Origin of the sequence: Mucilaginibacter sp. PAMB04274, from assembly GCF_039634385.2 — a bacterium.
Classification (GTDB): Bacteria; Bacteroidota; Bacteroidia; order Sphingobacteriales; family Sphingobacteriaceae; genus Mucilaginibacter.
The window spans coordinates 1,095,474-1,153,144 of record NZ_CP155081.2 but is presented as its reverse complement, the minus strand read 5'-3'; the positions used below and the strand labels follow the sequence as shown (position 1 = coordinate 1,153,144).

At 43.3% G+C, this 57,671-nt stretch carries 42 protein-coding genes and 1 tRNA gene (2 of these 43 cut by a window edge); 19 read left to right on the top strand and 24 right to left on the bottom strand.

Annotation, left to right across the window (positions count from 1 at the left end; translation table 11 throughout):
• Nucleotides 1–168 carry the 3' end of a sulfate adenylyltransferase subunit CysD gene (gene cysD, locus ABDD95_RS04655; protein WP_345950741.1) on the top strand. The gene continues 738 nt to the left of window position 1, outside the view, so the window shows 168 of its 906 coding nt (coding positions 739–906); the start codon falls outside the window, past its left edge; the stop codon is at nucleotides 166–168.
• Between the two features lies 1 nt (nucleotide 169).
• Nucleotides 170–1,420: a GTP-binding protein gene (locus ABDD95_RS04650; protein ID WP_345950740.1), complete on the top strand. Its 1,251-nt coding sequence runs from the start codon at nucleotides 170–172 to the stop codon at nucleotides 1,418–1,420.
• Between the two features lie 61 nt (nucleotides 1,421–1,481).
• Here ABDD95_RS04650 and ABDD95_RS04645 read toward each other — a convergent pair whose 3' ends face one another.
• Nucleotides 1,482–2,183, bottom strand: a complete 702-nt coding sequence (locus ABDD95_RS04645) for a hypothetical protein (RefSeq protein WP_345950739.1) — start codon at nucleotides 2,181–2,183, stop codon at nucleotides 1,482–1,484.
• 125 nt (nucleotides 2,184–2,308) lie between these two features.
• On the bottom strand, nucleotides 2,309–4,957 hold the full coding sequence (locus ABDD95_RS04640; RefSeq protein WP_345950738.1) for a TonB-dependent receptor: 2,649 nt from the start codon (nucleotides 4,955–4,957) through the stop codon (nucleotides 2,309–2,311).
• A 345-nt stretch (nucleotides 4,958–5,302) separates the two neighbouring features.
• Here ABDD95_RS04640 and ABDD95_RS04635 point away from each other — a divergent pair, with 345 nt between their 5' ends.
• Nucleotides 5,303–5,758, top strand: coding sequence for a hypothetical protein (locus ABDD95_RS04635; RefSeq protein ID WP_345950737.1), 456 nt, complete (start codon nucleotides 5,303–5,305; stop codon nucleotides 5,756–5,758).
• An 80-nt stretch (nucleotides 5,759–5,838) separates the two neighbouring features.
• Here the strand turns inward: ABDD95_RS04635 and ABDD95_RS04630 are convergent, their stop codons facing one another.
• The 3 genes from ABDD95_RS04630 to clpB all read right to left on the bottom strand — a co-directional run bounded on the left by ABDD95_RS04630 (nucleotide 5,839) and on the right by clpB (nucleotide 9,734).
• The gene (locus ABDD95_RS04630; protein WP_345950736.1) at nucleotides 5,839–6,378 is read right to left on the bottom strand and encodes a ferritin; all 540 of its coding nucleotides are present in this window, start codon (nucleotides 6,376–6,378) and stop codon (nucleotides 5,839–5,841) included.
• 259 nt (nucleotides 6,379–6,637) lie between these two features.
• Entirely contained in the window at nucleotides 6,638–7,003 is a 366-nt protein-coding gene (locus ABDD95_RS04625; RefSeq protein WP_345950735.1) for a hypothetical protein, read from the bottom strand.
• Between the two features lie 139 nt (nucleotides 7,004–7,142).
• On the bottom strand, nucleotides 7,143–9,734 hold the full coding sequence (clpB, locus tag ABDD95_RS04620; protein WP_345950734.1) for an ATP-dependent chaperone ClpB: 2,592 nt from the start codon (nucleotides 9,732–9,734) through the stop codon (nucleotides 7,143–7,145).
• Between the two features lie 297 nt (nucleotides 9,735–10,031).
• Between clpB and ABDD95_RS04615 the strand changes: the two genes are divergently transcribed.
• Nucleotides 10,032–11,369, top strand: a complete 1,338-nt coding sequence (locus ABDD95_RS04615; RefSeq protein WP_352432927.1) for a HAMP domain-containing sensor histidine kinase — start codon at nucleotides 10,032–10,034, stop codon at nucleotides 11,367–11,369.
• A 455-nt stretch (nucleotides 11,370–11,824) separates the two neighbouring features.
• Here the strand turns inward: ABDD95_RS04615 and ABDD95_RS04610 are convergent, their stop codons facing one another.
• Nucleotides 11,825–13,246, bottom strand: coding sequence for an AAA family ATPase (locus ABDD95_RS04610; RefSeq protein ID WP_345950732.1), 1,422 nt, complete (start codon nucleotides 13,244–13,246; stop codon nucleotides 11,825–11,827).
• A 67-nt stretch (nucleotides 13,247–13,313) separates the two neighbouring features.
• On the opposite strand from ABDD95_RS04610, the gene ABDD95_RS04605 reads away from it, so the two are divergent.
• The 3 genes from ABDD95_RS04605 (at nucleotide 13,314) to ABDD95_RS04595 (ending at nucleotide 15,403) form a co-directional block, all read left to right on the top strand.
• Nucleotides 13,314–14,129 (top strand): DUF3822 family protein, encoded by an 816-nt coding sequence (locus ABDD95_RS04605; RefSeq protein ID WP_345950731.1) that lies wholly within the window; start codon nucleotides 13,314–13,316, stop codon nucleotides 14,127–14,129.
• Nucleotides 14,105–14,653, top strand: a complete 549-nt coding sequence (gene rsmD / locus ABDD95_RS04600; RefSeq protein ID WP_345950730.1) for a 16S rRNA (guanine(966)-N(2))-methyltransferase RsmD — start codon at nucleotides 14,105–14,107, stop codon at nucleotides 14,651–14,653. The genes ABDD95_RS04605 and rsmD overlap by 25 nt, the downstream gene beginning before the upstream one ends.
• 66 nt (nucleotides 14,654–14,719) lie before the next feature.
• Nucleotides 14,720–15,403: a hypothetical protein gene (locus tag ABDD95_RS04595; protein ID WP_345950729.1), complete on the top strand. Its 684-nt coding sequence runs from the start codon at nucleotides 14,720–14,722 to the stop codon at nucleotides 15,401–15,403.
• Here the strand turns inward: ABDD95_RS04595 and ABDD95_RS04590 are convergent.
• The 3 genes from ABDD95_RS04590 to ABDD95_RS04580 form a co-directional block, all read right to left on the bottom strand.
• The gene (locus ABDD95_RS04590; RefSeq protein ID WP_345950728.1) at nucleotides 15,400–16,923 is read right to left on the bottom strand and encodes a GH3 auxin-responsive promoter family protein; all 1,524 of its coding nucleotides are present in this window, start codon (nucleotides 16,921–16,923) and stop codon (nucleotides 15,400–15,402) included. The genes ABDD95_RS04595 and ABDD95_RS04590 overlap by 4 nt on opposite strands.
• Before the next feature lie 225 nt (nucleotides 16,924–17,148).
• A complete protein-coding gene (locus ABDD95_RS04585) occupies nucleotides 17,149–18,774 on the bottom strand; it encodes an outer membrane beta-barrel protein (protein WP_345950727.1) in 1,626 nt (541 codons plus the stop codon).
• Nucleotides 18,771–19,358: an RNA polymerase sigma factor gene (locus tag ABDD95_RS04580; RefSeq protein ID WP_345950726.1), complete on the bottom strand. Its 588-nt coding sequence runs from the start codon at nucleotides 19,356–19,358 to the stop codon at nucleotides 18,771–18,773. Before ABDD95_RS04580 ends, ABDD95_RS04585 begins: the two co-directional genes overlap by 4 nt.
• Nucleotides 19,359–19,518: 160 nt before the next feature.
• On the opposite strand from ABDD95_RS04580, the gene ABDD95_RS04575 reads away from it, so the two are divergent.
• The 9 genes from ABDD95_RS04575 (at nucleotide 19,519) to ABDD95_RS04535 (ending at nucleotide 31,465) form a co-directional block, all read left to right on the top strand.
• Nucleotides 19,519–19,758, top strand: a complete 240-nt coding sequence (locus ABDD95_RS04575; protein WP_345950725.1) for a hypothetical protein — start codon at nucleotides 19,519–19,521, stop codon at nucleotides 19,756–19,758.
• Between the two features lie 101 nt (nucleotides 19,759–19,859).
• Nucleotides 19,860–21,548 (top strand): pseudouridine synthase, encoded by a 1,689-nt coding sequence (locus ABDD95_RS04570; RefSeq protein ID WP_345950724.1) that lies wholly within the window; start codon nucleotides 19,860–19,862, stop codon nucleotides 21,546–21,548.
• Between the two features lie 158 nt (nucleotides 21,549–21,706).
• Nucleotides 21,707–22,294, top strand: coding sequence for a sigma-70 family RNA polymerase sigma factor (locus ABDD95_RS04565; RefSeq protein ID WP_345950723.1), 588 nt, complete (start codon nucleotides 21,707–21,709; stop codon nucleotides 22,292–22,294).
• A 71-nt stretch (nucleotides 22,295–22,365) separates the two neighbouring features.
• Entirely contained in the window at nucleotides 22,366–23,532 is a 1,167-nt protein-coding gene (locus ABDD95_RS04560; protein ID WP_345950722.1) for a FecR domain-containing protein, read from the top strand.
• 88 nt (nucleotides 23,533–23,620) lie between these two features.
• Entirely contained in the window at nucleotides 23,621–27,025 is a 3,405-nt protein-coding gene (locus ABDD95_RS04555; protein ID WP_345950721.1) for a TonB-dependent receptor, read from the top strand.
• 10 nt (nucleotides 27,026–27,035) lie between these two features.
• Complete coding sequence (locus ABDD95_RS04550; RefSeq protein ID WP_345950720.1) at nucleotides 27,036–28,430, top strand: RagB/SusD family nutrient uptake outer membrane protein; 1,395 nt, start codon at nucleotides 27,036–27,038, stop codon at nucleotides 28,428–28,430.
• A 48-nt stretch (nucleotides 28,431–28,478) separates the two neighbouring features.
• Complete coding sequence (locus ABDD95_RS04545) at nucleotides 28,479–29,576, top strand: cyanophycinase (protein ID WP_345950719.1); 1,098 nt, start codon at nucleotides 28,479–28,481, stop codon at nucleotides 29,574–29,576.
• A gap of 9 nt (nucleotides 29,577–29,585) precedes the next feature.
• The gene (locus ABDD95_RS04540; RefSeq protein ID WP_345950718.1) at nucleotides 29,586–30,611 is read left to right on the top strand and encodes an isoaspartyl peptidase/L-asparaginase; all 1,026 of its coding nucleotides are present in this window, start codon (nucleotides 29,586–29,588) and stop codon (nucleotides 30,609–30,611) included.
• Nucleotides 30,611–31,465 carry a cyanophycinase gene (locus ABDD95_RS04535; protein ID WP_345950717.1) on the top strand — a complete coding sequence of 285 codons (855 nt, stop codon included), beginning with the start codon at nucleotides 30,611–30,613 and terminating at the stop codon, nucleotides 31,463–31,465. The genes ABDD95_RS04540 and ABDD95_RS04535 overlap by 1 nt, the downstream gene beginning before the upstream one ends.
• Before the next feature lie 420 nt (nucleotides 31,466–31,885).
• Here ABDD95_RS04535 and ABDD95_RS04530 read toward each other — a convergent pair whose 3' ends face one another.
• The 4 genes from ABDD95_RS04530 to pyrE form a co-directional block, all read right to left on the bottom strand.
• Entirely contained in the window at nucleotides 31,886–32,902 is a 1,017-nt protein-coding gene (locus ABDD95_RS04530; RefSeq protein ID WP_345950716.1) for an MAC/perforin domain-containing protein, read from the bottom strand.
• A gap of 299 nt (nucleotides 32,903–33,201) precedes the next feature.
• Nucleotides 33,202–33,274: transfer RNA gene (locus tag ABDD95_RS04525), tRNA-Lys, on the bottom strand.
• Nucleotides 33,275–33,372: 98 nt separating this feature from the next.
• Entirely contained in the window at nucleotides 33,373–35,004 is a 1,632-nt protein-coding gene (locus tag ABDD95_RS04520) for an ATP-binding cassette domain-containing protein (protein WP_345950715.1), read from the bottom strand.
• A 449-nt stretch (nucleotides 35,005–35,453) separates the two neighbouring features.
• Nucleotides 35,454–36,095: an orotate phosphoribosyltransferase gene (gene pyrE / locus ABDD95_RS04515; RefSeq protein ID WP_345950714.1), complete on the bottom strand. Its 642-nt coding sequence runs from the start codon at nucleotides 36,093–36,095 to the stop codon at nucleotides 35,454–35,456.
• Between pyrE and ABDD95_RS04510 the strand changes: the two genes are divergently transcribed.
• A complete protein-coding gene (locus ABDD95_RS04510) occupies nucleotides 36,094–36,735 on the top strand; it encodes an NUDIX domain-containing protein (protein ID WP_345950713.1) in 642 nt (213 codons plus the stop codon). The genes pyrE and ABDD95_RS04510 overlap by 2 nt on opposite strands.
• Here ABDD95_RS04510 and coaD read toward each other — a convergent pair.
• The 4 genes from coaD to ABDD95_RS04490 form a co-directional block, all read right to left on the bottom strand.
• Entirely contained in the window at nucleotides 36,674–37,165 is a 492-nt protein-coding gene (gene coaD / locus ABDD95_RS04505; RefSeq protein WP_345950712.1) for a pantetheine-phosphate adenylyltransferase, read from the bottom strand. The two genes, ABDD95_RS04510 and coaD, sit on opposite strands and share 62 nt — an antisense overlap.
• Nucleotides 37,166–37,235: 70 nt before the next feature.
• Nucleotides 37,236–38,249: a chemotaxis protein CheB gene (locus ABDD95_RS04500; RefSeq protein WP_345950711.1), complete on the bottom strand. Its 1,014-nt coding sequence runs from the start codon at nucleotides 38,247–38,249 to the stop codon at nucleotides 37,236–37,238.
• Between the two features lie 25 nt (nucleotides 38,250–38,274).
• Nucleotides 38,275–39,867 carry a PAS domain S-box protein gene (locus tag ABDD95_RS04495; protein ID WP_345950710.1) on the bottom strand — a complete coding sequence of 531 codons (1,593 nt, stop codon included), beginning with the start codon at nucleotides 39,865–39,867 and terminating at the stop codon, nucleotides 38,275–38,277.
• A 20-nt stretch (nucleotides 39,868–39,887) separates the two neighbouring features.
• Nucleotides 39,888–42,833, bottom strand: coding sequence for a chemotaxis protein CheB (locus ABDD95_RS04490; RefSeq protein WP_345950709.1), 2,946 nt, complete (start codon nucleotides 42,831–42,833; stop codon nucleotides 39,888–39,890).
• Nucleotides 42,834–43,403: 570 nt separating this feature from the next.
• On the opposite strand from ABDD95_RS04490, the gene ABDD95_RS04485 reads away from it, so the two are divergent.
• Together ABDD95_RS04485 and ABDD95_RS04480 are read left to right on the top strand one after the other, a co-directional pair.
• Nucleotides 43,404–49,064: a HAMP domain-containing protein gene (locus ABDD95_RS04485; protein ID WP_345950708.1), complete on the top strand. Its 5,661-nt coding sequence runs from the start codon at nucleotides 43,404–43,406 to the stop codon at nucleotides 49,062–49,064.
• Between the two features lie 34 nt (nucleotides 49,065–49,098).
• A complete protein-coding gene (locus tag ABDD95_RS04480; protein WP_345950707.1) occupies nucleotides 49,099–50,316 on the top strand; it encodes a hybrid sensor histidine kinase/response regulator in 1,218 nt (405 codons plus the stop codon).
• Between the two features lie 31 nt (nucleotides 50,317–50,347).
• Here ABDD95_RS04480 and ABDD95_RS04475 read toward each other — a convergent pair whose 3' ends face one another.
• The 7 genes from ABDD95_RS04475 to ABDD95_RS04445 form a co-directional block, all read right to left on the bottom strand.
• Nucleotides 50,348–51,664: a bile acid:sodium symporter family protein gene (locus tag ABDD95_RS04475; protein WP_345950706.1), complete on the bottom strand. Its 1,317-nt coding sequence runs from the start codon at nucleotides 51,662–51,664 to the stop codon at nucleotides 50,348–50,350.
• A 4-nt stretch (nucleotides 51,665–51,668) separates the two neighbouring features.
• Nucleotides 51,669–52,328, bottom strand: coding sequence for an aspartate/glutamate racemase family protein (locus ABDD95_RS04470; RefSeq protein WP_345950705.1), 660 nt, complete (start codon nucleotides 52,326–52,328; stop codon nucleotides 51,669–51,671).
• 3 nt (nucleotides 52,329–52,331) lie between these two features.
• Nucleotides 52,332–53,726, bottom strand: coding sequence for a four-carbon acid sugar kinase family protein (locus ABDD95_RS04465; RefSeq protein WP_345950704.1), 1,395 nt, complete (start codon nucleotides 53,724–53,726; stop codon nucleotides 52,332–52,334).
• Nucleotides 53,723–54,970: a ribulose-bisphosphate carboxylase large subunit family protein gene (locus ABDD95_RS04460; protein ID WP_345950703.1), complete on the bottom strand. Its 1,248-nt coding sequence runs from the start codon at nucleotides 54,968–54,970 to the stop codon at nucleotides 53,723–53,725. The genes ABDD95_RS04465 and ABDD95_RS04460 overlap by 4 nt, the downstream gene beginning before the upstream one ends.
• A gap of 5 nt (nucleotides 54,971–54,975) precedes the next feature.
• Nucleotides 54,976–56,283 carry an L-fucose:H+ symporter permease gene (fucP, locus tag ABDD95_RS04455; RefSeq protein ID WP_345950702.1) on the bottom strand — a complete coding sequence of 436 codons (1,308 nt, stop codon included), beginning with the start codon at nucleotides 56,281–56,283 and terminating at the stop codon, nucleotides 54,976–54,978.
• 25 nt (nucleotides 56,284–56,308) lie between these two features.
• Nucleotides 56,309–56,749, bottom strand: a complete 441-nt coding sequence (locus tag ABDD95_RS04450) for a MaoC/PaaZ C-terminal domain-containing protein (RefSeq protein ID WP_345950701.1) — start codon at nucleotides 56,747–56,749, stop codon at nucleotides 56,309–56,311.
• Nucleotides 56,750–56,844: 95 nt separating this feature from the next.
• A protein-coding gene (locus tag ABDD95_RS04445) for a Gfo/Idh/MocA family oxidoreductase (protein ID WP_345950700.1) crosses the window boundary here: on the bottom strand, nucleotides 56,845–57,671 show its 3' portion. 253 nt of this gene lie beyond the right edge of the window; 827 of the gene's 1,080 nt are visible here — the last part of the coding sequence; its start codon lies off the right edge, out of view; it ends in the stop codon at nucleotides 56,845–56,847.

Genomic DNA, 57,671 nt, shown 5'->3' with positions numbered 1-57,671 from the left:
ACCGTAGGCGACATGACCTGTACAGCCGCGGTAGAATCAGACGCGTATTTAATTGACGATATTATAAACGAAATAAGCGCTTCTAAAATAAGCGAACGTGGTGCCCGTATGGATGACAAAGTATCGGAAGCAGCCATGGAAGAACGCAAGAAAGGAGGCTACTTTTAATATGGAGATACTTAAATTTATAACTGCCGGCAGTGTTGATGATGGTAAGAGCACCCTTATTGGCCGACTGCTGTATGATACCGACGCCATACTGGCCGATCAATTGGAAGCACTGCACCGTTCAAACCGTAAAAACGATGATGGCAGCATTGATTTGGCTATTTTAACGGATGGACTAAAAGCCGAACGCGAGCAAGGCATCACCATTGATGTGGCCTACAAATACTTTCAGACCGAGAAACGTAAATTCATTATAGCTGATGCCCCGGGTCATATCCAGTACACCCGCAACATGGTTACTGGTGCATCAAATTCCAACCTAGCCATCATCTTAATTGATGCTCGTAAAGGGGTGGTTGAACAAACCAACCGTCATTCGTTCCTGGTATCGCTGCTTGCGCTGCCACAGGTTGTAGTTTGCATCAACAAAATGGATATGGTAGATTATGATGAGGCTACCTTTAACCAGATAGTTGAGCAATACCGGCAATTGGCTACCAAGCTCAATCTGCAAAACGTAACCTACATACCAGTAAGCGCTTTGAAGGGAGATAACATTGTACATGAATCATACAACATGACCTGGTATACTGGCAAAATCCTGTTAGAACACCTGGAAACGGTTGAGATTCCGGTTGATGACAGCTCGGCCCATGCCCGATTACCAGTACAATGGGTGGTACGCCCACAAACAGAAAAATTGCATGATTACCGGGGATACGCCGGCCGTATTAGCAGTGGTAGTTTCAAAGTTAATGACAAGGTTACTGTACTTCCCTCGGGCTTTAGCTCGACCATCACAAAAATAGAGCTACTCGACCGGGAGTTTGAGGAAGCGTTTTCCGGTCAATCAGTAACTGTGCACCTGCAGGATGATATTGACATAAGCCGTGGCGATATATTGGTTAACAGCAGTGCACAACCTGAAGTAGCACAATTACTTGAGGCCGATTTATGTTGGATGGATACCCGTGCACTCGATACATCACTCACATACCTTATACAGCATAACAGTAAGGTTACCCGTTGCCGTATACAAGAGGTTTTATACAAATTTAACATCAATACCCTGGACAAGGTGTACGAAGAAGATTTTAAGCTGAACGATATTGGACGCATCATTATTAAAACTGCAGAACCGCTGGCTTTTGATGTTTACCAAAATAACAAAGCCAATGGCGGCGCTATTATTATTGATAGTCGCACCAACGTAACGGTTGGCGCACTCATGCTTCGCGCAGCTGTAGAATAAGTTTTGTTATATATGTTTAAGTAGGTAAAAGCAGGTTCTTAAATGGCCTGCTTTTTAATTTTCACGGTTTGTTTACCAGGCGTTGTCCGGTAGGGCACCTATCAAGTAGCACACAGTCTTTACAATTTGGCTTATAGTGAAAGCACACCTTCTGCCCGTGCCGCATCATCACCTGGTGGTTATCGTACATTTCCTGGGCTGTAAAATCGGGTGGTAAAAGGTTTTCCAACACCCTGTTTGCTTTGCCCTCTCCTATCTTTTCTTCAATGATGCCTAAACGTACTGCTACCCTGAAATGATGAGAATCAACTGGCAACGCCTTTGCACGCAAGGTGCTGAACGACATAACCGCCGCACTGCTTTTAGGCCCAACACCCGGCAGTTCCTCTAGCCACTGCCGCGCAGCATGCACTTCCATATCGGCCAAAAAGTTTAAAGTGAGCGAACCATGCTTCTCAAGTATCAGTGTTAATACTTGTTGCAGGCGAGGTGCTTTCTGCTCGGGCCATGTACACGGTTTAATGGCCTGTTGCACAGCCTCCGTAGGTGCAATACGTACGGCTTCCCATGAGCCGAACGTATCCAACAAATTAGCAAATGCCTTACCTGAGTCGCGATTTTTAGTACGATGGGATAGCAACGCCGACATGAGTTCACTCAAAGGGTCGAGATCATGAAAGTACTTAATTTGAGTACCATATAATGCTGACAGACGATGGTGCACTTCCAGTACAAAAGCCTCTTTATCGGTAGTTTCTAACATATGTTGTTAACTATAAGCTAATAGCCACTATGTTGTTTTTAAAGACTCCTTTAGGTTGTGAGGTTATGCAATAAAGATTTAATTATAATAAGCACATAAAACGAAAAGGGCATCTCGCGATGCCCTTATATAATGTTCATATTGGTGTTTTTTAAAAAAGCGTAACGCAGCGTTACACCAAATGTGCGTTGATCGCCAAGCACTGCAGCATATTGACCGGCGTTGCCACCTGCAGGCAGTAACTGTTCAAAGTAATTTTTATTAAGCAGGTTGCGGCTCCAAATATACGCCGAAACACCATGTGCTGCTCTGAAGCCTGCACGGGCATTAATAATGGTGTACCCATCAATATTCAGGTAGGCTGAAGGCGAAGGGCTAGATGAGAAAGACGAGCGGAAGAACCCGTCTGCTGCTATAAAAAAACGTGTTTCATTGCCTATAAACTTTGCAGCTTTGTTGTATTCTCCACCAAGTGAACCGGCCCATTTCGATATGCCAGGTAATGCACTGCCCGATATATCTTTAAACGCTACCTGCTGGCCGTTAACCGTTAAACCAGTTTCTTCGAGCGGCAGCGGCGCATTAGTAAATTTAACATATTTGGCATTAGTATAAGCTGCGGCGCCATAAAATGAAAAGTTTTCATCAGCTCTGAAATTGCCATCAAATTCAACACCTTTTACATTAACCTTATCAGCATTAGCAATGTAACCGCGGTTTACGCCCAGCTCGGGCGATTGAACGTTGGTTTGGTAGTCTTTAATATCTGAGTTGTGAAAATTCAGATTCAAGATCAGGTTATCAAGCGGTGTAGTTTTTACGCCTAGTTCATAATGCTTGGTTCTTTCTGGCTTTATAACGGCCAAGCTCAAATCGGCCAACGTACTACCCACAACACTGGGTAAGCCGGCTACGTTTACACCTACCGGCTTAAAGCTTGTTGAATAAGTAGCAAAAGCATTAATACGCTTACCAGGCCTGTAAGCAGCGGTTACCGAGTAAGTAAAGTTTTTTTCATCAGCATTGGCATCATATTGCTGGCTGCTGTATACGCCGTTTTTTATTTTTTGCAACTCACTTTTTACCGAGGCACTGTAGCTGCTGCCGGCAATATCTAGACCGCCTCTAGCTACGCGGTTATAGTACACATCTTTGTTATCGTAGTTTACGCGTACGCCGGGTAAAATATGAAAGCTTTTTACAACCTCCCAATCCACGCTGGCGAATGCTGCGGCACTCTGTGATTTGATTGAAGCGTCGGTATAAATGCCATAGCCTTCCAGCAGGCCGGGAGTGGCCCATAACTGATCGTTAGTTGTACCAGGTGTATTTGCGTTATTACCGGTTGAACTTTTGGCAAACCTGGCCTGAGCTGATCCAGACTCCTCGGTACCCATAATCTTAACGTCCTGGTTAATATAGAATAACCCAACAACGCCACTTAACTTTTCAAGGAACTGGCCGGCATAACGTACTTCTTGCGACCAGTTTTTGTGCTTAGCCGGATTTTGCGATTTAGCCAACACGGGCAGTCCGGTAAAATCACGATCGTTGGATGGATCCCAGTTCCAGTAGCGCCACGCCGTTGTGGAAGTAAGCGTGCCTGCACCAATTTTGAAGTCGCCGTTTAACGACACGCCTCCTAATTGGTTACCAGATCGCCATGGTGTGTCGTGATCAATAACACGGTCATAAGCGTTTAAGCTGGGCAACTGGTAACCCAGGTCGGCAATAATATTATTAAACTGCCGGTATGCCGGGCGTTTGGTGGTCACTACCCCCGCGATTACCTGTGCATATCCGTCGGGTTTTTGATCGGTTATATCACCGGCAAGTGTAAGTGATATATTATCAGAAGGCTTAAAGAGCAACTGTGCCCGTCCGCCGAGGTTATTCAAATCGTTAGTGGCTTTCCCGGTACGTATATTATCAACCAGTCCGTTACGCTGGGTACCTGAAAACGACAAACGCCCGGCAAACTTTTTACTCAAAGGTCCCGATACTGATGCTTTAGCTTGTATGTAGCCATAATTTCCAAAACTGGTTTCAAACGTAGCCTCAGGCGTAAAGCTGGCTTTGCGTGTAGTGATGTTAATGGCTCCGGCACTGGCATTCTTGCCGAATAAAGTACCCTGTGGGCCACGCAATACCTCAATTCGTTCAATATCTAAAAAGTCGAGAGTTGCTGCCGCAGGCCTGGCGTAGTAAACACCGTCAACATAAAAGCCCACGCCAGGGTCGAGGCCATCATTAGTTAAGCCGAAAGGTGATCCAATTCCTCTGATGTTGATACCTGTATTACGGGGGTTTGAACTGTATAACTGCACGGACGGGATTAGCTCCTTTACCCGGTTTACGTTAAAGGCACCTGCGTTTTCAATCTGCGCGCCACCTACCACTGTAATAGGGATAGGAACCTCCTGTACCCTTTCAATGCGCCTGCGTGAAGTTATTACGACCTCGCCTAATGCATTGGCTGTTGTTAATGTAATTGCCAGTGGCTGGGCGGATAAGTCTGTTATCCTAGCTTCATAAGGCTGGTAACCAACCAACGTTACACGAAGTGTAAAGGGGAGCCTTTGTGCGGCATCAACACTGAAATGACCTGCAGTATCGGCCTGGGTATATGTTTTAGTGCCTTTTATTACAATGGTTGCATTAACGGCCGGCTGGCCATCTTTATTTTTTACCGTACCCGTTAATACGTTTTGTGCGGAGGCACTCAAGGTAGCAACAAAGGTTAAAAAAGTAATGAGTAAACGTTTGGTGATCATGATAAAGTGATTGAGAAACTTGAGCATCAATTACGCGACACATAGTTAGGCCCGTAAATGACATGAAATGATGGTTATTTTTATAAGGGATCTGTTAGAAAGACTACGGGATCAACAGCAACGGTAGCAACAGCAATCAACAGAAAGTTGATTTATATTGCCTGCATTTGCTACTGTGATTAATTTACCATACATAGTCTATAGATTTAGTAGGCAAATATATTTTTAATTTATTGATCGCAAAAAATAAATTAAAATTTTGTTGTTAACGCCTAAGAATATAGGCAGTGCTGCATGAAAGGGCTATATTAGCTGAAACTTTAACGATTAATTCAACTTAAACCCATGTCACTCCAATTACGATTATTGTTTGCTGCCTTCATCAGCATCACACTAACCTGCTGTAAAAAAGAAGAATCGCCATCAACCCGCCAATTATTGCTGGGAAAATGGCAAATTACAAAGATCATTACAGACCACACGGTAAATAACCAGGTAAGCAGTACCGAAACGCAAAGCCAGTTTACAGCAAATGACTATTTGCTATTTAATGATAACGGCACAGGTTACATGGCCATTAAGAACACTTATGATAACAAGCCGTACGGCAATATCACTTTTACAGCTAATACTTTAAATGAAAATGATGTAAACGGACACTGGTCAAACGGTAGCTTTTCCTTCTTTATCAATAACATCACCAAAACCTTCCTCGAAATCTCTTATGGTTACACCACTCCAGGATCTAATCCTCAGGACAACTACGTTGATAAAATTAAGCTAACGGCTACCCGGCTTTAAGCATTGCGGGATGAATACTTATATAAAAAAAGCCGATGTATAAATGTACATCGGCTTTTTTTAACAGAAAGTTTCGACAATTACTCGCCGGCAGTTTCGCTGTCGTATTTAATCTTATTAACGTGTTTGTCAATTTCCCAACGACCGGTTCCTTCTTCGCCAATAACTTCGAACAGTTCCAGTGCGCGGCGGGCTTTGTATTCCTCTTCACGTTGTTCTTTCATAAACCAATTCAGGAATTCGAAAGTAACAAAGTCTTGCTCTTTCATGCAGTTGGCTGCAATATTTTTGAAAGATTGGGTGATGGCTACCTCGGCTTCCAGAGCATCTTCAAATACCTCACGGAAACTAGTGTAATCCTGCTTAATATTATTTACATCAGGTGATACAGCTCGGCCACCCATGTCTAACACATATTTAAACAATTTAAGCTGGTGCATACGTTCTTCTTCTGCCTGTTTAAAAAAGTAGTCAGAAGAATAGTCGAAACCATTTTGGTTACACCATGAAGCCATAGCCAGGTACATAGCCGATGAATGAGCTTCTTTCTTTATTTGTTGATTTAAAAGCGTTTCGATATCTTCAGATAGCAAACACTTTACACGCATAATATCTTTCATAATATTTTACAGTTATGTGCTGTATACATATGGGGTACATACAATTATAGTGCTATAAAATTGCACAACTGTAAATTAATAGCAATATGAAATAAGTCTAAATAGTTGTAAGGGTTTGAAATCAGAGCCGGGAACCCGGAACAAGGGCCTGTTGTCTCTAACGACAGTAAAAGATCCTTTCAAGTACAGGCGTATCACTCAAAAAAGATTTCTCGTTTAGTACTCGAGATGATACGTACGATTTGTTATTGTGTATTAACTATACCACTACTCTGAACAAACGATCGTGGATAATTTGGTTGAGCTCGAACATAGCGAAAGTGCCCTCAAGTAGTTCTTTGAGAGATATGATCTGCAGCAGGTTGAGGAAATAACAGTGATTGCAAGCACAAATAAACACCATTTCAATCTCGGGAGATTTACTGCTGTCCAGTAACAGATCTTCAATATCAACCCGGTAAATGGATTTTTTGAGCTTCATCAAACTACGGTAATCAAACTTGACCAGTTTGCCGGCAAAATCAATATACCAACATCCTTCGCGGTCGCTTTGATAAACGGTGCCGGCCTTGGTGCAAAACACCTCAGTAAAATTTGTAGCAGTTGCAGTTTTAACCCCAGTCATATTACAACGACAAATTTAACATTATTTAGAAGCAGTCCAAATACTAATTGAAGAAAAATTCATATGATCGATAACAAAAAAGGAGCAATCTTAAGACTGCTCCTCTGTTATAATACTCTCCTTCAAGGCGAAAGAGCCGTTACTCGTTCAGAAAAACAAATTGATGATCGAACATGTCCAGCTTAATCTTGCTGTCTTTGTCTACCTTACCGGCTAATATCTGCTTTGAGAGCTCGTTCAGGATTTTCTTTTGGATAACCCTTTTAAGCGGACGGGCACCGTATTGCGGGTCGTAACCCAATTGTGCAAGCCAATCCAGCGCCTCATCGGTTGCTTCCATATGAATACCCATTTCGTTTAGCGTATGTTGCAAGCCTCTGAACTGTAGTTTCACAATGGCTCCAATTTCATCCCTGCCAAGCGGCGTAAACATAATGATCTCATCAATACGGTTCAAAAACTCTGGGCGGATGGTTTTCTGTAACAGCTCAAACAATTGGTTCTTGGTTTTGGCCATCACTTCTTCCTTATCGCCGTCCTCATAATTCTGGAAGTTTTCCTGAATGATGTGCGAACCTATGTTAGAGGTCATGATGATGATGGTGTTCTTAAAGTTAACCACCCGGCCTTTGTTATCGGTTAGGCGGCCATCATCCAACACCTGCAGCAAAATGTTAAACACATCAGGGTGGGCTTTCTCAATTTCATCCAGCAGGATAACACTGTATGGTTTACGACGCACAGCTTCGGTTAATTGTCCGCCTTCATCATAGCCTACATAGCCCGGAGGCGCACCAATAAGGCGGCTCACCGCATGACGTTCCTGGTACTCAGACATATCAATTCGCACCATGCTTTGTTCATCGTTAAACAAGAACTCAGCCAGGGCTTTAGCCAGCTCGGTTTTACCTACCCCGGTTGTTCCTAAAAAGATAAATGAACCAATGGGCTTGCGCTTATCCTGCAATCCGGCACGACTACGGCGTATAGCATCACTAATGGCCTCAATAGCTTCCTCCTGACCGGCTACACGCTTGTGTAACTCTTCTTCCAAATTCAAAAGTTTCTCGCGCTCGCTTTGGATCATCTTAGATACCGGTACACCTGTCCAGCGGGAAACCACGCCGGCAATATCGTCGGCTGTAACCTCCTCTTTCAGCATGCGGCGATCCGACTGATTTTCTAGCAGAGCGGCTTTTAATTGCTCTACTTCAGCTTCCGTCTCACGGATACGACCGTAGCGCAGTTCGGCCACCTTACCATAATCGCCCGCACGTTCGGCCTGCTCGGCTTCCAATTTGTAGGCTTCAATGGCTTCAATCTTTAAGTTGATGCCATCAACCAGGTCTTTCTCGCTTTGCCATTTGGCACGCAGCGAATCACGCTCGGCCGATAGGTTGGCTATCTCTTCACTCAGCTCTTTAACCTTACGGTCATCACTTTCACGCTTGATGGCCTCACGCTCAATTTCCAACTGCATAATGCGACGCTCTAACTCATCCACCGCTTCTGGAACGGAATTCATTTCCAGGCGAAGCTTTGAAGCAGCTTCGTCCATTAAGTCTATCGCTTTATCAGGCAAAAAGCGGTCAGCAATGTAACGTTGCGACATTTCAACCGAAGCAATAATAGCCTCGTCTTTGATGCGCACTTTATGATGCGCTTCGTACCGTTCTTTTAAACCACGCAAAATAGATATGGCATCGGCAGCATCGGGCTCATCAACCATTACCCGTTGGAAACGGCGTTCGAGCGCTTTATCTTTTTCAATATATTTTTGATACTCGTTCAGCGTAGTTGCACCTATAGCACGCAGCTCGCCACGCGCAAGTGCCGGTTTCAAAATATTTGCGGCATCCATGGCGCCCTCACCTCCCCCGGCACCTACCAGCGTGTGTATCTCATCAATAAACAGAATGATCTCGCCATCGCTTTTAATCACCTCGTTTACTACAGCCTTCAGGCGTTCCTCAAACTCCCCTTTGTATTTGGCGCCTGCTACCAGCGCACCCATATCCAGCGAGTATACCGTTTTGGTTTTTAGATTTTCAGGCGCATCACCTTTTATGATACGGTGTGCAATCCCTTCGGCAATGGCAGTTTTACCTACACCGGGTTCACCTACCAGCACCGGGTTATTTTTGGTACGGCGAGACAGGATTTGTATAACCCGACGTATCTCCTCATCGCGACCAATAACCGGATCAAGCTTGCCTGATTCGGCATAATCGTTCAAATTACGGGCATATTTGTTCAGCGCATTATAGGTTGCCTCAGCATTTTGACCGGTAACCTTGCTGTCGCCACGTAGTGCGGTTATTACAGTTTTAAGGTCCTTTTCGGTAACGCCGTAGTCCTTAAGAGCACTGCTGGCCTTATCATTAACTGCTAAAATACCCAACAGTATGTGCTCAACAGATACAAACTCGTCTTTAAACTCTTTTAAATATCCCTGCGCTTTTTGTAGCGCAGTGTTAGTGTTAGATGACAAATAAATATTATCGCCGCTTACTTTTGGATACGATTCGATTTGCTTATCCAACGTATCATTTAAGCGGCCTATATTAACGTTCAGCTTTTTAAGCAAATAGCTGATTACGTTTTCATCAACCAGTAACAATCCTTTCAGCAGGTGAGCATTCTCTATAGCCTGTTGCTGATTACCGGTTGCTATTTCCGAAGCCTTTTGTACGGCTTCCTGGGCTTTGATGGTAAAGTTGTTAAAATTCATGGTATTATATACTATTCAAACCACCTGCCAGCAACGTATAAATGTAAAAAAGTCAGCAAAATTAATCGTCGGCCGACATTTTGTCTCTTTATGAAAGCACTTCACTCTTTACCGCCAAACCCTGTTGTTCACCTTAATACTATGAGTAACAGAATAAGAAACGATCTCCTGGCATTAAAAATAGTATTAATTAAATCAAATTGTTTGTGTAGTTAAATTGTTCAATAATAAGCCGTTGCATTATACAATTCACGCTTAAAACCTATAGTTTTGAAGCTTTAGAAAACTTAATTGGCAGTGGACACTTATTACTTCAAAAGCATTCCATCAAAATACCGCTCGGCATACAAGCGGTATTATATGCTTCAAAACTTAAACACTATACAGGTAGCGTGTATGGTGTTCTTTTGCTTAAACCTTGCTATACATATTTTTACTTACCTGGTTCCGCCAAGCATTACGCATATACATAATTACCCGGAGTTTAGCCTGGCAAACTGGACCTGCCTTGTTATTACGCCTATATTTTACCTGGCAGGACACCAATTGATAAAGCAATTCAAAAAACGAAGTAACCTTGCTATATCACTAGGCTATGTGCTTACCTTTTGTATTTACCTGCTGGCGTGTGGTATGCTATTTAATTTTATTGCCACATCCGACCCAAGCAACAGCATTATTATTTACCTGGTGGCCTTAATTGCGGTTGCCAGCGTTTACACCCTCGAGTATCAGGAAACACTGTTGCTTACTGTAGTGAATGCGCTCCTGTTTACGTTGCTGCTCATGTATGTGCGGGCAGACCCAACCGAAATTATTTACAATGAGTTGCTGCTTGTGGTTCTATCGGGAATTTTCTTTTTTGTTTCACGCCATGTTTATACTTATCGCGCAGGAGAATATTTACAGTTCCGAATCATTAAAGAAAAGAATATTGAGATTGAAAAGGCCGGCGCGTTTAAAAACGATGTGCTGGGGATGGTGGCACATGACCTCCGTAACCCAATAGGCGCCATTGAGTCGATTGCGCTACTGATGGAAATGGATGAACTGGATGATGATACGCGTGAAAATACAGCGATGATCAGAACATCATGCCGCAAAGCAATGACTATTATAAATGACCTGCTGGAAGTTGCCCGCAATGACAACAGTGATGTGCTAAACTATACGTTGGTTAACATGAACGACTTTTTGCGGGACCTGGTACAAGTATGGAAGCACATGAGTGATTTCACCAACCAACTGAAGTTAACTGTACCCGACAGGCCGGTACATGCCAGTATCAACCCCGAAAAATTTCACAGGGTTATTGATAACCTCATCAGCAATGCCGCCAAGTTTTCAAAAGAAAAAGACACCATTGAGTTAAAATTATACGAGCACAAAAACCTGGTGCATATAGAAGTGAAAGATAACGGCATGGGCATACCTGCCAGTTTAATACCTAATATATTTGATCGTTTTTCTAAAGCGGGCCGTAACGGTTTAAAAGGCGAACAGTCTACTGGTTTGGGTTTAAGTATTTCCAAACAAATTGTTGAGATGCATAACGGCCGTATTGATGTACAAAGCGAGGAAGGAAAAGGTTCCACCTTTACTATACGCCTGCCCGAGATAGAAGCAGACATCTGAGTTAATTCATCATAACTCACTCTATAACAATACCCAAGAGCTTTTCAAACAGCAGGTAAAAGTATTTTGTCCAAAATTAATCACAGTTGTGTACTTTATTTCACAGTGTTAAAAACGCTGTTGTTACTCGTTTTATAATTTAAAGTTTTGTTCGTTAAACTTTCTGCAATCAATTGACGCATACCTTGTTATTCTACTAAAAGTTAATTTCTGGTGAAATTTTTGTAAAGTATAGTATTAATAAATTGTACCATTGTTAACCATTATACCTAACAAATATGAAAAAGGCGTTTACCTCAATTGCAGCATTTTTTGCGCTGATGTACTTACTGGTGGTGATTTTTTTCAATATAAAAGACCCTCACTATTAAGGAGTGTTTTTAAACTCAAAACGCATTTATACATTTACGTATAGATGCGTTTTTTGTGCCTACCGGTCTCATTTAATGGCCGCCTTAGTCGGCTGGTGCCAAATAAAACTTCTCATTAAAATTTACTAAAAACAATTCTGTAGTTGCACGGGTGCATGCCGTGTAAAACCAACGCAAAAAATCAGTGTTCATCATTTCGTCGGTAAGGTAACCCTGGTCAACAAAGACGGCTTCCCATTGGCCACCCTGTGCTTTATGACAGGTTACTGCATAGGCAAACTTAATCTGTAAAGCGTTATAATACGGATTAAGTTTAAGTTCCTTCAGCTTATCACGCCGGTTAGGAATATGATCATAATCCTTCATTACTTCTAAAAAGAACCGTTTTTGATCAGCAGGCTGCAGTGAGGGAGAGTCTGAATACAAAGCATCCAGCAACACCTTGCAATCAATTACCGGATCTTCTGCATAATCTATAAACTCAAGCTGCACATCAGCAAACCTAAATCCATAAATCTCTTCAAACCGGCGAACCTTTTTTATACGGGCAATATCGCCGTTGGCAATAAAGCCGGTACTATCTTCCTCATGCTCCTGCAACCAAAAGTAATTGTTACGCACAATCATAATCTGGTCCCCCCCGGTAAGTTCCTCTTCGCGCATGAGTATGCGGTTGCGTATTTGCCGGTTGTACAGATTGGCATTTTTATTTGAGCGGCAAATAACCAGCGAACCATCAAATCCATATTTTTGATAAGCGTAGTTAAGCCCTTCTTCAAGCCGGTCGCCCGTCATTCGGTATACATCCTTGTATCCTTTGGTAATGATCTGCGGAAATGCTTCTTCTTCGCAACGAATAATATCACGAACGGAAGTTACATTGTGCAGGATACCTGAATTCTTTTGCTGGCGCAGTACATCAGTTAATTCGTAGGTATGAACATCTAAACCAAACTGGTCCTTAAGTACCCCAATATCCAACGCAGGGCTGTAGGCCGAACCTACAGGCGGCAACTGGGCGGTATCTCCCACAAGCATTAATTTGCAATTCTTAAAATTGTATACATAATCAATGAGATCTTTAAGGAGCGTTTCGCGATTGTTACCGCTAATCTCGTCTGATATCATGGAGGCCTCATCTACAATAAAAAGCGTATTCTCGGCAGTGTTAGCAGCCAGCGCAAATGTATCGTCCATATTCATAGCAGATTTGCGACGATAAATACGCTTGTGTATGGTAAAAGCCTTGCGGCCCGAGTAACCGGTTATCACCTTAGCCGCCCGACCAGTTGGCGCCAGTAAGACGGATTTAAGCGCATACAACTTCAGTGCTTTAACCAATGCACTTACTATCGTTGTTTTACCGGTACCGGCATAGCCTTTCAATAAAAAGCATTCGTAGCCGTTATTGCTTTGCAAAAAGGTATGCAGACGGTTAAACAAGTCGAGCTGCTGGGCACCCGGCTGGTGTGGAAATGATTTACTAATTTGTTCCTGAACAGGCATGTTGTGGTTTATTGGCTATAAGCCGTTAACAAAACAATGAAAAAATAGTTATTTTTGCGCATTACTGATGAACGATACCCTATATCATTACATTGACCCTGGCTTTAGCCACACGCAAGTGGGTAATTACACGCTGCTTTTACTGCTAAATGCACAAAGTTTTGAGCTGGCTGTTATGCACGGGCAAAAATTAATGGTTTGGCGTAAGGCAGCCCCCTTAGCTGAAATAACCCAGCCGGGCGAGGTACAGGAGGTTTTAAGCTTCAGTTTTCATGATATTATAACGGGAATTAACACACCCTATTTTACGTTGGTGCCGCAAACCCTATTCGAAAAAGACCAAGTAACAGAAGTAGCCCGCTACCTCGATGTGCAAGCTACTGATACCGTTTTTGCGCAAGTGTTAGATGCTAATAATCAGGTAGTGTTTAAAACACAGGAGGCATTAACCCTGGCCGCCGGAAAGTTTGATTTGCAGAAAGTGACGTTCGGATCAGCGGGTTGGATATTGGCTATTGAGGCTAATATGCCTTCAAACTACAGCCTTTACGTTAACCTCCATGCTACTACCTTTGATATTGCATATTTTAGGCATGGCAAGTTACACTTGTATAACACCTTCGAATTTACACACGAAGATGAACTGGCTTATTATAATGCATTTGTTTGCCAGCAATTGAAACTGGATATGAGCCTAACCACCGTTATACTGAGCGGTGAAATTATGGCCGGCGATAACCGTTATCACAACATACTATCTAACTTTTTTAAAACGGTAGAATTAAATACCATCAGCGTTGCTGAGCTACCGGCATCTTTACCTAACCATCAGCTTTTGGCGCTTACAAGCCTTTCATTATGCGCATCATTGGCGGACGCTTAAAAGGATTACGTTTAAATCCACCTAAAAACCTACCCGTACGCCCCACTACTGATTTGGCTAAGGAGGCTTTATTTAATATTCTGCAAAATCAAATAGACTTAGAAGGCATCAAAGTGCTTGATCTATTTAGCGGTACGGGCAACCTGGCGTTGGAATTTGCTTCGCGCTATGCCCAAAGCGTAACAGCTATTGATCGTAGCATACATTGTATCAACTATCTCAAAGATGCGGCCCGGCAGCATGGCCTTACCCAAATATCAACTTTTAAGGCCGATGTATTTAAGTACCTGGAACTGGAGACTGAAAGGTATGACCTCATTTTTGCCGATCCACCGTACGATTTGAGCCGTATTCCGGAAATAGCTAAGATTGTTTTCGAGAAAGACCTGCTGTTACCGGGTGGCATGCTTATCGTTGAGCATCAATCCATGCAAAACCTGGGTAATCATCCTAATTTTATTGAGCAACGGCGCTATGGACATTCTTCTTTTTCTTTTTTTGCACTGCCAGCTAAAGATGAATAGAACAACTATACAATAGCTTAGCGCTAACTATTAAGAACCATTTAAAAGCAGGCATGTTGTTGAAGTATGCTTAGGATATATTTTGTAACCATTATTGTGGTTATTGTCTTAGTGGTGGCTTACGTATATGCGCTGGTTTATTTTTCGAGCAAGCCCGCCGACTTAGCGGGGGTGGATATGCGAAATGTATTTCACGAACGTAAAACCATACCTGTAGTAGTTCAAAAAGAAATACTTACGGCTTTAAGCCATTACCCGGAACTGAAAGACACACCCATCGATTTCGTCTTTGATCCTAACACCAGCAAATCTATTATGCTCTCGCAGCCCGTTTTGTCAAGTTTTTTCAGAGGACGGCTAAAGCGTTCGTACGTTATCAAAATCAATCCTCGCTTTAAGCTGGTACACAGGGTAATTCCTATACAGGATGTGCCCAAAAATGTACTTGTTGGCTGGTTTGGACATGAACTTGGCCATGTGATGGATTACCGTTCACACAGTAATTTAGAGATGATTGGTTTTGGTATACGTTATATTAGTTCAGATAAATACATCATGCGAGCCGAGCAACATGCCGATGCCTATGCTATTGACCATGGCTTAGGCGATTACATTGTGAGCACCAAGAATTTCATCTTAACTAATTCAGAAATACCACCAGAATACAGGGCAAGAATACAAAGGTTATACCCATCCCCTCAGCAAGTTATTGATTTAGTAAAGAAGCTCAAAAAGCACGAAGTTAACTAGGCACGGTGCTTTTTAACAAAGTCTTCCCACTCTAAAAATTGCTCCTCTTTCATTACACGAGGTATTTTAACCTGGCCACCCAGCTTTTTATTTTCTTCGCTCCATTTATGAAAAAACTCAACAGGCACCGTTTCTACTTCCACGTCTTTTAGAGCACGAGTACGGGCAACTGCATAATTTTTGTTATTATCCTTTAAGTTTTGGTCGAGTGCTTTCGCTACAGCTGCCTTGTCTAAGTCTTTATCTGTACTGATGTACCAGCGGTCAATCAGTTCATCACCACGATGTATGGTTGCGACCACAAATTCCTGTATCGCGGTATCATAAGCATCCTCCATATCTTGTATGGCTTTGTTCATTTGCAAAACAGAAAGCTGCGAACCAGCTACGTTCAAAAACTGCTTGGTACGACCGGTTATCTTAATCTCGTAGCGGCTTTTGTCGGTAAACATAATGGTATCCCCTATCATGTAACGCCAGGCGCCCGATACGGTAGAAATAAGCAAAACATATTCTTGCTCTTCTTCTACATCGGCAAGGGTAAGCACCTCGGCTCCCTCCACAATAGCGCCTTCGCTGGTGATGTTCTTATCCTCGAAAGGCACAAACTCAAAGTAAATCCCGTTATCAACTACAAGTGACATGGCTGATGTATGCGGCCGTTTTTGCATAGCCAGAAAACCTTCGGAAGCCAGGTAAGTGTCGATGTAAACCAGCGGGTGTGCAAGTAGTTTTTCGAAACTCTTTTTGTAGGGATCAAACGCTACGCCGCCTGTAGTATACACGGCCAGGTTAGGCCAAAGCTCGTGAATGTTTTTTAAGTTGTGTTGCTTAATAATTTCTTTCAGCATCAGCTCAATCCATGCCGGGATACCCGACAGGCTGCCTATATCCCAGTTGGGCGCCTGCTTAGCAATTTCTTTAATACGCTCGTCAAAATCGCTAATGTTGGCAATTTCTTTACCAGGTTTATAATAACCCCGAAACCAGAACGGAATATTGCTGGCGCTTATACCGCTTATTTCGCCAGCTAAATGACCTTTAATATCTTTTAAATCTGTACTGCTACCGAGCATGAGAATTTGTTTTTCAAAAAACTCTGCAGGCAAATTGAAATTAGCTAAAGCAGCCACCTGCTGCATGCCCGACCGGCGGATGGCAGCCAGCATTTCATCAGTTACAGGTATGGTTTTGCTATGACTTGTAGTACCGCTGCTGAGCGCCAGGTAGTGGGTGCTACCAGGCCAGGTCACATCGTCTTCGCCGTCAACCACGCGGTGCCACCATTCTTTAAAAAGGCGGTCATAGTCAAAAACCGGTATACCTTCAGCAAAAGCTTTAGCAACATCAGCACTGTTTAAGATGCTTTCGAAATTATAGTGCTTGCCAAAATCAGTATTGGCGGCTTCGGTCAGTAAACTAACTAAAACTTCTTTTTGCGCCTCAACCGGGTCTGGTTGTTTAACAAGTTTATCAGTAAAATCAATCGCCTTTTTTATCAGTTCACCTATTATTGCCATAGCATTTCTTATTCTGTTACACATAACAGGAATAACACCGAATTGATTTAAGAAATGTACGTCATGATAAACACACTTGTTTACCCACCGACTAAAATGGCAGTTGTATTAAGGTGTTTTATCAGCTTAAAATAACTTCTTCTGTTCTGCCGGGCGCCAGCAAGACGGCCCCTATCATATAGAAAATATTAGGCAGCAAAAGGTCTTAAACTGCCGTAAAATACATTATTTCTTTCCAGACTTTAGCCAGTAACTTATACCAATTTGGAACGGACTGTACGATTGGGTATAGCCACCCATACTGTTGCGCACTTTGTAAGCAGGCAGGGCCAGGTAACGTGCATCAATGTTAAACTGCTTAATAGTGATACTCATGCCTGCTGTAAAACCTAAATTAACTTTACTGCTAACAACCGTACTTTTAAATACCGAATCAATGGTCTTGCTCCGCCGAAGCGTATCCCTGAAACCAGCAACCGTGCCCAGCCTGGTTGATATACTGCTTTGCTTACCGGCAAAACTAACTACTGCGCCGGCTTTAAGGCTAATAAAGTTGTTTACTCTATACCCCAGCGTAAGCGGCAAATCAATTACCTGTAATTTTCGAGAATCGTTTATGGAGAAGGCTGATGAAGAGTCGGGCTGAAAAAAGCTGGGATGCGTGTAGCTGCCCGACAACGTTCGCGGACTGTTGTAACGCAATGCAGCGCCAATAACCCAACGATTGGTTAATGCATAATTACCGGCTACACCAACATAAAAGCCACTAATTTTACCGGCTACGTTAATCCCGGTTTCAAACCCGTAGTTAGCGGTCGGAGTAAGTATTGGTTGAATTGTTTTTTCCTTTTGAGGTTTTAACCTTTTGGATTTGGTTTTAGCTGCGGTGCTTTTGTCGTTTATGGCGGTTGTTTTTAATTCCGGCTTTCCGTCAGCTATCAGCAAAGATCTATTTCCGGTAATTTTACTGTGCAGAGATTCGTCACTAACTACTAAAAAGTCCTGACCTGCACTTTGCGAACTGCTTGCGCCGCTTCCTTTAAGGGGGTAGGACTTAAGTTCTTCATAATTTTCTTTCACACCCGTCCCAATCCTTTCAGCCCTAAATACACTTTCCATATCTTTATAAGCTCCTGTTTTTAAGACGGCTGCATTGATGCTGTTCTGCTTGTTATTAACACGCGATGAATACGGACTGCCAGATAAACGTCTTTGAGTTGCCCCTCCTGCCTGCACCGCTCTCTCAGAATTACCCGGTTTACTATTTGGGTCATAAGTACCTTTTAATACCGGAGCCTTTGTTTTATTAAACAAATTAAGCTTGTCATGCGCTTCCTTTAGGCTAGCTGGTGTATGCAAACTATTTGCTGAATTGTTCTTTGAGGTAGTTATACTTTCGTCGGCAGAATCTTGCCAGCTTTTCAAATTGTTGTAACTGGCTGGAATACTATCAATAGATTGGATATTACCGATACTACTATCGGTTTGCAATGCTCCGTTAAGAGTACTACTGTCGGTTAATAAAAGCTTGCTCTGTGCTGAATCACCCTTAGAACGGTACTCGTATTTCTTTTGCACTTTAACTACGGCCTTTTGCTTAGCCGGCTGTTTTACGGCAAACCAAGTTGCCGTGCCTATCATGGCGGCAGCAGGCAATACATAACCGGCCATTGTGATAATTTTGGCAATAAGGGATTTTGCAGCCGGGGCAGCAGTAGTTATTGGATTTACAGGCAAATGTGCATCCAACCGTTGTTGCATAACAGTCCAGGCTGCGCCCGCATCGCTTTTAACAGGCAATTTATCCAGCTTGCTACGCCAAAGTTTACTATACCATGCTGAATTTTTCATGTTGCCTTATTTTGTTTTTCAGTTGGTTGGTTAACTTCACTCACTATGGGCTCCAGCAATACTCTTAGTTGTTTTTTTGCTTCAGATAAATGCCACCTGGAGGTACTTTTACTTATATGTAGATGTTCACTTATTTCATGGTGGGAGTACCCTTCAATCACATAAAGGTTAAAAACAATCTGCGTGGCAGCGGGCAAAGCTCTTATTACCCTCAGCAAATCTTCAACATATAGCTTCTCTAAAACGGATGGTGCTATAAAAGCCTCTTCGCTCACATCTTCTATATTTTCAACTTCAATGAAACGTGCTTCTTTACGACCGAGATCGATACACGTACGCACAATAATGGTACGGATCCAGGCGCCGGGTTCGCCTTTACGCTCATCAAAATCATTTATGTTTTGAAACACCTTCAGGAAACCGCTATTCAATGCCTCTTGCGCCAACTCGTCTGACTTGAGGTAACGATAGCACAGCCTAAGCATATCTGTATAAAACAGCTTATACAAAGCCTCCTGGGCAGAGCGCTTGTTGGCCTTGCACCCCTTCATTAGCCTGGGCAATTGCTTAGTAAAAATGTTCATTCAGAGAGTTCAGACAATAAGGAATAGCAATAGCTATTTTACTTTACGTAAGCCGGCAGTGAAATGCTGGGTAATTTATAAAATTTTTCTTACTGCATTTTTACCCAGCACTTAGGGAGTTAACAACGTAATATCATTATAACGCTCAGCACCTAAAGTTATGGCAAATCGTAGCAATCTGTTCACCAACAAAAGCACCCAGCTTCAAAAGCTTAAGTTTAAAAGCAAGAATGCAACCTTTCTGAAATTATTAACTCTGCTCAAAATAAGGCGTAAACCGCTGCATAATGGTTTCAACAGCCGCTACGCTGAGAAATTCCCAAATGCCGACCATTGCCAATGGAACGGAGGCCGGCTTTTAACACGCCATGAACTCGAACGGCTGCTGAATAAAAGCTAAATCATCAAAGGAGCTTTGCTTCGCCTCAAGGAACACTGTGTTAAATAAAAACTATTCGGCAAGAAGTGTTAATTTTGCAAATTAAACTTTGTAATAAGCACTTGGGCAACAACACTCATAACAGGATTTCGTACTTTTCTGATAAGTTAATCAATGATATAGCGTTACCTGAGCGGTTTACCTTTCCCTTTTTTTACGAACCGCATTCTTTAACCAAAATCGCTGCTGCCAAATTACAGCATTATCTGGAAACGCAGACTGAGCTGGACCACAACTTTGGGTTAAACGGCAATCAGGATGGATTGGCCATTGGGAAAATGTTTGGTGTTTTGGTGGTGCAGGACACGGAAGGAAAAATAGGTTACCTGTCAGCTTTCTCCGGCAAGCTGGCCGGCTCCAATGATCATGTTAAATTTGTGCCACCGGTTTTTGACATGCTGGTCGAAAACAGTTTTTTTCTGAAAGAGCAGGAGATCATCAACACCATAAATACACAGGTTTCAAAAATATGGTCAGACGGGGAATATGAGCACCTAAGACATGACCTTAAGCAGCTTTTTGCGCAATCCGAACAGGAATTAGCTGAGTTTAAGAAACAGTTAAAAAACAATAAAGAAACCCGCAAGAAGCTACGTGAGCAACATAAGCACACCCTGAACCAAGATAATTACGCGCAGTTTGAAGCTAACCTGATAAGGCACAGTTTGCACGATAAGCATCAGCTTAATGTTCTTACCCAAAAATGGAAGCAGCATCTGGAAGAAGTGCGGGGTAAAATAGCTCAATTTGAAGCCGGTATTGAAACTTTAAAGAATGAACGCAGGGAGCGGTCTGCTGCTTTACAGCAACAACTTTTTGAGCAATACGTATTTCTAAACAAAGACGGCGAAAGTAAAAGTTTACAAGAAATATTTAGCACAACCATCTATGGCAAGCCTCCTTCGGCAGCGGGCGAATGTGCTACGCCCAAACTATTGCAATTTGCATTTGCCAATGGATACAAACCGCTTGCCATGGCGGAGTTTTGGTGGGGAGCCGCACCAAAATCAGAGATTAAAAAGCACAAACAGTTTTACCCGGCCTGTACCGGTAAATGTAAGCCCATATTAGGACACATGCTAAAAGGAATGCAGATTGACGAAGATCCTTTTTTGCAAAACCCTGGAGAAAGCAGCAAGCTGGAAATAATTTTCGAAGACCAATACTTTGTAGTAGTTAATAAACCGGCTGGATTACTCTCTGTTCCGGGCGTTAACATCCAGGACTCAGTTTACAGCAGACTGAAACTTACCTGGCAAACCATTGAACCGCTTATTATTCACCGGTTGGATATGGGCACTTCGGGGCTGTTAGTGGTCGCTAAAACGCCGGAGGCGCACAAGCATATCCAAAGGCAATTTCTTAAACGTACCGTTAGCAAACGCTATACGGCCATACTGTCTAAAGTAATCGATCAGGCCGAAGGCGAGATAGATCTGCCATTACGTGGGGACTTTTATAACCGGCCCAGGCAACTGGTTTGTTTCGAATCAGGAAAAAGAAGCGTTACCAGATGGAAATTAGTTGAAAGACAAGAAGCCACAACCAAGGTACATTTTTGGCCGCTCACCGGCAGAACGCACCAATTGCGTATGCATTCGGCCCATGAGTTAGGGCTTAACGCACCTATTGTTGGAGATGACCTTTACGGTACAAGTGCGGAGCGCTTGTACTTGCACGCCGCCTATCTTGAATTTGTACATCCCAGCACGAATGAAAAAATCAGCTTTGATATAGCGGAAGACTTTTAACGTGATTAATAAACGCTTTACTGACCCGCTCTAGTCATCTCCTTGCCGAAAGATTTCTTTGATAAATCTCGATAAAGCGCCTTTTTAAGACATTAAATTTTTATTTAGGCAATAATTGTTTAATAAAAGAATGTATTTTTATAAAAAACTCACACTTTTTGCTTGTTAATGTAAATATCAATGACGACTTGAAACTTTTTGCTTTGTTAAAGCAAGGAGACAATCAAGCGTTTGAAGATATTTATAATAAATACTGGTACGATCTGTATAAAACTGCCTTTAAGCGACTTAATGATAAAGAAAAGTGCCGGGATATAGTTCAAAACGTATTCACTGATCTTTGGAACAGGAGAAACGAATTAGAAATACTGAATTTACAAGCATACCTCCATACGGCAGCACGCTTTCAGGCACTAAAAGCAATTAGTAAACTGTCAAACAAAACTATTTTTATTGAGGCTTTTAATAGCAACATCACCTCAGGATTGCAAAGCGATGAAAACCTGCTTAAAAAAGAAGCGCAAAAATTGGTTGAGCAATTCATAAAAGCTCTTCCTGCAAAACGAAGAAAAATTTTCGTAATGCACTATATGAATGATCTGAGCACAGCGCATATTGCACAGGAATTAAGCTTGTCTCAGAAAACCGTTCAAAACCAGCTTACCACTGCATCACACGCACTTCGGCTAAAACTTACCCACCTATTTAGCTATGTAATTATCCTAGCTATTTTGCAATACAGATAGTATTATCTTTTCGTTAAGATTTTTTTGGGACAATTCTAACATCAGGGTACATAGTAATAAATACAATTGCTATGTCCGGCTACAATTCTTATAAGGATATTCAAAAAATGATCGAAAAGTATGTGGCAGGAACAGCCACTGCTGAGGAGGCTGCATTTGTTGAATCATACTATGCCTACCAGGATCGTAATGAAGTACCCGACATTTCGGCAGACGAAAAAGAAGCACTTCGCAAAGAAACTTTTGAAAATATATCTAATCAACTGAACGCTACACCACAAACTAAAAAACGTATCATTAACATCTATAGGTACGCAACGGCTGCTGCAGTGTTATTGGTAGCCACCACTACTGCTTATTTATTTTTACATCGAGCATCTCCAAGCAACAAGCTTGAGAATGTAAGTGTTAAAAAACCGCTTGACGTAATGCCGGGCTCTAACAAAGCCATACTTACCCTTGCCGATGGCTCAACCATGATACTCGACGATAAGGCAGATGGCAACTTGAAAGAGCTGCCTGGCCTCATCATTACTAAAACACATAAAGGCGAGCTGGTATATAAGGTCTTAAGTAAACAAAGCAGTGAGCAAGTTACCACAATCAATACCGTAACTACACCCAAAGGCGGGCAATATCAGGTGGTGTTGCCCGATGGTACGCGCGTTTGGCTGAATGCCGCATCCAGACTAACCTACCCGCAAGTTTTTGCTGGCAAAACACGCGAAGTTAAACTGGAAGGCGAGGGCTACTTTGAAGTATCAAAAAATAAGGCTATGCCTTTTCATGTTTTTACTGGCAACCAGGATGTAGAAGTTACCGGGACACATTTTAACATTAACGGTTATATGGATGATGGATCGATTAATACCACCCTGCTCGAAGGCGGCATAACGCTACACCACCATGGTCGCTCACAGAAAATTATACCCGGCAAGCAAGCAAACGTTTCAACTAACCCATTTGCCATAAAAGTACAGACTGTAGATACTGAAGAAGTTGTGGCCTGGAAAAATGGATTGTTTGAGTTCAATAATGCAAGCTTGAGGCAAATCATGAGTCAGTTGGAGCGCTGGTACGATATTAAAGTAGATTACAGCAGTCTCCCTGCAAAACGCTACAATGGGATGGTACCCCGCAGTGCAAACTTATCAAGAGTACTCAAAATGCTTGAAGTTACCGGCAACATCAAATTTGAAATTCAGAACAACCGGCAGCTAAGCGTGATGGCCGAATAATCGTTAACGCCCCATCTCAAAATCAATCACACAATAAAAATCTACCCTACTCCATTAATTATCAAACCCTCTAACCCCAACGGAATGTATGAAATTCTACCATGATCCATTTAAGCCCAAGGGCACAAACTCCACCACTATTACCTTAAACGCTAATCACCCAAAAATTTTCAGGATGATGAAAATTACAGCGCTGCTCATGACTTTATTTTGCCTGCAGATCAGTGCAAAAACGTTTTCTCAACGCGTTAGTTTAAACGAGCGTAATATGCCATTGGAACAGGTGTTGAAGGAAATTAAACGCCAAACAGGTATATACTTTTTATATGACGCCGATTTGCTTCAGCAAAGATCTAAGCCGGTAAGCATTAATGTAAAAAACACGGCTATTGAAGAAGTCATGAACATTGCTTTGAAATCGCAGCCGTTTAACTGGGAAATTTCTGAAAACACCATTCTTATTAAACCGGTTTCAGTTAAACCGCTTAACAAAGCGGAAACACAAAACATAGATGTACGCGGAAAGATAATTGATGAAAACGGACAACCGCTAATGGGTGTTACGGTAACTGCAAAAGGCACCTCTTTAGGTGCGGTTACTGATATAAATGGTAATTTTACCCTTCCAAACGTTAAGGAAGATGCCACACTGTTAATTTCTTACATAGGTTACACCTCCAAAGAAGTGAAAGCCACGGCACAGTTAGGGACGGTGAGCCTCTTGCCTTCTGTAGGCACCCTGAATGATGTGGTGGTAACCGGTTATACTAATTATTCACGTAACCAATCGGCCAATGCCGCAACGCTGGTAACGGCAGAAAAAATAAACCAGGTACCAGGTCTAACGCTCGATCAGATTTTGCAGGGACGTGTACCCGGCATGAGTGTAATTTCGTCATCAGGCCAGCCAGGTCAGAGTGCGTCTGTGGTTATTAGGGGTATTGGAAGTGTAAACGGCTCCTCAACTCCCCTATACGTGTTAGATGGTATTCCTATAGAAGGAACGTATTTCCAAACAATCAATCCTGAGGATATCGAATCGGCAACGGTGCTTAAAGATGCCTCAGCCAAAGCATTGTACGGTTCGAGGGGATCTAATGGTGTAATTGTATTAACCACAAAAAAAGGCAAACTGGGTAAAGTTGCTGTTCAGTACAATTCACAATATGGTATCTCGAAACTAAGCCGCCCTAACTTTATTATGATGAATACGGCAGAACGCCTGCAATTTGAAGAAGAAATTGGCGCTGCTTACAACCGCACCTTAGGCCCGGGCTGGACTTATTCGCCCAAGAATCCGGCCTATGCGGCGGGTACGCCTGCCTTCAGATCACGGGCCGATGCCATATTGGACAGTTTAAGAGGAATTAATACCGATTGGAGAGACGAATTTTTCCAAACCGGTAAATTTCAGGAACAACAGGTGAGCATTAGCGGGGGGAACGAAGGTTTGAGGTTTTATAACTCCTTAAATTATTACAAGCAGGAAGGCGTGGCCAAACGTACAGGACTCGATCGCTATGCTTTAAGAAGTAACCTGGACTTTAAATCAGGTAAGTTTTCGGGTAGTACCAACGTTTCTATAGGCTACTCCAACTCAAGCTTTACAGAGGGCGAAGGCGGTACAGGTGTAGGCACCTCAATGGCGTCGGTATACTATGCCCTGCCTTATGAGTACCCTTATGCCCCCGATGGAACACTGATTCATCAGGGTAATAAAAGTCAATACAATATCCTAGATCTGCGTGAGGGTAGCCAGGGTTTAGAGCGCTTGCTTAACTCGTCTAATAAAACCGATCAGTTAAAGAGTATCATAGGCATGTCGTTTGCCTACCAGATTTTACCTGAGCTTAAGGTTACCACCAGGGCTGGTATAGATTACCGTAACTCTACCGATCAGCTTTATATCAATCCCGATTCGTACTATGGATCGCGTAGCGTTGCTAACACACTGGGCGGCAAAGGCCGCTTTGATGAAGCAACCCGACGTAATTTTAATATCATATCCACTTCAGGTTTAACCTATTCAAAGGTATTTAATGATGTACATAACCTCGAAGTATCTGGCTTTTATGAGTACATCTATAATAATTACAACAGTTTTGGTTTCACCGGCTTTGGTATAGATGGGCGCTTGCCCGAAACTCCCGCTGGTATAACTAATGGCAGTGCAACATTTTTACCGAGTGTAAGCGGAAGCAAAACCAAAAGTGCTTTAGCCTCATTTATGGGAATTGCCCGTTACACTTACAATGATAAATATACCCTTACCGGAAGCTACCGCTATGACGGATCTACCAAGGTTGCCCCTGTTAATAAATGGCATGGGTTTTATTCTGTAGGTGGTAATTGGGTGGCAAAAAAGGAAGATTTTCTGAAAGATGTTGATTTAGTTAATGACCTGCGCTTTCGTGCAAGCTACGGCACTACGGCGAGCCCTTTAAATTCCGATTTTGGATACCTGGCTTCGTTCAGTGCCAATACCTCCTATGGCGGGGTGGCAGGTACACGCCCAACATCGCCAGGAAATGCCGACTATGATTGGGAGTATGTAAATGAATTAAACGTAGGCTTTGATTTGCATTTGTTTAAATCTGACCGGGTACGTATTTCGGCCGATTATTACAATCGCATCACCTCCAACATGTTCTTCGATCAGCCACTGTCGGCCACCTCGGGCTTTAATACATTGCCTTTGAGCTCTGGTAAAATGCGTAATCGTGGGGTTGAATTTGACGTAAGCGGCGATATCGTTAAAAACCGCAGCATCACCTGGACAATTGGAGCTAATGCCGGTTACAATAAAAATACCATATTAGAACTTACACCACTTGCCGATATGCTGCTGGACGGCGACACCCGCATATTTAAAGTTGGCCTGCCTTACGGAACTTATTATGCACCAGACTGGGCCGGCGTTGACCCGCAAACCGGTAATGCACAATATTACAACCTCGATGGTAGTGTTACCACAACCTATAACGCAGCCGCGCAAAACGCAACAAACTCAGGTAGCTTATATCCTGCCTTTACAGGTGGCTTTAATACTAATGTTACCTGGAAAAACTTTACTTTGAGCGCCTTGTTCTCTTTTGTATCGGGTGTAAAACGCTGGAACAATGAAGATTTTTACAACGAAAATCAACGTTATGCAACCAGTAACCAATCTATCCGAATGCTCAATGATATCTGGAAAAAGCCTGGAGACATGGCAACATTGCAACGCTTTGATGTTCCGCGTAACTTTACTTCTAAAGACATCCAGGACGCTTCCTTTTTACGATTCAGAAACTTAAATATTGGCTACAATATCCCTCAGGCTCTTCTACAAAAAACCAAGGTTTTTAAATCGGTAAGAGTTTTTATACAAGGCGAAAACTTGTATACATGGACAAAATGGAGAGGTTTAGACCCTGAGAACAATAGCGTTTATGGCAGATTTCAATATCCTAATACACGCACTTTTACAGCCGGTTTAAATGTTAATTTTTAATACTACAACGATGATAAAGAAACTATATAAAACATATACGCTTATATTACCAATCCTGATACTATCGGCTTCATGCACCAAATTGGATTTGCAACCCACCGATATTATCGATCCTACTAAAGCCTATCGCAATATCAATGATATTAATATGGGCATATTAGGTGTTTATGCACTATTGGATTATACGCAAATAAGCTTAAACGCAACCGTAACCGACGAGGCTACTTACCCAACAGAAAACAATGTTGGCAACAGTGATGCGTATCGCTGGCTGTATAATCCTAGCAGTGGCTCGGTAACATCTCTTTATATTACTTATTACCAGGCCATTGATCGTGCCAACCGCACTATTGAAGGTTTAGAAGCCTTAACTTTTACCGGTGCCGACGCAGCAACAGCAAACCGCTATAAAGGCGAATTGCTGGCTTTGCGTGCTTATCTGCACTTTGAATTACTTAGAGCTTATGCAGCATCTTACCAGGCTGGCGCATTAGGCGTGCCTTACATGAAGGTTTCAGACATCGGCTATCCTGCACGTGATAATTTTGAGGTGGTTGTTAATAATGCGAAAGCAGATTTGGCCGAAGCTAAAACACTAATGCCTTCGACCTCTACCGATAAAAGCCGTATCAGCAATCGCACAATCGTTGCTGCCATTCAGGCCCGGGTAGCCCTTTACGAAAAAAACTGGACTGACGCCGTCACCTATTCATCTGAGGTTATTACAGCCATACCACTGGCCACCAAGGCTCAATTCACGGGCATATGGACCGATGCTAACGATAATGAAGTGGTTTGGAAGTTGAAAAGGGTTGGAACAAACGATTCACGCGTGGGCGACTTTTTCTTTCGCCAAACAGGCGGTATTGTGCTTTACGCACCTGCTTTAAAGCTCATCAACACTTTTGACCAGGTGAACGATTTGCGTTACCCTGCCTACATTAAGTTTGATGCCACCCGTACGGGTACTAAATCACAATATCTGGTTAATAAGTACATTGGTGGTACATCAACGGCGCCCGGTTTAACCGATATTAAATTGTTCCGTACAGGCGAAATGTATCTCATCAGGGCCGAAGCCCGGGCCGAAAGCACCGGTGACGCAGCTGCAGACCTGAATGCTTTGCGCGCAGCCCGTATAAATGGTTATACCAATTCAACCTTTGCCGATAAACAAGCTTTGATTGATGCAATTTATACCGAGCGTTATAAGGAGCTGGCGTTTGAAGGGCATCGTTTTTACGATCTTCGCCGCCGTAACCTGCCGGTACAACGCCTTGCGGCCGATGCTACGAACGCTTCGGGAGCAGTTACTTTGCTGCCAACTCAGGCCCAGTATGCCTTTCCCATTCCAGCACAGGAAGTACTAATCAATAAGAATACCATTCAAAATTCAAAATATTAATGAGCCTTACCCGGATGTATTGAGCATCCGGGTATTATTTATCCGTTTATGAAACAGCTTACTTTATTTTTATCGTTAGGCACTTGGTTTTGTTTGGTTGCCTGCAGTAAATCGGGAACTGCTGAAGCAGCCCCTGCTAATGGCAAAGGCACAACCGGCCCGGGCGTAATACTTAAACGTCGCCCCGCATCTTTAGGGATTGTTGGCGACAGCGCTAATGTTGATAAAACAGTTACAGGCGGAATGGTTTTAATGGGCGGCGGCAAAGATGTTGATGCCGCATTTAGATGGATGATTGAACGCAGTGGTGGTGGCGATGTTGTTATAATTCGTGCTACAGGTACAGATGCCTACAACCCTTACATCAATAGCTTAGGTACAGTAAATTCTGTTGAAACGCTTAAAATTGACAGTAAGGACCTGGCCAATAATGATACCGTTGCTCATATTATCCAAAACGCTGAAATGCTATTTATTGCAGGCGGAGACCAATCGGATTATATGAACTACTGGAAGGGAACTAAAACCGAAAAGGCGATAAATTATTTGCTGACCGAAAAAAGGGCACCTGTTGGCGGAACCAGCGCAGGCTGTGCAATTTTGGGCGGCCTATATTACAGCGGCGAAAACGGTAGCGTAACTTCGGCCGAAGCTTTGCAAAACCCTTACACGAATACCATAAACGTATATAACAATGATTTTTTAAAGGCACCTTACCTGCAACAGGTAATCACCGACCAGCACTATCTGACCCGCCAACGTGAAGGGCGGTCGCTGGTATTTGCCGGCCGTATTTTAAAGGATTGGAATATTGCGGCTAAAGTAATTGCATCTGACGAACGAACGGCTGTATGTATTGATAAAGATGGAAAAGCAAAAGTTTATGGAGATTATAATGAAACTCGTCCCTATAGCTACGCCTATTTTATTATAACCGACCAAGCTAAACTGCCTGAACAAATAACTGCCGGCAAGCCGCTGAACTGGAACCGGGGCGGCAAAGCCGTTGCTGTTTATGAAATTGCAGCTTCGGTTAACGGAGGTGGAAGTTTCAACGTAAGCAATTTTAATTTGGCAGAGGCAACAGGCGGTAAGTGGTACTGGTGGTGGGCAGATAACGGTATTTTGAACAAAAAAGAACAATAACTTTCACAGATGAAAAAATTAAGATATCTGGCTTTAGGCCTGCTTATGGCAATGAGTGCAAGTGTTAATGCACAGCAAAAAAAATATGTATTAATTATACATGGCGGCGCAGGCACTATCCTCAAAAAAAACATGACCCCTGAAAAGGAAGCTGCCTATAAGGCCGCTTTAACCCTAGCTCTTGAAACAGGTTACAAAACACTGAAGCAGGGCAAAAGCAGTTTAGACGCTGTTGAAGCTACCATACATGTATTGGAAGATTCGCCCTTGTTTAATGCTGGTAAAGGAGCCGTATTTACGCACGACGGGCGCAATGAACTGGATGCCGCTATAATGAACGGCAAAACACTCGAAGCCGGCGCTATTGCTGGCGTAACCACCATTCGTAACCCTATTAGCGGCGCACGGGCGGTGATGGAAAAATCTGAACATGTGATGATGGTAGGAGACGGCGCCGATAAGTTTGCGAAAGAAGTGGGCCTCACCATTGTTGACCCTAAGTACTACTGGACCAAAGAACGCTGGGATGGTTTACAACAGGCCATCAAAGAAGATTCGACCAAAGCGGTGTTAGATCATGGCAGTAAAAAATCAATGCTGCTGGGTACTAAAAATCATGACTATAAATTTGGTACGGTAGGTTGTGTTGCGCTTGACAACGCCGGCAATCTGGCTGCCGGTACCTCAACCGGTGGCATGACCAATAAGAAGTACGGCCGAGTTGGCGATGCGCCTATTATAGGTGCCGGTACTTATTGTAACAATGAAACAGCCGGTATTTCCTGCACTGGCTGGGGCGAATTTTACATCCGTAATGTGGTGGCTAAAACCATTTCCGATTTAATGGAATACAAAGGTTTAGGTGTGGCCGAAGCATCTAAAATTGTGTTGAACAAAGTTGGCAAAATGGGTGGCGACGGCGGCCTTATTGCTTTAGATAAAAAAGGAAACATTGCAATGCCATTCAATACCGAAGGTATGTACCGGGGTACTGTAACAGCAGATGGTAAAGTTGAAGTTCAGATCTATAAATAATGAAACGCTTATCTACCTGCCTGTTTCTTTTATTACTGTTTACAGCAAGCTTGCGCCTGAACGCTCAAACACGGGTTATACCTAAAGGCTCGTTATTTATTATTGGCGGAGGAACCCGCTCTGATGCGTTGATCAGGCAATTGGTATCGACCGCTAAGTTAGGAGCAAAAGATTATATTATCATACTGCCCATGGCCAGCGAAATTCCTGACACCGGCTTTAAATATATTAGTCAGCAACTCCGGGTTCAAACCAGCTTGCCTATCCGCAACTTTAATTTCAGCAAGCATGATTCGAAAGATCCGAAATGGGTCGACTCAGTTGCCAAAGCTAAATTGATCTATATTTTAGGCGGCAACCAAAACCGCTTTATGAAAGCCGTTTTAAATACCCCGGTTTATGACGCTATTCACAAGGCCTATCAAAGCGGCTCAACAATAGCCGGTACCAGTGCCGGTGCTGCAGTAATGAGTAAATATATGATTACCGGAGTACAGCTTAAAGACAGCAAATACAAAGAGACGTTTGATAAACTTTGGGATCAAAATATAGAATTTAGTGAAGGCTTGGGCTTGCTGGAACATACCATTATAGACCAGCACTTTTTAAAACGTAACCGCTACAATCGAATCATATCGGCCCTGGCTAGTAAACCTGGTTATATGGGTGTAGGGATTGACGAAAGTACAGCCATTATCGTACACGGCAGTAAAGCAACCGTAGCCGGCGACAGCCAGGTATTGAGGTTTGTGAACTCCGAAAATAGCGCAACAACAGCAGGCGGCTTACTTAAATTTAAAAACATTAATTTAAGTATCTACACCAGCGGAGATATTTTTGAGATCAAACCTTAATTATAACAAGCCATAAACTTTATCTTATCACATAGCCGAGCCGTTAACTCTTAGGGTTAACGGCTTTTTTACGATGTGCTTATCCATAAAAATCGCTAAGCACTGTTAGAGAATCATACCCTTATTGCGTGACTCTTAACGCCACGAAAACGCAAATTTTGGCGGTTTACGATATCGAACAGCTACATTGAATGAAGTAGTCCTCAACTTTTTATGGCAAAAAAAGGCAAATCAAAATAAATCTTGATGCCTTCTATGGTTACACAGAGCAGTCTTTTCTAGAACTGTTTTGTAAGTTTTCGAAACGATCGACTTAAGGGGCGAATAGGTGACAAGAAGTGTCTTAGTACTTAATCTTTCTACCGGGCGTAACCAAAAGTTTCAAAAATCTCCTAAACTTTAAATTGTTGGCGGGGGCGTTTACATTTTAACCTGGTTTTGCTGAATGTATGACGTGATGTAATTTTTCACTTCAGCCTTTTTAGCAGGATTAGCAATCATATCTTGTAACGGAGTTAAGGCTACAACGTCTATAAACAAAGCTTTCTCTTCAGTGCAGGTTGCAATCCAATCGTAATACCAGATAAGTGTTCCTTTATTAGTTACCTTTTGGGTAATTTTTGATGGATCGCCACCTATGGCTTCGTAAACCAACTTGGGTTCAGAAATGGCATTTATGTCGTTTGGTTTAAGTGGATCTGCATAGCCAGTACTAATGCCAAAAACCTTATTTAATGCGTAGGTAAAGCCAACTTTCGATGAATGCAGCTTGTTGTTAGCAGATGAGTTTGCCTGAAAATAAACATTGAACTTTTCTCCTAAAGCAACACCGGATAAGATGTGAGTACCATATTTTTTTACCAAGTTTTCGGAGGTTAAGTTTTGAACGTCGTGTTTAAATTCAGATGTTAGATAGTTTTGGGGTTCAGCCCTATCCCAGTTGTTAGTAATAGTTTTCCACGTCATTGCGTGTACAAATTGCGCATAAACGTTTTTATTCAAAATAGCGTCCTGACCCGGAAAAGCAGAAGTAATTGTACCTTTGAAAAAATTCACATCCGTACTTCGACTTGATGTCATTTTACTTAAATAATCTTCAGCATTTTCTGCATAAAGTGGTGTGGAGGCTTGGGAAGTAGTGCGGCTGGTATTGATGTTTCGGGGGAAAGCTGCGGCATAAGCTTCGATATTAATAACCTGTGCCTTAACTGAGCTGGTATCGGCGTATTTACCCACTACATTATATCCATATCCTAAAAAGTTGAAGTTGCCTGTTCCTTGCCGAACTGGTGCTAAAGACACAGGCTTAGGCCCGGTAACGGCAAAATTCATTTCTTTAATAGTTTCTGGAACAGGTGTTTCAATGAAAGAATCACCGGATTTTTTGCAAGACATAAATAGCCCTAACGTGGCCAGTAAGAGTATTATTTTACTCATGGTTTAAGTGTAATAAGACACTAAATTACAAAAATTTATATTGATAAATTAACTTGTGGTTGTTTGATGTAACTTATGATTATATGATAGTTATAAATTTAATTATAACGACACTTTATTCATTAGTAATTTCTGCCTTTACTTCTTTCTTGGTATAGAGAACCTCACAATCAGAAGTGACAAAGTAACTCATATTATTGACACTAAAGCGCGTTTTTCATAGAGAGGGGAAGGCAGTTCTTTTAACTGACTCCAAAGAAAAAAGCCTTTCAGATGATCTAAAAGGCTTTTTAAGGTAGTGACCCGGGAGAGGCTCGAACTCTCGACCCACTGATTAAGAGTCAGTTGCTCTACCAACTGAGCTACCGAGTCGGTCAGTTTATTGGGGATGCAAATAAACTGAATTATTACGTTAGTTCATAACGTGCGTGTAAATAGTATATAAGTATTATTTAAGCTATCTCAAATGCTTATGCCATCGCATACATCTCTTCGCGCTGCTTTTGTACGGCTGTGCTATTAATGTAATCGTCGTAACTCATCATTTTATCAATGAGGCCGCCTGGAGTTAACTCTATAATGCGGGTTGCTACCGTTTGCGTTAACTCATGGTCGCGCGAGGTAAACAAAATCGTTCCTTTAAAATCTTTCATACCGTTGTTCAAGGCCGTTATCGATTCCAGATCCAGGTGATTGGTTGGCTCATCAAACAGCAGCACGTTGGGTTGTTGCAGCATCATGCGGCTAAACATACAACGCATTTTTTCGCCTCCCGACAGTACCGAACTTTTCTTCAAAACCTCTTCGCCCGAGAACAACATACGACCAAGAAAGCTACGGATAAACTGTTCATCCTTATCGCCAGGCGCATACTGGCGCAGCCAGTCTACCAGGTTTAAATCATTGCCGTCTTTAAAATAGCTGGCGTTATCCATCGGTATGTCGGCCGGGTTAATGGTTACTCCCCATTTAAAACTGCCGGTATAATCGGTATCACGACCGCTTAAAATATCGTAGAAAGCTGATGTAGCTAAACTATTTTGTGATAAAACCGCAATTTTATCACCCTTGCCTACCATCAGGTTGATGTTATTAAAGAAAACGTCGCCACCCTGTGTTTTGCCCAGATTTTCAATTTGCAAAATCTGGTCACCCGCCTCGCGGCTTTGCTGATTGAACATGATAGCCGGGTACTTACGGTTAGAAGGCTTAATCTCATCCAGGTTAATCTTATCTAAAGCCTTTTTACGACTGGTTGCCTGTTTTGATTTGGATGCATTAGCGCTGAACCGGCTAATGAATTCCTGTAGCTCTTTTACCTTATCTTCCAGTTTCTTATTCTGATCGGCACGTTGCTTTAGCGCTAACTGGCTCGATTGATACCAGAACGTATAGTTACCGGTATAAATGGTCATCTTGCTAAAGTCAATATCCACTACGTGGGTACATACCGTATCTAAAAAGTGCCTGTCGTGCGATACCACCAGTACTATGGCCTCATAACCTGCTAAAAAGTCTTCAAGCCAGCCAATAGTGTGTATATCCAAATCGTTGGTAGGCTCATCCAGTAACAAAATGTCGGGTTTACCAAATAACGCCTGAGCAAGTAACACACGTACTTTCTGCGTACCGTCTAACTCTTTTAGAAGCTTGTAATGTAAATCCTCTTTAATGCCCAGGTTGCTTAACAAAGTGGCGGCATTGCTTTCGGCGTTCCAGCCATCCATTTCGGCAAACAGGTTTTCCAGTTCGCCGGCACGCTCGCCGTCAGCATCTGTAAAATCTTCTTTCAGGTAAATGGCATCTTTTTCTTTCATGGTAGCATACAGCTCCTTGTGCCCTATCAGTACGGTTTCAATTACTGGGTACTCATCAAACTCGTAGTGATTCTGCTTTAAAACAGCCATACGTTCGCCTGGTGTAAAACTCACCGAGCCAGTACTTGGATCAATATCGCCCGACAGGATTTTTAAGAAGGTAGATTTACCGGCACCATTAGCGCCTATAATGCCATAGCAGTTACCTTGGGTAAACTTAAGATTTACGTCTTCGAACAAGGTGCGCTTACCATAGCGCAAGGATAAATTAGAAACTGTTATCATGCCGTTCCTTTAAAAGAATTTTGTACAAAAATACGGTAAAAATGCTACAATTGCTGCCTTTTGGGGTGCCAATTCAACAACTATAACATCATATTTACGCTAAAATGATAGCAACAGAACTTTAGCTAAGTTTGATTTTCATAATGGCGCAAAAGTTTTATTATTAACTTTTGCAGTGATGTGTCGATATTGCTATTAATAATTGAAAAGTGCTTTTAAAACGCTTAAACACGAACTATTGGTTCAGCATTTGCGTTTAACATATATAAAAAGACACAAATTATGTTAGCAGTTATCGTTGGATTGGTGGTTGTAAATGTGATAGTTGCATATTACAACTCAGAGAGTAAAAAAGTTATATAGTACATCTACATGCTTGCAGTGCATACACTGCAAGGCTTCTTTTATAAAAACATTCAAGCAAGCTGGTTAGTAACCGGCTTGCTTTTTTATTTTCCCCACTCGGCAGGGTTATTACGCCATTGCTTTAACAGGTCCATACTGGCGCTGTTAATGTATTGCTTCTCTTCCGCAAACTTTAGCATAGCGTTATAGTTAGAAAGTGTTACGTAACGGCATTTTGCTTTTTTAAAGTTCTCTTCGGCAACATCAAAGCCGTAACTAAAAATGGCGGCAAGGCCAGCCACTTCATAACCAGCTTCGCGCAAGGCATCAACAGCCTGCAGGCTGCTTTTCCCGGTCGATATCAGGTCTTCAACCACGGCTACGCGTTTGCCGGGCATAATTTCGCCTTCAATGAGGTTACCGGTTCCGTGGTCTTTAGGTTTTGCGCGTACGTAAACAAAAGGCAAGCCCAGCTCCTGCGCTACTAAAGCCCCTTGCGGAATACCAGCCGTGGCCACACCAGCAATACAAGCCACTGAGCCAAATTCTTCCTGAATAACAAGACTTAATTGCTGCCTGATGTAAGTACGAATAGACGGGTATGAGAGCGTTACGCGATTATCACAGTAAATTGGAGATTTCCAGCCCGAAGCCCATGTAAAAGGATTGTCGGGTTGTAATTTAATTGCTTTAATTTGCAACAGAAATTCAGCCACTTGCTGTTCAATCTCATTTTTATTAAACATGGCACAAAAATACAGAATTTATATCAACCAGAAGGTTATTTTGGTAACAGAATCTGCCCCTGCACAGGCCGAGAACTATGAACAGCTTGACCAGCAATCGTTTGATTTGAAAATTTTATACAACCAGCTCACCACCAACAACGCCGGGTTGTATTACTATGTGCTGTGCGATAATGCAAAAGCTTTTTTAAAGCAGGTAATGAAAAGCGTAACCTTGATAGAAGCCGCCGGTGGACTGGTTAAAAATGACAAAGGAAATTATCTTTTTATATACCGTAACGGCAAGTGGGACATACCAAAAGGCAAGCTGGAAAAAGGTGAAAAGCCTAAAGAAGGCGCTATACGCGAAGTTGAGGAAGAGTGCGGCATTACCATTGACAACTGCGGCAAAAAGATAGTGAACACCTACCATGTTTATACCAGCCGGGGCGAAGTGGTACTCAAAAAAACCTACTGGTATAAAATGAAATACAAAGGTAAGGCTAAGCTAAAACCTCAGATTGAAGAAGGGATTACCGATGTAAAGTGGCTGAGCAAAAAAGAGATTAACATGGTAACAAACAACACCTTTCCGTCTATTATGGATGTGCTGGCGAAGCGTGATTTGCTTGCAGATATTCCAGCGCCTCTTTCGGAATAAACTGGCTTACATCGCCATTGTGCCGCAGTACTTCGCGCACAATGGTTGAGCTGATGGATGAGTAGCCGGGTTTGCTCACAATAAAGATGCTTTCAATATCGGGGGCCAGGGCATGATTCATTTGTGCTATAGCCTTTTCATATTCAAAGTCTGATACGGTACGTATGCCGCGTATCATATAATTGGCATCAATACTTTTACAAAAATCTACCGTAAGGCCTTCATAAGCTATGATGTGAATTTTAGGCTCCATGGCAAATACGGCACGCAGCATTTGCTGGCGCTGCTCAATAGTTAAAAGGCTTTGTTTCGAACTGTTAACCCCTATGCCTATATACAGCTTGTCGAACAAGCTTAGCGAGCGTTTTACGATATCAACGTGGGCTTTGGTAATAGGGTCAAAAGAACCCGGAAACAGTGCAATTTTCATACAATGCGAATGCGTGTAAGCAAAGGTATATTAATTTATTTAATGGCACCATACCTTGCCAATACACGGCTTACTCATATCCGCCTGTTGTACCGCTATTTTTGTTAATGCTTACTAACAGCGATTTCAACCGCTCAATATGTTCTCCCAGTTCACGCGCTTTTTCTTTTTTACTGCCCTCTCCTCCTACTTCATTACCGTTCTGATTAGCCATGCGCATCAGTAGGTTTTTGCGCTCTTCGAGCATGCGTATGGATACCCATATACTGTCTTCCAATCCTTCTGATTGTTTTTCGAGCAGAAGGTTGCCGGTATAAACGTGGCCGGTATAACATCGGAAACGTGTTATTACATCGTTCTTAATTTCATACAAGCCACCGCCACAGTCGGGGCAACTGTAATTGCTTCGGGTACCTATCTTTTCCAACTCTTCCATACTGCTCATCCTCCGTTCGGTAATTTCAGCTTCTATTCTTACATCTTCTGGTATTTCGTGTAATGAATCGGCAGGCATTTTCGACAATATATCCTGTAATACGTATCCCATATCGGCAATGGGCACTCTATGGTCTACTTCTACATTATTTAACACATTGATAGGCATATCGGCAAACTCGGCCTCAAGCGGTTCCTGTACAATGCACTTACCGCCCGACCGCTTGATAGCCGCCATACCCGAGGTACCATCATCCAGTAAACCGGTTAATACAATACCTATGGCATGTGAATCATAATAAGCAGCGGCCGACCGGAACAGCACATCAATTGAGGGGCGCCAGCGGTTTTCATGCGGTCCTTTAATCAGGCGCATTGTTCCTTTCTTTACAACGGTCTGAATGTCGGGAGGGGCAACGTAAACATGCCCGCTTTGTATAGGCTTGTTATTTTCAGCAAGTTCACAAGTAAGTGCTGTTTTCTTTTGTATATACTGTACTAAAACGTCGGCCATTGAATTACGACCCATATGCAGTACCACAAAAACAGCTAAATCTAGCTTTTGAGGCATATTGGATATTAGTTCGCCAATTGCGTGAAAACCACCGGCCGAGGCGCCTACCACCACAATTGATTTTATTTCACTCATGTAAAAATTAACCTTAATTATAGTTTTATTGTTTTATAGTAATGGCTACCGTAGTACCGGTGCCTGGCGCCGAATGAATTTCCATAGTACCTTTATACAGGTTTAGGCGGTTACGTATGCTGCTTAAACCGGCACCTGTTGGCGTGGTGCCAGGGTTTGGTAATGTGAAGCCTTCTCCATTGTCTGTAACCTTTAAATTTATTTGGCTGCCCTTTTTAAACAACTCAATACAAATACAAGTTGCTTTGCCATGTTTTATGCCGTTGTTAACCAACTCTTGTACAATACGGAAAATATTGAGCGAAAGGGTAGCATCCAGGTTTTTTGTGCTGCCAAACTTGGTTACTATGCTTAACTGCGGGCCGGACAAGCGCTTAGCCATATCCTCTATAGCGGCAACAACACCAAAGTCATCAAGTATAGAAGGCGCCAATTGGAAAGATATATTGCGTACGTCTTTTACAGTTTGATCTAACATTTTTACGGCCTGCTCATAGTAAGGGCTCGATGACATTTGCTTGAGCTGTTGCAAATTCAGTTTTATGGCATATAACATTTGCCCAACACTGTCATGCAAGGTATCACTTATCCGTTTGCGTTCATTCTCTTCGGCCAGCAGTGATGCGGCTGTTATCATATATTGCTGGTTCTCTTTGAGCTGCTGTGTTTCCTGCTCAATTTGCTTTTTATCGCTTATATCGATTATGGTTCCAATAAAACGGCTACCCAATTCTTGTAAATCAATCATTTGCCCCCTTGCAGCTACATATTTACGTATACCCGATGGCTGATTTACAAAAAACTCGGCCGTAAAATCTTTGCCGTTAATCATTGAACTGCGTAGTGTAGCATCAACATTTGCCCTATCGTCTTTGTCAATTAAATTAAGCAGGGTATTGTAGCTACCATCAAACTCTTGCGGCTTAATGCCAAACAAGCTGCAACTCAGCTCATCAACATACACCTGGCCGCCCGGAACCGCAAGCTCCCAAATACCGGTTTGGGAGGCATCCAGCGCAACCTCCAAACGGCGTTTGGCTTTCTCATGCTCCAACTGGGCTTTCTTTTTCTCGGTTATATCGGTAATGGTAAGGTAGCAACTGAAAGCAAATTTGCCTTTAGTTATTACCTTACCATTAACCTGTGCATAAAGCGTTTCATTGTTGGCTTTCTTGAAACGGACCTGCTCTTCCTGTTCCGAACCCGATGATTGGAGTCTTCTGAAGAAAAAATAAAATTGCTGCAGATCATCGGCATGTAAATAGCTGGTTAACGGTTTACCCAATAATGCCGCTTTGCGTACGCCAAACTGCTTACTGCCTGTTACATTTACTTCCTCTATAACTGCCCTGCTGTCTAACACTAAATAGCCAACCGGCGCAAGTTCAAACAAGTCAGAAAACCGGTCCTTCTGTGTTTCCAGCTCCTGGGCAATACTACTCAGTTCCTCATTTTGCATTTCCAGTTCAAGCTGGTAAATCTGCAACTCATGGAAAAGGGTTTGCATCTCTAATGATTCCGAGTGCTCAATTTGATAGGTCTTTTCAAGAAGCAATCCTTCCGCCTTTTTTCGCAGCTTCTCCAGCGTATCTTTCTTCCAAAAATCCTTCCTATACATATCGCCAGATTAAATTCCTTCTACTCTTCAATAACAATCATCGTCATCAAAGTTTCGCCGTCAATTTCATTTACAGACGGTTTTGAGGTTATTGTGATAGTTTTTGTGCCAATAACCAAAAAATCGTTCGTAAACGTAATTTTAGTTTCCTGGTTTGTACATTGCTTCAAAAATTTGTCGAGCTTACTGGTTTTCCAAAACTCGTGCACCAGTATGTTTAAACTAAGGCCTATCATTTCTTTTATACTGCTAATCTTAAAAAAAGATACATAAGCTTCATTAGAGCTAATAATGTTAAGGTCTTTATCTAATAATAGCGCTGGTGTTGTTAAAACCGTCAACATGCTTTTAACATACCTATTCAGCGTTTCGAATTTAAATTCGATAGCTTTTAGCTCGGTCACTTTGGTAAATGTTAATACAACGCCATTAATAAAGTTATCGAGCGTGCGGTAAGGCATCATACGCAGCCTGTACCATTCATCTTTTTTTGTTTTTACCTCTACTTCTTTAACGGCCAGCGTCTCAATCACATGGTGTATATCGGTCTCAAGGCTGGCGTACTGAAAGTTAAAAACAATGTCATTTATAGAGCGGCCAATATCGGTAGTAATAACATTAAACAGCTTTTTAACCTGTGGTGTAAACCGCAGTATAATCATATTAATGTCCAAAAATATGGTACCAATTTCCGTACTGTCCAGCATATTCTTCATGTCATTGTTAAGCTGGGTAAGCTCTTCGGCTTTGGATTGGTACTGCACATTAATGGTCATCAATTCCTCATTAAGCGATTGCATTTCCTCTTTAGTAGTCAGCGACTCCTCATTGGTGCTCTGCAACTCCTCATTAGTGCTCTGCAACTCCTCATTGGTCGATTTAAGTTCCTCCAGCGAGGTTTCCATTTGCTCTACCGTATTACGTAGCTGCTGTTTGGTATATACCAGTTCCTTTTCCAGCTCCTCAACCGCTTCATTATGTTCCGGCCCCTTGTATTTCTTTCTGCGTTCGGTTTTAGTAAGTAAGCCCTTATCATCAAAAACTACCAGCAGCAACCCCTGCAAGGCGTTGTTTTGCAACTGGCTAACCTTCAAATCAACCAACCGTACTTTTCCGTCTTCTGTAAGCCTGATGCCGTTTACGTTAATAGTGTCTTTTTGCGAACCGGCCTGATGGATGGCGTTACTCAGGGGATACTTCAGATCATCCTTAGCCATTTCATTAATGTTCATGGTCACCTCGCCGGCATTAAGCTCCAAAAACTTGCCGGTACGGCCGTTTATATACAATATATCGCCTTTACCATTAATAAGCACAGAGGCCGGCGTGTAATTTTCAAGCAGTATTTTGCTAAAGGTTTCGGCCAGTGTTTTCTTTTTAATAGGCTTCTCAGGTTCATCAACCCGATAAAGATGAAGTGCCTGCTTAGATATATTAAACGGAAAATCAACCATTTTGCTCATAATGGGGGCTCCATCCCTACGTTCATATATCTTCCATTTGGGATCTATTGCCGAGAACATTTCGCTGAAGCCGCCCAGTGTTTCGGCGGGGCCTAAAAACAGCACGCCGCGCGCATTGAGCGAATAATGAAATACGGGTATAATTTTGGCCTGCAACTCTGCATTTAAATAAATCATCACATTGCGGCAGGTTAACAGATCCAGGCGGGTAAAGGGCGCATCCTTAATAAGATTATGCTGCGCAAATACAATCATTTCGCGCAAATCTTTTGTCACCTGGTACCCTTTTTCCTTTTTTACAAAATACCGCCCCAAACGCTCGGGCGAAATATCGGCCGCTATGTTATCCAGGTAAAGGCCGGTGCGCGCATGTTCAATAGCGGCCTCATCCAAATCAGTGGCAAAAATTTGCACTTTGGGTGTTTTGGCTCCGCCTATGCTGCTAAAACACTCCATAATAAGTATGGCTATTGAGTAAGCCTCCTCGCCGGTTGAACAGCCTACCACCCATATGCGCACGGGTTCATTGTCGGCTTTAACGCGCAACAGCCCGTACAGTTTCTCTTTTAGTACATCAAAAGCTGCTGCATCTCTAAAAAACTTGGTTACGCCTATCAACAACTCATTAAAAAGCACATCAATCTCTTGCGGATTCTCGCGCAAAAAGGCAATATAGTGTGTATAATCGGGCAGTTGATGAAATGCCAGCCTACGGTCTATACGGCGGGTGATGGTGTTTTTTTTGTATTGCGAAAAATCATGTCCGGTTTGGGTACGCAGCAACATTAATACCTTTTGAATAGCTGTTGCATCCCGGTTTTGGTTTTTCAGCTCATCATTCAGCTCATCGGCCATAGCCGGATGCTTTAAATACTGTATGAGCTTTATGGGCATCTCCTCAGGAGCAAGCACATAATCTACCAGGTTGGTTGCTATGGCGCTTTGCGGCATACTGTCATACTGCGCCGATTCGGGATCCTGTACCATTACCATGCCCAGTTTTTCCTTTATCATGCGTATGCCAGTTTCCCCGTCAGATCCCATACCCGACAAGATGATGGCTACAGCACGGTTCCACTGGTCTTCGGCCAGGCTTTGCAAAAAGTGATCAACAGGCAGGCGGTAACCGTTGAACCTCGATGGTGCCATGAGCAACAATTTACCGTTATGTATGCCCATGTCTTTGTTGGGCGGAATTAGGTATACACGGTCGGGTTTAACCGGTTGACCATCTTCAGCCTCGGTTACCGGTAGGGATGTAAAATTCTGTAAAAGCTCGGCTACGCTGCCCACGTGGTTTTTATCCAGGTGCATTACCACAATAAAGGCCATGCCGCTATCGGCGGGCATATGTGCAAATAATTTTTCCATGGCCTGGAATGCTCCTGCCGAACCACCAATACATATAATTGGGAACGATTTTGTTTTTGCAGGCTTGTTGTCTTTATTATCTGCCATGCCGTTCTGGTATTTATTTTTGTTATCTTCTTGATGGTTTGCCATTTAAAAACTTTTAATCCCAAAACGTAGTCAACAGTTGTTTAATGCAGATTTTTATGACCGTGAAATAAACGTTGATATATATCGGGGAGGTATTAGACTTCTGCTTGCAAAGCAGGGTAACATAAAAACAAATATACAAGGTAATTACAGCCAATTAAACTTTTTGGGAATATTTCGATCTGAGTTTTTTTCGAATTACTAAGCTACATATGAATAACAGCAGTATTATCATATTTCATAACCGCTATTTTTAATAAATATGATACATATATTCTCAGCAACTATCATATCCAAATACATTATATTAACAAATATTATTTAAATAAACACCAAAACAAAGTAAAACTATAAGCTTTGTGTCACCGTTTAAGGGTTCTGCGCATGTTACTATTTTAGAGCACCTATTTACTAATGTTTTGGCAATTTAATTGCGCGCAGGCGCTTGTCAGCGCAAAAGCCTACTGTTGCAATAACGACGTTATTGCAGCAGCGATATTCATTATATTATATTATTTGTTCGTGTTCGATATTTAATTAAATTTAACGGCATTTTATCTACCAACTTATCCTATGAAAGACGACGACATTTTAGCCAAAGTACTGGATGATACCGGTGTGCTTAATGAGCACCTTACCGACTCGCTCGATTTAAAAGAGCTTTTGAAAGTGCTTTCGAACGTAAAAAACGGCAGGCTAAACGTACGCATGCCCGTAACGCAAGCTGGCATAAACGGCCGCATTTGCGAGGTACTGAACGACATTATTGATATGAACGAGCGTTTGGTAGCCGAGATATCGACAGCCGAAAAAACGATAGGAAAAAAAGGAAACCTTAATAAACGGATAGAATTGACCGACGCTAAAGGCGAATGGGCAAATGGCGTAACCTCACTCAATAATTTAATAGAAGACCTTACCTCTCCTACCCTGGAGATTGCAGGCATGATTAACTCGGTTGCCAACGGCGACCTTTCCAAGCATATACCACTCGAAATTAAGGGGCACCCTTTAAAAGGCGAATTTTTACGCATTGCTAAAGAGTCGAACCAAATGCTCTCCAAGCTTCGTTCATTCTCCATGGAAGTAACCCGTGTAGCCCGCCAGGTAGGTTCGGAAGGTAAACTAGGTGAGCAGGCTAAAATTAAGGGCGTAGCCGGCGTATGGGCCGAACTAACCGACTCGGTAAACCAAATGGCCGGTAACTTAACCTCGCAAGTGCGTAACATTGCAGGTGTAACCACGGCTGTAGCCAAGGGCGACTTATCCCGTAAAATTACGGTAGAAGCTAAGGGCGAGATTTTGGAACTGAAGAACACCATCAATACGATGGTGGATCAGCTCAACTCCTTCTCATCCGAAGTAACGCGTGTGGCGCTCGAAGTGGGTACAGAAGGTAAGCTGGGTGGCCAGGCCAAGGTACCCGGTGTTGCGGGTACCTGGAAAGATTTGACCGACTCTGTAAACCGCATGGCGGGTAACTTAACCTCGCAGGTACGTAACATTGCCGGTGTAACCACTGCGGTGGCCAATGGAGACCTTTCCAAGAAGATCACGGTTGACGTTAAGGGTGAAATGCTCGAGTTGAAAAAAACCATCAATACGATGGTGGATCAGCTCAACTCCTTTGCATCCGAAGTAACGCGTGTGGCGCTCGAGGTGGGTACAGAAGGTAAACTGGGTGGCCAGGCACGTGTAAAAGGTGTAGGCGGGGTTTGGAAAGACCTAACCGACTCCGTAAACCAAATGGGTAGCAACCTTACCGACCAGGTACGTAACATTGCCGGTGTAACCACAGCGGTAGCTAAAGGCGACTTATCACGCAAAATTACGGTGGATGCCAAGGGCGAACTTTTGGAGCTGAAGAATACCATAAACACGATGGTGGATCAGTTGAACTCCTTCTCGTCCGAAGTAACGCGTGTGGCACGTGAGGTGGGTTCTGAAGGTCAGCTGGGCGGTCAGGCCAACGTGCCGGGCGTAGGTGGTACCTGGAAGGATTTGACCGACTCGGTAAACCAGATGGCCGGTAACTTAACAGGCCAGGTACGTAATATAGCCGAGGTGACAACAGCGGTGGCCAAAGGCGACTTATCTAAAAAAATTACGGTTGACGTACAGGGCGAAATGCTCGAACTAAAAATAACCATCAATACGATGGTGGATCAGTTGAACTCCTTCGGTTCCGAAGTAACGCGTGTAGCGCGTGAGGTGGGTTCTGAAGGGCAACTGGGTGGGCAGGCCAACGTACCGGGCGTAGGTGGTACCTGGAAGGACTTAACCGACTCGGTGAACAAGATGGCGGACAACTTAACCTCACAGGTGCGTAACATTGCCGAGGTAACTACCGCAGTAGCTAAGGGCGATTTATCCCGTAAAATTACGGTAAACGCCAAAGGTGAGCTCCTGGAACTGAAAGATACGATTAATACCATGGTGGATCAGCTGCGCGGTTTTGCATCAGAAGTAACGCGTGTGGCACGTGAGGTGGGATCAGAAGGGCAGTTAGGCGGCCAGGCCAACGTACCGGGTGTGGATGGTACCTGGAAGGATTTGACCGACTCTGTAAATAAAATGGCGGGCAATCTTACTGCCCAGCTACGTAATATAGCCGACGTATCCATCGCTATTGCGAATGGTGACTTGTCGAAGAAAATCACGGTTGACGTGCGGGGCGAGATCTTGCAGCTAAAGGAAACCATTAATACGATGGTGGATCAGCTGCGTGGTTTTGCATCTGAAGTAACGCGTGTAGCGCGTGAGGTAGGTACGGATGGTAACCTGGGCGGCCAGGCCTTTGTGCCGGGCGTTGCAGGTACCTGGAAGGATTTAACCGACTCGGTAAACCAAATGTCGAGTAACTTAACCTCACAAGTGCGTAACATTGCAGAGGTAACCAAGGCGGTGGCCAGCGGCGACTTATCCAAAACGGTAATCATCGACGTAAAAGGCGAGATCATGGACCTTAAAAACACCATCAATACGATGGTGGATCAGCTTAACTCATTTGCATCCGAAGTAACGCGTGTAGCGCGTGAGGTAGGTACCGAGGGTAAACTGGGCGGCCAGGCGCACGTAAAAGGTGTGGCCGGTACCTGGAAGGATTTGACCGACTCGGTGAACCAGATGGCATCTAACCTTACCGGGCAAATACGTGGTATTGCTAAAGTGGCAACCGGTATTGCCAAGGGTAACCTGAAGCAACGCCTTTCTATTAACGCGTTGGGTGAGGTGGCCCAGTTAACCGATACCATTAATGAGATGATTGATACGCTGGCGGTATTTGCCGATGAGGTAACCACCGTAGCGCGTGAGGTGGGTGTGCAGGGTCGTTTGGGCGGACAAGCCAGCGTACCGGGTGCATCAGGTACCTGGAAAGATTTAACGGAGAACGTAAACCAGCTGGCACAGAACTTAACCGTACAGGTGCGTTCAATTTCCGAAGTAGCATCTGCCGTAACCAAAGGCGACTTAACCCGTACCATACGGGTAGAAGCTAAAGGTGAGCTGGAAGCGTTGAAGGATACCATTAACCAGATGATTGCCAACCTGAAAGATACTACGCTGCGTAACCACGAGCAGGATTGGCTAAAATCAAACTTAGCTAAATTTGCCCAGATGCTTCAGGGCCAGCGCGACCGGAATGCAGTAGCCAATAAAGTACTATCTGAGCTGGCCGAACTGGTAAACGCACGTTATGGCGCATTCTATATTCTGGAACAGCCAGAGTTAGCCGATGAAGCCAAACTAAAGCTGTTTGCCGGTTATGCGCAGGACGGTTCAAAATCAATAAACCAGGAATTTTCGTTAACTGAAGGATTGATTGGACAGTGTGCTACAGACAAGGAACGCATCCGTATATCAAACGTACCTAACGAGTATCTGCAAATTAGCTCCGGTATTGGTCATGCAGCACCTATTGACCTGGTGATACTACCAGTGTTGTTCGAGAATAACGTAAAAGCCGTTATTGAATTAGCTTCGTTCGAAAACTTTAGCGATACGCACATTGACTTTTTGGATCAGTTAACCGAAAGTATCGGTATCGTACTAAACAATATTGAGACCAATACACGCACCGAGGAACTCCTGGCCCAATCACAATCACTGGCCGGTGAGCTTTCGTCACAACAAGAAGAATTAAGGCGGGCTAATGATGAGTTGCATGATAAAGGCCGCTCGTTAGAAGAAAAGGCCGAGCAGCTTACACTTACTTCTAAGTATAAATCAGAGTTCTTGGCCAACATGTCGCATGAGTTGCGTACGCCGCTTAACAGCTTGCTCATTTTAGCGCAGCAACTGTTTGAGAATCCTGAGGGTAACCTAACCGAAAAACAGCGGATGTTTGCCAAAACTATCCACTCCTGCGGCGACGACTTGATCCAGCTGATTAATGATATCCTGGATCTGTCTAAAATTGAGTCGGGTGTAATTGCGGCCGATGTAATGCCGGTTAGCTTCAGAGAAGTTATTTCGTTTGCCGAATCTACGTTTAAACCAATTTCAGAAACCAAGAACCTTAAATTTGAGGTTGAACTGCAGGATGGTTTACCGGAGCTAATGGAAACCGACATGCAGCGCCTGAACCAGATCCTGAAGAATTTGTTGTCGAATGCATTTAAGTTTACCGAAAAAGGCCGGGTTAAACTACACATATTTAAGCCCGAAGCCGATCAGGAAAATCCGCTGGGCAGAAATGAACCGGTCATTGCATTTTCGATTGAAGACTCAGGAATTGGTATTTCCGAAAACACGCAAGGCATCATATTCGAAGCGTTCCAACAGGCCGAAGGATCGACCAGCCGTAAGTATGGCGGTACAGGCTTAGGCTTATCCATTAGTAAAGGTTTTGCCGAACTTTTGGGCGGTACCATCACTGTAAGCAGCGAACTGGGCAGAGGCAGTACATTTACTTTATTCTTACCATTAAAATATAAAGAAGAAAAATCGGTACCGGTTAAAGTTAAAGAGGCTTATTCGGCTACCGTGTCGCACACGCGTACCAATCTCATTGATACCGCCGAGCTGGTTATTGATGATGACCGCCATAACATTGTAACCGAAGACAAAGTCATACTCGTAGTTGAAGATGACCTTCGTTTCACCAAGATTCTGATTGATAAGGCCCACGATTTTAACTTAAAGGTTGTTGTGGCCATGACCTACCTGGAGATATTTGATAGCATTATTAAATATAACCCAATAGCCATAACGCTTGATGTAAACATGCCTGAGTCGAATGGCTGGAAACTGCTTAAGCTTTTAAAAGGCGATATCAATTTGCAGCACATCCCGATACATGTTATTTCGGGCGAGGACAATAAGGTGATGGCATTAAAGTATGGCGCCAAATCGTTCAGCCTTAAACCCCTGTCCAACAACTTGCTCGAAGATCTTATATCGGGAATTGTAAGCTTTCAGGAACAAGTTAAAAAACGCATTCTGATTATTGAAGACAATGAAAATGAACTGCAACGATTAACCGAACTGCTTTCAAACGACCGGGTGGAGATCTTTGGCTCAACAACAGCTAACAAGGCCCTGTCTGTACTTAAGAAGGAGTTGTTCGACTGTATCATCCTGGATTTTGTTTTACCTGATGCCAATGGTTTTGACCTGCTTAATCGCATCAACCTGTTAAAACAAGAGCAAACTACAATCATACTACACTCCGCTCGCGACTTTACGCAAGACGAGTTGATTCAGTTGAAACGTCTTAACCATAAGATCATCACCAAGACACCAACCTCGCATGTAGCGTTGTTACAAGAGATACTGGTGTTATTACACATTGATAAGAAGTTTATTAGTGAAGGTAAATGGAAAATGCTTGATGGCATCAGAACCAAATACGATGTACTCGACAACAAAAAAGTATTGGTAGTTGATGATGACGTACGTAACTTATTTGCACTTACTGCCGTTTTTGAACGGTCTCAAATTACAGTAATTACGGCAGAGAGCGGTAGGGAGGCAATTGAAATACTGAACAAGGATAAGACCATAGACATTGTGCTGATGGATATTATGATGCCGGAAATGGATGGCTATGAGACTATAAAAATGATAAGAAAAGAGCCGCGTCATAAAAGTTTGCCTATAATTGCGGTGACCGCAAAGGCAATGATTGGCGACAGGCAAAAGTGTATAGCCTCAGGTGCATCAGATTATATTACCAAACCTGTTAAAACCGACCAATTATTATCATTAATGCGTGTATGGCTCATAAAATAAGCCCATTAACAAACAGTACTAAATAGATTAATAAATGGGTACAGATACAGCCATAAAAATACTTTTGGTTGATGATAATGAGAACAATTTAATGTCTATGGAAGTGGTACTCGAGAAGGAAGGATATTCCTTCTCGAAAGCTGCTTCCGGAAGAGAGGCATTGAGAATTTTGCTTAAAGAGGAAGATTTTTCACTGATATTACTGGACGTGAAAATGCCGATCATGGATGGTTATGAAACCGCAGAGTTGATTTACCAGCGTGATAAATTGAAGGACATTCCCATCATTTTTATTACCGCGCATGACTATGAAGAGGCGGCCATGTTTAAAGGCTACAAGGCTGGCGCTGTCGACTTTGTAAGAAAACCTTTCAACCCTGATATCCTCCGTTCTAAAGTGGCTATTTTTGCCGAGCTGCATAAAAAGAACCGGTTATTGATGCAGCAGGAAGAAAAACTCCAAGCTATAAATAATGACTTGGTTAAGCTAAACCTGGAACTGGAACAGCGCGTGCTTGAACGTACAACCGAGCTGGAGAACGTTAACGAAGAGTTGAGAGCGCTTAATGAGTCAAAAGATAAGTTTCTTTCTGTTATCTCTCATGACCTTCGCAACCCGCTTACCTCCTTACTGGTATCATCAGAGAACCTGATGCGGGACGCAGAAAAGCTAAGACCGGAACAGATCAAAATGTTCTCGGGCATTATTCATAAAACATCAAAGAAAATACTGAACCAGCTCAATGAACTGGTTGAATGGGCAAAAACCCAACGGGAAAAAATAGACTTAAAGCGTGAACGTATCCATCTTTTTGAAGGTATTAATGATGCTTTAGAGTTATTGAAAGAAAACGCTGTGCAAAAGAGCATCGCCTTGGAGAACAATATTGAGCACGGCCTTTATGTGAATGCCGATCTTTATATGCTGCGGTCGGTTTTACAGAACCTGGTTACAAACGCCATAAAATTCACCCCGCCGGGCGGCAGTTCTGTAAAAGTTACCGCTACACCTGTTGAAGACATGGTGGAGATATGTGTGCAGGATGCAGGCGTTGGCATGTCTAAAGAGACCATGAGTAAGCTGTTCAACAGATCAGGGTTTCCAACAGTGTTAGGCACCAGTCAGGAAAGAGGCACGGGTTTAGGGTTGATGCTGGTAAAAGACTTCGTTGTTCAGCATGGTGGTACAATCAGCGTAGAAAGCGAAGTTGGTCAAGGTACCTGTTTTAAATTTACCATGCCTACCGAATGATGAGCTTCCACAATGCAATCTCAGTTTATTGTTATAAATCTTGTTTGCTGTGCATAACATTCACATTCGTTTCTGGTGTATCATCAGCCGGCTTTCTTCGCCAGTAATTAGCTAAAATAGATCCCGAAATGTTCATCCAAGGGCTGAATACCGCAGCAGCCAGGCCAACCGTGGCTAGTTTGCCCATAGTGCCCGCCAAACCAGAAGCCATACCCCCATTTTGCAAGCCAACTTCAAATGCGACGGTACGGCTTGAGTTTTTGTCGAGACCAAAAAGCCGGCTTAGCCAATAACCGAAAAAGTAACCGGCGCCATTATGAAATACAGAGGCCAGAAACAGCAGCAAACCTACATGCAATAGGTTTTCCCTACCTGCGGCAGTGGTAACCGCCGTAAAATAAATAATGCCAAACATAGACAGATAAGGTATATACTGATCCACCTTAGGCTTTGCACGGTATAACTGATGATAGGCGGCGCCCACTACAAAAGCGCCAACCAAAAACCCGAACACTTCTACCGATTGCATGGCTGCTTCGGGCAAGTAATTTTGCTGAACATGGTAGAGCCCCATAGGCAATGCAAGTAAGTACAACATACAGGCCGTTGCAATCAGGTATACCATACGGCGCTTTGCGCTTAAAGCCCGCTTCAAATAATCATGAAGCAAGGCCGCACCAATAGGTACCAACACAATCTTAATAATCTCCATCATCATATTAATGAATTTGATCTGAATAAGCGTGCCAGCCAGCAGCTTCATTAACACCGGCGTAAGAAATGGTGCAGCCAAGGTTGCCATAGCGGTAACTGTAACTGACAATATCAGGTTAGCCCTTGCCAAATAAACCATTACGTTTGATGCCAAACCGCTGGAACATGAACCAATAAGGATTATACCAGCGGCAATTTCAGGTTCAAAATGAAGAATCTTGGTAAGCAAAAACCCTGTAAGCGGCATAATAGTAAAATGGCAAGTCAAACCAATCAAAACGCCTTTACCGGTACTACCTAAGCCGGTAAAATCACGTAAACTCATTTGTATGCCCATGCCAAACATTACTATTTGCACCACCACCAGTATGAGCCACTTATTACGCAAATCAAAGCTGCCCCATTTCAGAAAAGCAGCCGGATATATCATGGCTGCAACTACAGCAGTAATAATCCAGGCTGTATACTGGTAGTTTTGCAACGCAGGTACTGCTCCAATGCCAATAGCCCCCATTAAGCACACAGCCACAGCGGCAGGCTGCCAAATAAGGCTATGTGCACTTAGCAGCCCCCATATAAGGGCCAATGCGGATAGCAGGCACAGGGCCAAACAAAGTTTACGAAGCGCTTTCATGCCCTTATATTATGGAAGCCAAATACTTGATAGCGTTAGGCGGACTGGCCACAATAGGCACTTGCTTATCGGCATCGCTTAACCCATCTACCACCCGGGCCATAGAAGCCTGTGCCAGCAAGATCACATCTACCCGGGTAGAAAGTTCGCGCAGAGCGTCAGTTACTATAGCGTCGTGCGTAGCAGCATCGCCGCTCATCAGGGCATCGAAAGCGCCCTCGCACAATTTGGGTACCAGTTCAATTTCTTTGCCGGCGGCCGCTGCCCGGCGTTTTACCAAATCACTGGTGGGCTCTAACGTGGTTGATAATGTGGCTATCACGCCAATACGTTTGCCCATTTGTACGGCTTCATCAGCCATAGGCTGATCAACACGCAGTACAGGCACTTTGCTGTTATCTGCAGCAGCTTCAACAGCTGCCCCTATAGATGAGCAGGTAACCAAAATATAATCAGCTCCCGAATCTTCGGCTGATGAAACATAATCGGCCACACGCTTGCTGATGGATGTTGTAAGCTCGCCACGTGCTATAATGTTTTTAACCAGGCTATCATCAACAATATTGAAGGTTGCCACTCCTGGCAAATGTTGCTGGCATAATTGCTGAAATACCGGTATCAGTGTAGCTGATGTGTGTATCAGGCCTAAAGTCTTTTGTTTCATAGTTTACAAAGGTTTTCCTTTTAATACGGTTAAAAAATAATTCTCGTCGCCTACTTGTCCGCCTTTAATATTCACCTCAAGTCCGTCTACCGGCTTACCGGGTGCGTAGGCTTTACATAGTGGCGCACCAGGCGTAACCGGCGCTATCATTTCCACAGCTTCAATACCCAGGGCACGTGCTGCATAGCTTGATGTATCGCCACCAGCTATTACTAGTCGCCGCAGCTTGGTTTGGCTAATTACACCATCGGCTACCCGGCCAAGCGCAGTACCCAAAAGCTGGGCGCTCTGCGTGCGTATGGCTTGCTCATTTAATCCTTTACTGAGTAATTGCTGGTGTGCAGCCGTAATGCGGCTGTCATCTCCGCCTATGCTGGTATGTACAATAACGCTACGCCCCTGCTGTATATAAGCCGACGCCTGTTGTATGTAAGGCGCAAGCAGGGTTTCTATGTCAGCGCCCGCTACTAATGCGGTGGTATCAATAGCAATGCCAGCAAAGCCGTTGGCCAAAGCGGCCTCAATCTGTTTGGCGGTAACCGGTGAGCAACTACCCGAAACAACCAGGATTGCCTCCACTTTACCGGTGTTGCGCCATACCGAAGCTGGTGTCACTTTATCCAATATCTCCCAATATCCGCCTAAGGCCATTTCAATACCAGATGACCCGATAGAGAATAAAGGCCTGTTACTGCTGGCATATGCATCAATCAATTGGCCAACCTGCAACAAGTGCTCCTGACTTAAACCGTCAAATAATACAATATCGGCACCATCCGCTATCGTTTTTTCAAGTGTCTGTTGTGCCTGTTCTATCAATTGGCTAATCTGTAATATATCCAGCAAGCCTACCTTCTTTTGCGTTTGCTTACTTAAATGCAGGCGCAAATCACTTTCATCGGCCGGAGTAACTGGGTGCCTGCTCATTGATGGATGCCTGTCTAAACGGTAGATCTGTCCTTGCGTGCCAATACCCATACGGGCAAACAGGTTACCAAACAAACAATAACGGCCTAATGCAGGTGCGGCAACCAACAGGGGTATAAAAGGCGCTTGAAAAACACTGGCACCAACATCTGCCGCGCGACCAATGCTGCCAATTTGCGGTGAAGAATCAAACGTAGAACAAACTTTATAATGCACATGAGGCGCACCTAAGGCTTTTAAAGCCGCAAACGCCGGAAGTAACACCTGCTCCATTTCATCAGGCGGCATAGATCGGGTTAAACCGGCTACGCCTACCGCCTGCAACCCCTCATAACGGGCCAATTGTGCGGGCGTGGGTGGCTCCATAAAGAGTACTGTTTTGATACCGGCGCGGCTTAAAAACTCAAGCGCATCGGTCGAGCCGGTAAAATCGTCGCCATAATATGCTAACAAAAGATTGTTTTGACTCATGCGGAGGTGCCAAACTTTTCAACCGAATTGGCAAACTCGGGATATTTTTTAACTGCTTCTTGCTGGGTTAACCCGTAAACCGCCCCCTGCCAGGCTTGCTGCAAAGCCACAACCCCGCCGGTTGGCCCGTCAGGATGCGCCATAATGCCCCCGCCGGCCATATAAAGCAAATCAACCGTTTGGGTACGACGATACGTCTCAAATGCCTGCCCTCCCCATTGACCTGAAGATACCACCGGTAATACCGTTGTTCCATTAGCTAATGGTTGCAAACAGGCTTCGATTGACCGTACAACAGAATCATCAGACTCCCAGAATTTGTTTTGGATACCGTTAACATGGATCTGATCAACACCGGCCAAGCGCCATAGCTTTTGATAAGCCGGAAATTCAATACCCAGCAGCGGATGGCGGTTTAACATACCCCAGCCATTGCGGTGCCCGTGAATAGCCAGTTGACGCTGATCGCAAATCTTCTTAACGCCCGAAAGCCCCACGCTATTTAAGCTGAGCATGGCGCATGTACCGCCTGCATTTACTATATATTCGTAACGGCGCAGCATACTATCTACCTCATCGCTGATGTTAAAAGCATACATTACCTTTTTACCCGTTTTATCGGCATGGTCGTTAATTACCCGCATAATGGCATCAACCCTGTCCTCAAATTTAGAGTTAGCGGCAGATGACTGCAATTCATCATCTTTAACAAAGTCAATTCCTGCTTCAGCCAGGGTTTTAACCAGCGCAGCGGTTTGCTGGGGCGACATGCCAATGCTGGGCTTTATGATAGTTCCTATCAATGGTCTATCTTGTACCTTTGTAAGCTCGCGGCAACCGGTAATACCAAATTGCGGACCCTTAAAATGCCCGCTATAAGAAGTAGGCAGCTCAATGTCCATCAGCTTAAGCCCAGTAAACTGCGTAAGCTCATATAAGTTACCTTGTAGCGTAGAAATAAGTACAGGCAAGTTGTAACCAAAGTTTTCAATCGACCATGATACCTCAATATTCGCTCTGTGATACAGGCCACTTTTCGATGTCGCCCCCGGTATAGCCGGCTCTTTAACCGACTCTAAAGGTGTTATCTTTTCAACCCGCGCTGCAAAGCGTTGCTTAAGCTCCTCCGTTTCGCCGGGTACGGCCACAAATGTACCGCTCGATTGCTCGCCTGCCAGCACTGCAGCTGCTTTCTCAAGCTCGTAAGGTGTTTCTATATAATATTTTCCGGTTATTCGCTCCATGTGTATTAGGTAGTGATGAGGTGCTTTTTAATTTTGTAGCCGCTAAGGCCATAGTACAGGATAAACAGGAAGCACACCAGTGGAATTATGTAACCTGGTTGTATGCGGTCGCTACTGTAATCAATAACTGTGGCCATAGCATAAGGAATGATAGCACCGCCAACAATAGACATAACCAACCATGAGGAGCCTGGCTTCGTATCGTCGCCCAAACCATCAATACCTAAGGCAAAAATGGTAGGGAACATAATAGACATGAAAAAACCAAGTGCACCCAATGCATAAATGACATAAGCGCCGTTGCCTAATATAGCTATTGCGCACAGGGCAACTGCAACAACCGAATATATAGCCAGCAGTTTAGCGGATGATATAAAGCGCAAAAATGCAGTGCCAACAAACCGGCCCGCCATAAATAAAAAGCCATAAAGACCCAGGTAATAACCGGCTGTTTTTTCATCAAGTCCTCCGCCCTGTTTAGCCATACGTATAAAAAAACTGGTTACACAAACTTGTGCACCTACATAAAAAAACTGGGCAAACACACCTAGTAGTAAATGACGGTGCTTTAGCACACCAAAAAAGCTCCCTCCTGTAGTAGGCTCTTTCGATACATTCTTTATCTCCGGAAACTTTATGAAATAAAAAAGTACCGCCACCAGAATAAGAACAGCAGCCAAAATAATATAGGGAAGCTTTACCGCCGAAGCTTCGCCTTGCAGGTAAGCTGCACGGGCAGTATCAGTCATGGCTGATAGTTGTGCGGGCGTAAACTCCTTACCAGAAAGAATGAAGTTTGCACCAACCAAGGGCGCCACCATAGCTGCCAGCCCATTAAAGGACGCTGCCAGGTTTAAACGGGTTGTAGCCCCTGCCGGATCCCCCAACACAGTTGCATAAGGATTGGCTGCCGTTTCCAATATGGTTAATCCGCAACCTATAATAAACAAAGCGACCAAGAATATGCCATAAGCCAGCGTATTTGCTGCCGGAACAAATAATAAGGCCCCGATAGCAAATATGACCAAACCAGCCAAAATGCTGTTCTTATAACCCCACTTTTTCAACATCATTCCTGCTGGAATGGCCATTAAGAAATAGGCCAAAAATACAGCTGTATCAATCAACGTCGATTGCCGGTTATCTAACTGGCAAGCCTTTTTCAAGTGCGGAATAAGGATAGAGTCTAAATTGTGTGCCATTCCCCACAAAAAGAACAGGCATGTTATTAAAATAAACGGCAAAGTATAGCTTTTGCCCTGTGTGTTGGTTTCGGTTACTAAACCCGAATCATTATCGGTTATTATGGCCATTTTGTTTATTGGTTTATGAATTGGTTTATTTGCGATTAACAATCAGCAGATGATCACATGCCAGTACAACCTGGCCATGCTGATTGATGACTTCTACATGTTCGGTTACCGTACCCTGCTCAGGTTTTTTAGCATCAGCTTTTTCTGAGATGGTTACTTCCGAATGTATGGTATCACCGATAAATACCGGCTTTACAAAACGCAATTTATCATATCCTTTTGAAAATGCTTCAGGATTAATTTCAGATGCTGTGAGCCCTATACCAATACTAAATATCATGGTACCATGAGCAATACGTTGCTTGAACGGCTGGGTAGCACACCACTCTGCATCCAAATGGTGCGGAAAGAAATCACCCGTATGGCCTGCATGAACCACAAAGTCGGTTTCGGTAATGGTACGGCCCAAGGTTACACGTTTATCGCCTATGGTATAATCGTCAAAAAAAGTTGATTTAAAGTACATAATGTTTTTGGCTTATGAATTTAGACTTTCGGTATTTTATCCTTCAGTCATTCACTAAATAAATTCTATTAATTTTTGAATTCAGTAATGCTGATTCAAATATCTGTTAACTGATTAGCCACCAGCACGCCTCCATCGTCACTGCTTTGGTAAGCACTTTCTACTACAGCCATAGTTTTAATAACGTCTTCCACACTGGTAGGCAGCACATCAATTTCGCCAGCCTTATAGCGCATCAGGCTAGACATGGTACCGATAAATGCATCTGGAAACCAGGACCCCTCTAACTGCAATTCCTTCCACTCAGGCGCCTTCCCTTCTTCCACAATGCAGTACTCAAATTTATCGGGCACACCATGCGGGTAATCCATAAGTAAACCCATGCGGGCTTTGATAGCGCCTTTGGTTCCCTCCCATTTAATAAAGCTTTCCTGGTTGTGCGGCCCAAAAGAGTGATCGTGATTGGTATTGATAACGGCATGCATGGTATCGCCATAATCAAATAAGATGGTTGAACGCGACGATGAAAGTTCCTTTGCAGGATGTTTTAGCGTTTTGGCCATAACGGTACGTGGCTCGCCCAAAAATGACCGCATAAGGTCTATATAATGAATGCTGTGATACTGTATTTCTAATCGTGGGTGTACCATTACAAAAGGAAATAACTCCCAGGGAGTTTCGAGTGTAACCCGCACTTCCATATCGTACACTTGTCCAATCAATCCCTGCTCAATCATGTAGCGCGCAGCGCTTACATAGGGTGCAAAACGCAGCTGACAGTTTATAGCAGCAGCCAGCTTTTTACGGCGGCATACCTCCAGAATCTCTTTACTCTGCCAAAAATAATCGCCCATGGGCTTTTGTATGAGCACGCCGCTGCCATCAGGCAATAATTCCAGCGTTTCTACAAATTTTTCGGGCA

What these genes read in the sequence shown, in the direction of transcription:
- ABDD95_RS04650 (WP_345950740.1), top strand. Translation starts at nt 170, where the DNA reads ATGGAGATACTTAAATTTATAACTGCCGGCAGTGTTGATGATGGTAAG.
- ABDD95_RS04645 (WP_345950739.1), bottom strand. Translation starts at nt 2,183, where the DNA reads ATGTTAGAAACTACCGATAAAGAGGCTTTTGTACTGGAAGTGCACCAT.
- ABDD95_RS04640 (WP_345950738.1), bottom strand. Translation starts at nt 4,957, where the DNA reads ATGATCACCAAACGTTTACTCATTACTTTTTTAACCTTTGTTGCTACC.
- ABDD95_RS04635 (WP_345950737.1), top strand. Translation starts at nt 5,303, where the DNA reads ATGTCACTCCAATTACGATTATTGTTTGCTGCCTTCATCAGCATCACA.
- ABDD95_RS04630 (WP_345950736.1), bottom strand. Translation starts at nt 6,378, where the DNA reads ATGAAAGATATTATGCGTGTAAAGTGTTTGCTATCTGAAGATATCGAA.
- ABDD95_RS04625 (WP_345950735.1), bottom strand. Translation starts at nt 7,003, where the DNA reads ATGACTGGGGTTAAAACTGCAACTGCTACAAATTTTACTGAGGTGTTT.
- clpB (WP_345950734.1), bottom strand. Translation starts at nt 9,734, where the DNA reads ATGAATTTTAACAACTTTACCATCAAAGCCCAGGAAGCCGTACAAAAG.
- ABDD95_RS04610 (WP_345950732.1), bottom strand. Translation starts at nt 13,246, where the DNA reads ATGCCTGTTCAGGAACAAATTAGTAAATCATTTCCACACCAGCCGGGT.
- ABDD95_RS04605 (WP_345950731.1), top strand. Translation starts at nt 13,314, where the DNA reads ATGAACGATACCCTATATCATTACATTGACCCTGGCTTTAGCCACACG.
- rsmD (WP_345950730.1), top strand. Translation starts at nt 14,105, where the DNA reads ATGCGCATCATTGGCGGACGCTTAAAAGGATTACGTTTAAATCCACCT.
- ABDD95_RS04595 (WP_345950729.1), top strand. Translation starts at nt 14,720, where the DNA reads ATGCTTAGGATATATTTTGTAACCATTATTGTGGTTATTGTCTTAGTG.
- ABDD95_RS04590 (WP_345950728.1), bottom strand. Translation starts at nt 16,923, where the DNA reads ATGGCAATAATAGGTGAACTGATAAAAAAGGCGATTGATTTTACTGAT.
- ABDD95_RS04585 (WP_345950727.1), bottom strand. Translation starts at nt 18,774, where the DNA reads ATGAAAAATTCAGCATGGTATAGTAAACTTTGGCGTAGCAAGCTGGAT.
- ABDD95_RS04580 (WP_345950726.1), bottom strand. Translation starts at nt 19,358, where the DNA reads ATGAACATTTTTACTAAGCAATTGCCCAGGCTAATGAAGGGGTGCAAG.
- ABDD95_RS04575 (WP_345950725.1), top strand. Translation starts at nt 19,519, where the DNA reads ATGGCAAATCGTAGCAATCTGTTCACCAACAAAAGCACCCAGCTTCAA.
- ABDD95_RS04560 (WP_345950722.1), top strand. Translation starts at nt 22,366, where the DNA reads ATGTCCGGCTACAATTCTTATAAGGATATTCAAAAAATGATCGAAAAG.
- ABDD95_RS04555 (WP_345950721.1), top strand. Translation starts at nt 23,621, where the DNA reads ATGAAATTCTACCATGATCCATTTAAGCCCAAGGGCACAAACTCCACC.
- ABDD95_RS04550 (WP_345950720.1), top strand. Translation starts at nt 27,036, where the DNA reads ATGATAAAGAAACTATATAAAACATATACGCTTATATTACCAATCCTG.
- ABDD95_RS04545 (WP_345950719.1), top strand. Translation starts at nt 28,479, where the DNA reads ATGAAACAGCTTACTTTATTTTTATCGTTAGGCACTTGGTTTTGTTTG.
- ABDD95_RS04540 (WP_345950718.1), top strand. Translation starts at nt 29,586, where the DNA reads ATGAAAAAATTAAGATATCTGGCTTTAGGCCTGCTTATGGCAATGAGT.
- ABDD95_RS04535 (WP_345950717.1), top strand. Translation starts at nt 30,611, where the DNA reads ATGAAACGCTTATCTACCTGCCTGTTTCTTTTATTACTGTTTACAGCA.
- ABDD95_RS04530 (WP_345950716.1), bottom strand. Translation starts at nt 32,902, where the DNA reads ATGAGTAAAATAATACTCTTACTGGCCACGTTAGGGCTATTTATGTCT.
- ABDD95_RS04520 (WP_345950715.1), bottom strand. Translation starts at nt 35,004, where the DNA reads ATGATAACAGTTTCTAATTTATCCTTGCGCTATGGTAAGCGCACCTTG.
- ABDD95_RS04510 (WP_345950713.1), top strand. Translation starts at nt 36,094, where the DNA reads ATGGCACAAAAATACAGAATTTATATCAACCAGAAGGTTATTTTGGTA.
- pyrE (WP_345950714.1), bottom strand. Translation starts at nt 36,095, where the DNA reads ATGTTTAATAAAAATGAGATTGAACAGCAAGTGGCTGAATTTCTGTTG.
- coaD (WP_345950712.1), bottom strand. Translation starts at nt 37,165, where the DNA reads ATGAAAATTGCACTGTTTCCGGGTTCTTTTGACCCTATTACCAAAGCC.
- ABDD95_RS04500 (WP_345950711.1), bottom strand. Translation starts at nt 38,249, where the DNA reads ATGAGTGAAATAAAATCAATTGTGGTGGTAGGCGCCTCGGCCGGTGGT.
- ABDD95_RS04495 (WP_345950710.1), bottom strand. Translation starts at nt 39,867, where the DNA reads ATGTATAGGAAGGATTTTTGGAAGAAAGATACGCTGGAGAAGCTGCGA.
- ABDD95_RS04490 (WP_345950709.1), bottom strand. Translation starts at nt 42,833, where the DNA reads ATGGCAAACCATCAAGAAGATAACAAAAATAAATACCAGAACGGCATG.
- ABDD95_RS04485 (WP_345950708.1), top strand. Translation starts at nt 43,404, where the DNA reads ATGAAAGACGACGACATTTTAGCCAAAGTACTGGATGATACCGGTGTG.
- ABDD95_RS04480 (WP_345950707.1), top strand. Translation starts at nt 49,099, where the DNA reads ATGGGTACAGATACAGCCATAAAAATACTTTTGGTTGATGATAATGAG.
- ABDD95_RS04475 (WP_345950706.1), bottom strand. Translation starts at nt 51,664, where the DNA reads ATGAAAGCGCTTCGTAAACTTTGTTTGGCCCTGTGCCTGCTATCCGCA.
- ABDD95_RS04470 (WP_345950705.1), bottom strand. Translation starts at nt 52,328, where the DNA reads ATGAAACAAAAGACTTTAGGCCTGATACACACATCAGCTACACTGATA.
- ABDD95_RS04465 (WP_345950704.1), bottom strand. Translation starts at nt 53,726, where the DNA reads ATGAGTCAAAACAATCTTTTGTTAGCATATTATGGCGACGATTTTACC.
- ABDD95_RS04460 (WP_345950703.1), bottom strand. Translation starts at nt 54,970, where the DNA reads ATGGAGCGAATAACCGGAAAATATTATATAGAAACACCTTACGAGCTT.
- fucP (WP_345950702.1), bottom strand. Translation starts at nt 56,283, where the DNA reads ATGGCCATAATAACCGATAATGATTCGGGTTTAGTAACCGAAACCAAC.
- ABDD95_RS04450 (WP_345950701.1), bottom strand. Translation starts at nt 56,749, where the DNA reads ATGTACTTTAAATCAACTTTTTTTGACGATTATACCATAGGCGATAAA.